Origin of the sequence: Bacillus cereus group sp. RP29, assembly GCF_040459765.1 — a bacterium.
Classification (GTDB): domain Bacteria; phylum Bacillota; class Bacilli; order Bacillales; family Bacillaceae_G; genus Bacillus_A; species Bacillus_A paranthracis.
Genome location: NZ_JARVHN010000003.1, coordinates 1 through 46,721 on the forward strand (window position 1 = coordinate 1; position 46,721 = coordinate 46,721).

A 46,721-nucleotide genomic window follows, 5' to 3' on the forward strand; every position below is an offset into this window, starting at 1 on the left:
AAATTTCTCTCTAAAAAGGATCGAATAGGCCCTAGATGTATTCAGCCCCACCAACCAGTCGCTATATGAACGAGCTTGTGCGGCATAATAATAACATTCTGTTTCCTTTGCATCCCTTAGATTTTCAAATGCTTCCCTAATTGCATCTTGTGCCATTGAAGAACACCAGAACCGCTTCATCGGTTTCTTATTGACTCCTGCCATTTTAATAATTAATCGAGCAATTAACTCTCCCTCATCCCCTGAATCCGTTGCGATGATAATTTCATCTGCTGACTTTAATTTTTCTTTAGCTACATTAAAATAAGACGCTTTCTTTTCAACTACTTTATGTTCAAATCGTTCTGGAATCATAGGTAGCGTTTCTAAATTCCATTTCGCCCATGCTTCGTGATACATTTCTGGTGATTTCAATTCACATAAATGACCACTTGCCCAAACAATTACAGCCCCTTCAGGAAAAGTTTCGCATGGGTAAATTTCAATATGTGTGTTTTTATCCTCATGCTCATAACAAGCGCCATATGCTCTTCCTTGATCCGCTTTTTCACATAAAATTGCAATCATACTATTTTCATCCTTTCACTTTCTATTTGTGATTAACTTGTTAATTCTAAAACCGTTTCAAAATCAATATCATGCGTTGCAATCCGTATATTTCTTTCTGTACAATAATCAATCAGAATACGGCTGATTTCTTCTGATGGAACATCATTATATTTTCCCTTCGCTTGCACCAAAGACCACCGTCCCCTTCCGTTACAACGAAATTCTAAGCAATGTGTGACTTTCTCTTGTGCTTTCTCTTCCATTACCACAATGTATACATCCTTATGGATTGCTTCTCGTGCATACGAACCGACACATATGTTTAATTTTGTTCCCACTTCTATTAAATGATGGTTGCTGGTTGCTAATAGAAAACGATATTCACTTGTTTCTGTTTCCAATTTCAGCTTTTCTTCCTTTTCGTACTGTATTTCCTCGTATGCGTATTCTACTTTACTTAGATCACTCGCCAGTACATTGTGTAATGTTTCTAAATCATACAATTTTGGTACTTCATACATCGGCATCTCTTCCTGTAACATTTCCATCATTCGCACGATATCTCTCATATAGTCGAATACACAATCTTCATCATTCCTTTTTACCTGTTGTATGATTGCTTTTGCAAACCTTTTTTCACTTTTGAAATGCTGTTTCATCTGTTCGAATCCTTGTAAATAATTCGGATGCAGTTGCCCGATTAAATCTTCAATCGGCAGATTGTAAGAATTGATTGCTTCAGGGATTCTTGCTAAGTTTTCTAGCATATATTGTTTTACATCCACATTCTCAATGAGATGGACAATATGTTTGTACAGCACCCATACACAGGGATTTTCAAATAAAAGGTTTCGTTCTTTCTTTGATACTTTCTTATCGAATAACCATTCTACAAGTTCTGATTGCTTATATGGCAACTGGGCTAACTGCTCTCTCTTATATTTGTTATCTCTTACCTGAAATCTAAAGATTGAATATTCCGTGAATTCTAATGGTAACAACATTAATTGCGGATATCGTAACAGAATGGGAAAATGCATCACGCTGAGCTTGGAGTATTCTGAAAACCATGTTGGAAAGATCGTCTGCAACAAGGACCGATAAGCTTCCGTTTGTTCTATATACTGTAAATGCTCTGCAAGCAGTTTCCATGTAAATGAACATGCTCCAAATGTGATATTCGCAATCCGATTCTTCTTGGGGTTCTGACTTTTGCGAATCAAATAGGTTTGTTTCGTTTGCTTATTATGAGTAATATTGTATCGATATACTGCCGAGATTTTTCTCATTTTCATTTTCCCAAAATCAAATTTCAAAATGTGATGATAAAACGCACAACTATATGTAATCTTATGTGTATTATCAAACACCTTTGTGTAAATAGGACTGATATAGGTCGCTCGCTCATATTTCTGAGTTGTTCTTTTTTTGCAAATCGAGCAATAGTACTTGTATTTCTCTTGAAATATTCGAATGTAGGCAGGTGAAAATTCCTTACATTCTTTACAGTACACCAAAGAAACTGGTTTCTCTTCCAAAAAAATATCGTAGGAATTCATATAAAAACTTTCCTTAAAAGGATTCTTATAAATGATTTCCACCGTATCCTCTCCTCCTTACTAACAAATTTCTTTCCTTTGTGGGCGTTGTCCCTTTGATATCCTCATACCCTTTTTCTTCGATTTTCGGATTTGCTCTCCCATGTACTCCAAAACACGAGCGGTTATTTTTTCTGGAAAGAATCCTTGTCGTTCTAACAGAATATTTTCTATCACCCACGCTTTTCTGGTGTAATACTCATATTCTTCACCCGTTTCATCTGCTGTTTCTTGTAAGGTACATTCTTCTTTAGATGCTTTGTTGAGTAACTGTAAACCGTAATACGTTTGGCTGCGTGCTTCTCTGACTTCTTTTAATAAGAGATACAAATCAAATGTGTGTAATTGTTTCAGCACCTCTACAGGCTCATTTGCCTGTTCAAGAAAAACATTTTGTTGCATCTTATAAAATTCAAAACGTTGTTCATTTTGACAAAGCTGTAAAATCCCTGAATGTGAACTTCTCATTTTCGCCCCACAGAATGTACATGTTTCTTCCACAATACCGTTTGTGTCAATTTTTACTTCTGTACCACAATAAGCACAACTTGCGTTCATCATCTATTACACTACCCTTCATTTTGTATTGATTCGATTTCCATGTATTACCTTGAAATCATTATACACCTAACTACATGTAGTTACAAGTAGTTGAAAGCAGTTAATTTAATTTATATAATTACACTAAAGAGGTGATTATGATGGAAAACAGAGGGCTTAAAAACCGTAAAACCCTTTCTAATGCTATTGAGACAAAATTATGGTATGATCTAGATAATTTAGCTAAAGATACTCGAATTAATAAGTCAAAGCTATTAGATGAAGCTGTTAGTGATTTACTAAAGAAATATGGGAACCCTACAAAGAAATAATAAGTAGGGTTTTATTTAATTTTGACGTAATCCTTTTTCTTACTAACATCTCTATTTCTATATAACTTGATTGAATCACGGATTTTAAGACTCAATATCCAAGTTACATTGATTGCTAAAGCAATCAGGAACATGTATAAAGCAAATAGTATATTATTCATTTCACACTCCGCCCCCCCATTAATCCCCGAAAGTCAAAGCATTCATTTCTTCTTCAAATTCTGTAATTTCCTCAAGATCATCATCATATTCTTCAGCTTCAGAATCATTTTTGACTGCTTCTATAGTAGAAGTTGCGGCTGCTTTTTTCAAAATGTCATCTAATTTGTTACCCATCGATGCTTTGATTTCTTTTATTTCAACCTGTTTTTTCTCTTCTGGAGAAATCCGAACCATTTCTTTTTCTTCTGCTTCAGAAACCTCTATATCACTTAATTTTGATTTTTTATTTTCAGCTTTTTCAAGCTCTTTTGCCATTTTAGGAATCAATGTACGAGCCTTTTCAACCACTGCTAATTGTTGTTGTTCTTTTGTAATTTTCTTTTCACTTTCAACTTCTCGTGGTTTTCCTTCCTTTATTACTTTCCCATCTTCATGTTGCAAATCAGCTTCTTTTTTAGCCTGTAGTTCTTCAAATTCACGTATTTTAGCTTCTAAGGTTGCTTTTGATTCAAAATCTTGCTTGATTGGGAATAATTCGCGTTTTCTGAAATAACGTTTCCCTTTAATAATTTCTCCCTCTTTATCTTTATAAAGCTCAAATTGGAATGTTTTTGTTCCCTTAAAAGGAGGAGTATTATCAGTACTTACCAAGACTTGATTTTCTTCTAATCCTTTAATTTCATTCGGATCAATTAATCTTCGTTTTACATTTTGAACAGATACACTGCTCGTTGTACCATGATTACCTGTATTTGTTGACCTAGACTCATTTTCAACGGTTGCTTCTCCTAATGTTTTTGAAATATAGTCTGCCGTTTCATATTCTGCTGCTTTCAATATCACTTTTGTAGAACAGACTCCTAAAATAGAGTGCAATCCATTTTTTCCATATAAGTCTTCAAATTGTGATAAATTCTGTACAATTGGTATAGCTGAAATACCATATCCACGACACAAGCTTAAATAATTTACGAACTTAGGTAATTTCCCTAAATTGGCCACTTCATCAAGTATCTCTTTAAGAGGAATATATAATTTTGAGCCATTTTCATCTCCCACACGAAACAATTCTGAATGTAATTGTGAGATAAACAAGTTTATCAGACCAGTCCAAGTACTATCTAATGGGTCAAGAATTAGATATACAATCATTTTCTTTCTTCCTAAATCCCCCAAAAAGAAATCACTTCTTCTTGTAAATCTGCGAACTGTTTCACTTGTAAAGTCTGCAAGAGTTGTCAAAAGTGTAATAATGATACCGGAACGAACTTTATCTTCAGATTTTTTATACCCCATTTCATAAGAAACTCTAGCCGGATGGTCATACGGAAGAGATAAAAATAAACGATCTAACTCAGCTTCATCTTCTCCTTCCGCTATCCTAGAATCAAAATTTCTTAAGACATCTATAACTCCTTCCATATTTCTTTTTAATGGGTGTAAATCGTTTACAACATATAAAATTAATGCTTTTAGCAAGGCCACTTGCGAAAGGTGCCAAATACTCCCTTTATCGTTATTATTTTCGCCAGTTCTACTTTCAACTATCTTATTGGCAACTACCGTTGCATCTGTTTCTTTTCGTACATAATCCAATGGGTTATAACAATTTGAAAGAAACATATCTATAAAGTTAATAACTTTTACTACAAACCCCTGCTTTTCTTTAATCACAGATGTATTTTCAAAAACTTCTCCTTTTACATCTGAAACAAAAATACTTGCTTGTGTTTCGTGAATAACATTTGTGTATACAATACTTTGAGTCTTATATGATCCGGAACCACCTATAACGAATACATTCGAATTTCCCAGTTTGCTATCACGATGTTGAATAACAGGAGAACCTTCAAAATGTGTAATAACATTCCCCATTCTATCTGTAAATTCTTCAAAAACCATATTGGAATATTCCCGAACATATTCTGGAGACAGAGGAATATAAGACTCCAGTGTTTCCTCATCTACATCATGTAAAGGTATTCGGTTTGTTCCCCCATTTTTTTGATAGTACAAATACCTTTTCGGTAAATTCTTAAATTGTCTGTTTAAAAAACCTTCTCTTTCCTCCTCAGAAACTTCTAATGCTTCCTCTTGAATACGTTTAACCAAAAACTTTTCAGTTTCTTGAAATTCTAAAGATTTATTTTTTATCTTTTTAACAATATTCATATCTGGTTCAATTTCCCCTTGTTGAACCAACTCTTTATGCTTATCTACTTGTTTTTTCAATTCAAAGGAACGATTCAAGTCATCCATAAATATTGTCTTTTTCATCTTCTTGGAAAAATATCTCACATTAAATATCTGGCGAGGTGTAGCCCACTTTGCGGAACCCAATGACTTATTTTTTGATATCTTGTATTCACTGTCATCTTCGCTTCTAGCCTTAAAGAGAATATAAATTCCTAATAAAAGAACAAATCCTTGTGCAGCCTTAAAGGGCATCTGTTTCCATGCTATTTGTACTAAATTAATAGGGTCTTGTATCAATTCTGTTAAATGTGTGAGCCAATTTTGTGGATCATGAATTGTAGTAGGAACAAGAGCAAATATTACAGCCAAGCATGAATCCACTAGCAATAAAAGAAAACCAATTAAAAGGATTACAACAAAATGTCTAGCCATTAGATTTCTCCTTTCTTAATCTTTTCAATATCAGCTTGAATCGGTGCAACTTCTGCCCCTTTCTGTTCTGGTGACTTCCCAGGATCATTATTAATTTTTTCAATATCTTTATTTTTCACAGCAATCATTACATCTTTATTCTTCGCTTGTTTCCCAACCTCAAATGCCTTTCCGAAATCATCTTTTACAAAATGAGCATATGCAACAATTCCTAATCTGCGGTTATCCATCTTCACATCTTTTTCCAATTCCAAAACACGATTCATATCTTTTTTCAAATTTGCTTGTTCGAACTGTACCGTTGCATCCTTAGAATCTAATTGTGCAATTGCTTCAGTATCTTTATTTTTAATGAATGCTTCAAGCACTCTTGAAACTGAAGTTAGTTCAATCGCTTTTTTATAATCTTTTGTTCCCATATATGCTTGATACAACAATTCTTTTTCTTCTTTACTCATATCTTTAATTTTTGAAGCCGTTTGAATCATCTTTTTATAATCTTGCTTGTATTGATATCTATACATTGTTAACAAGTGCTCCGTCTGATCTAGCTGCTGTTCTGCCTTAGCAACATGTGGTTTTTGAAGCATTGACCCTAATTGAAAACTTCCAAAAAAGATTCCTACTGCACATAAGGATGTCGCCCCGATTGTCATCCATTTCTTTTGTAATGAGTTTTCCGAACCCTTCTTTTCAATTTTCGCTACATAAGACTCTTGTAACCTTTCACGTTCTCGTGTAACAGCAATTTGAATGTCATTGTATGATTTGGCTTCTAATACGCTCCTAAGGAAATCTGAAGCTTCTTCAAGCACTTTACCAAATCCTTGTTGTTTTATTTGTTGGAATGAATATTTTGTATACAGATATGCAATCAAACACTTCGTATGATATAGATACAAATGTTGTTCATGCATTGGATTCATTAAACCAGAAATCCCTTGATATAGAAATTTAATTTCTTGTGATGATGCAACATATAAATTTTCTGGTGTTACGAAAGTAATAAACTCACTATTTTCTAAACCCTGAATCTCTAACAATTGTTCTACTAAAGCAAGTTTTGGTAATGCACCTAGTTTCTTTGTACGTACAAATGGTACGAATCCTTCATCAACATGATATTTGAATGTAATGTATTGATTATCCATTTCGATTTCTTTACAATGGAAAAATAAAGGCTTTTCTGTCTTTATATGAGCGAGTTCAGCTACTTGTTCAACTTTTGTCATGAGAGAAGGGATACGGTACGTCGCATCTCTTCCCTCAAATTCGATTGTTCCCTCTAAAAACATTTGTGATTTAGCCATTTTAACGTCCCCCTTTTAAAATGAATTTCGCCATTGCAACTTTCCCCATCGATCCGGCTGCACCAATCATTGCTTTCCCTGAACCTGTGCTATATAAAAATTGTCTCAAATATGTTGGCCCTGAAATCAGTACTAAACATAATCCCATTCCAAGTGCTATAAACTGAAGTTTTAATGTGGCAAAACAATTTACAATCAAATAAAGAAGTACGACCTGTATTACTTGTGTAAATACCACTGCAAGCATTTCGCGCCACCATACCGGAAATGCATTCATTTCATTGTTTACTAAACTAATTGCTGCAATCGGAGAAGTTGCTACTAAGAATGTGAACTCTCCCATACGTTTTAAAGCTTGAAATGCAATTACAAGGAATAAAATAACAAATGCTAGTGAGAATATTGCGATAAATGCAACTGCACTTTGCGGATTCAATCCCATTATTTTGGCTAATTCTGAATCTGGTGAACCTGTTGTTAACCACTTCCCTATTGCGCTATTCTCAAAATCGATACCTTTATTTGTGAAGTATTTACAAATTCCTTCGCACAGCTGTAATAATTTTTCAATAACCCATGGAAGAACTGCTATTAATACCATCGCTTGAATAAGTGATGCCATCTTTTCTTTCACATATGTTCGATCACCTGTTACATTTACCAGAATCATCCCTTGAAGGATATGAAATATCATAAACGCTATTGCTAAAAATACTGCCAGCCATTTAAAGAATCCTACCACAGTATCTACAGTGGGATTTTGATAAGTCTGTGGATCTAGTAAAAACCAATTAATCCACTTTAAAACTGATTCCCCAGCCCCTTTTGTAATATCTGTCAACAGTTCAGTAAAGCTTTTAGTTGCTGCCCCTACTACTGCATTTGTGGCTGTATCGACAGGATGTAAAACTGCATTAGCTACATTACCCGCTGTATCAACTACTGCACCGCCTACCTCTTTTGCTTTGTCTACTATACCTGTTGTCGCGTCAGTTACCTTGTCAAAGATATCCTTTGGATTCGGCATACTTATCATCCTCCTTATCTAATTTGCACAACCTTTGCATCTGGTACATGCATAAATTTCAATGAACCATCCTCTTTTTGTAATCCAACAGAAAATACCATTTCATTTTGTTTTGTTGTTATTTGAATTCCAATTACATAGGCGTTGTTTTCTTTGCTAAATACTACTTTTTGAATTTGGATATCTTTAAGTTTTAAATCTAACATTGAGTTTTCGCCATTTCCGACAAAAGAATATATTTTAAGATTTTCATAATACTTAGCGATATCTTGCGGTGAATACTGTTTTAGAGCTTCTTTAGAATACAATTCCTTAATTTTTTCATGTAAACTATTGTGCTGTTTTTCAGCTTCTTGGCCCGTTAAATTTTTCTCATTGAATAAGTGAAAAAAGTCTAATGTAATTTTTTTTGCTTTTTCAATTTCCTCATTTTCATTACTGGAAATTCCATCTGTTTTTGTACCTGCCGTTTCAAGGTCTTTTGTGTTCGGATCTTGTTGTTTTTGTTGTGGTTGTTGTGTAGAAGGTTTTTCTTGATGAGTTGCTTGTTGCTGTGAAGTTGTAGTTTGGTTTACTTGGGTTACTTTAGATGGTTTTTCCTCTTTCCCAAATATCATGACAATTGCAATTGCTACAGTTAAAATTCCCACCGTTCCCCATAAAAATAGTGTTGATTTGTTAATTTTCATTTTTTACTCCCCCTTGTATGATGACGATTGGGAAACAACATTTGTTTCATCAACTAAATATTTATGTTGTTTCTTGTCATATACTAGTTTACATTCTAAAAAGATTTTAGAAGAGGAACTTTGATTATTTATTTTCATTTCGTTATCAAATATAATCAATCCATTTCCTGTCTCTCCATCTTTGCTTGGTGTAAAGTAAATTTTCTTATCTTTCACTTTAGACTCATATAAAATGTTTTTTGGTAAAGTCGGAAACCCTTCTTTTGTACTGGAAGGATTCATTGATTTAATACCATTCTCAGTTCCAAATTCTTTTGCACGTTCATAACGATCATCTTTTATTGACGAATATTCAAAGGCTGCTGTTACAAAACCATCTAGCGTTGCTTGCCCTTCATTCACATTACTAAGAGAAGTATCATTAATTCTTTTCTTTTCTACCATATTGTTTAATTTAGAGACTTCTTTGTTCGCTTGTTCCAATTGAGTTGAAGCTTTAAAGTTTGTATAGCTTAGTACACCAGTTGCAATAAGCAAGACAACAATTAAGATGTTTTTAAATATATTCATACGAATCTCCCTTCTTTTCTTATCTACTCTCTAGAAATCTCTATTGCATGCCGATAAGCATTTTTTAAAAAATTGATGAAAAAAATTATACTATTGATAAGGAGTAGTATTAGTAAGATATTAAAAAAGATATTTTCTCTAAAAGGTGAGGGATAATCGATTATGGCTAGAGTATATAAAACTAAAAGTATGCAAAGGTTTTTGATCATTTTATAAAAATATATTTTTTTATGGTTATTTTTATATAGATTCATATGAAACCTCCCTTCTATCCTTTTATATTCCTATTGTGTAATCCGTCCTCCACCGTAATAATGCTTTGCCCAATATGCTGAAAATACATCATCAATTTTCACGCCTGAATCATTTGAATTAATCATCTTCCCATTACCTATATACATACCAACGTGTGTTACGGTCTTTCCAACATAAGTTCCGGAAAAGAAGACTAAATCCCCCGGTAACAGTTGTTCTGGACTTACACGAGCTGTAGCATAATATTGCTCTTCAGCCGTCCTTGGAAGTTTAATTCCAACTTGCCTAAAGTTCCACTGCATTAATCCGCTACAATCAAAACCTGGTGGAGTTGCTCCACCCCAAACGTACGCCTGACCTAAGAACTGTGCCATGCTACCATACACTTGGTTTGCATCAAATATTTGGCCGCCTGCCCCTCCAAGAACAACATTCCCCTGATTCGCGGGATCAGGTGTCATTTTAGATAGAATTTTTTCAACATAGCGAAAATCGCCATAACAGGCTCCAACCTTAGTACGGTAATTATTCGGATCTCTTCCTTGACAACTATATATCCCTGAACTTTTACTTCTGGAGTACTCAATGGCTAAATCTTGGCTATATACACCGCCTTTCCCAAAAATATAATCTATAAAATCCGACCCGAAATTATAGCCCTGAAGGGCTAATTTAGCATCACCTTTCGCCTTAATTAAGGCTGCTCTAAATTCTTGAACACCTGCCCAAATACTGTATATAGGATCAGTAATACAATTCATGTCTTTACAATATTTTGTGTTAAATGGCCCCTCAGATGATTGCATTGGGTCTAGCCCTCGTCCTCCTGATTCCGCATCCATTTGAGCAAGCATTAATTCAACATAATCAGCCACGCCAAATTCTTGTGCATATTGTCGAACTACTGGTTCCCATTTTCTAACTTCAGGTGCTACATTTGCTTTACCACCTTTTCCATCCCCACTAAAGGGGATGGAAGGGCTTTGCTGTCCACCAATACCAGCAATGACAAAGAATATAATCCCAAAGAACCCTAGAATAACAGCTACGAGTTTTTTCCAATTACGTGCAAGGAATCCACCTACGCGAATAACTGTGACTGCACCCATTAACCAACACCACGCTTCAATTCTTGAATATCGTAATTCGGAATCACTTTTGCATTCTTTCCGTATACCTTTTCATATCGCGCTTCATCAAACAATCTCATTTCTTCTTGCGTTTGTACGACTTCCATATGCACACGCTTGGTTCCAATACAGTAAATTCCTTTAGCACGAGTTTTTCTTCTCAAAATATCTAACTCTTTTGATGATAATTGAATACCACCTTTTGTAACTAAATCTTGCAATCCACGTTCTTCCAAGCCTAAAATGAACTTAGTATATGAGTTTTCAATAATGGCTGCACCGTAGTTACGTTTTCCATCGTTAGCACTTAAATAATCTTCAATTTGTTGTGTTGCTACGGTTGCACCACCTTTATATTTCCGTATCCGTTTATAGATTTGATAAACGAACTTCATCAAAAGCGGTTCGTCTGGATCTGCTACCACGTGACATTCATCAATTGTTAATCGTTTTAATCGCTTCTTATCTCTTGTAATTTCATCCCAAAGGAATGTAATTACGTTATACATCGCTGTTTTCTTTAAATCTGATCCATCTTCTAAATGCTTTAAATCGAATGAAATTAAGTCATTTGTTAAATCCACATTTGTGTGTCCATTAAACAAATTAGAGTTTGAACCAGTTACGTATGTTTCAAAAATCAATTTGAAATCTCGTAGTATATGAGCTTCTTCTTCTGAAAGATTTTCTATTTCCTTAAACATATCTGTGAAAGTAGGGAAATCTGTTGATTTCAGATTTCTAAGGTCTGTTGTATGCGTAATATGTGCCGGACAATTCTCGTATGTTTTTAACAATAGTTTTTCTAATAACGCTTCTTCTACTTGGGATAATCCTTTCTTTATTGTACGGAAGAGTAATTTCAATCTTTGTATCTTCTGGGCCAACAATGAAGCCATAAATGTTTCAACTTCACTCTCATCTTCAAACCCTTCACTGTCTGTAATCTCTGCATTTAATATTTCTAAAGGGTTAATGACTGTTTTAGACATATTAGAAAGCTTGATAACTGTACCACCTAAACCCTTTACAATTGGAGTGAATTCACCCTCTGGGTCAATAATGTAGTTAATAATTCCTAAACTCCAATGACGAAGTATATCAGATGTTAAGGCTGTTGTTTTTCCTGTTCCACTAAACCCTGCGATAAATTCATTATGATTAAGTAGCTTGAAGTGATCCACTAAAACCAAACTACCTGTTGTTATATTAATTCCTTTAATAATGGCTGTATCAGATTGCATAAAGATTTCAGAGTCATCGAATGGGAAAAAACTAGATAAAGCTTCAGCGTCCATATCTCTTCTTGTAACTTCAGGTACTTCATTTTGTTTAATAGGTAAAGTGGAACGAAATGCTTCATGAGAACGATGACGCATTTCAGTTCCTTTTAATTTTGCTCTCCTTACAACTCTCATGACTTGTGATTTTAGTTTTTCAAGCTGTTTCAAACTTTGTGCTTGTATATGGAGATACAAATAAACTGCAAATACTTCATCTCGATCACTATCAATTAATTTATCTAAAAGGCGTTCAGCATTCTTTTTTTCTGCCTGTGATTCACGTTTTTTCACTTCATCTGCATTTACTGCACGAGAACCCAGTTCAGGAATTGCTATGTTTAAGTGCTTAACCATATCTTCACTAGATTTTCTTTCTACATGAAGCGAGATAGAAAGGTTCCCCTTAAATCTTCTTAATTGGGACATCCAATTTCCAAAAACATGTTTAGGATAATCTTTAATACCGATTGTTAATGAATAGTTCCCCCCAAGCTGCATATATTCTTCTTTTTCATCGATAACATCCGGTGCAAGTAAATCCTTAAATGTCACTAATTCTTTTTCCTGAAAAACTTCTTGGGACTTTGTCTGCTTATTCTGCTTTTTCTTATCCAATAGATTCAATATAGCCATCCTGCATCATCTCCTTCCCTTTTACTTGCCCTCGGATAATTTGAGGAACTTTAGTATCTTGTAAAGAATCATGTACAGCATCAATGTAGTTATAGAAAATTTGTAACAACGCAAGTAATTGACCATTAGAGAGCATGTGACATTCTAGATTCATATCTTGACCTAGCATTGAAATGATTTGATCTTGCATCTCTTTTCCTCGCTGACGAAGTTCTTGCAAGGCTTCTTGATATGAGATATCGTCGTCTCCTTCTATTTTTTGATCGATGATTACATAATGTTCTTTTTTAACAACATCTTTAACAACTTGTTGCTCATTTGCGAATTGAGCGTAACTTGCTTGTAAACGTTTTTTAAACTGGTTAGGTTCACTTTCATGTTTTCCGACCAAAAAGTGAGTATAATTTCGTAAATTAACAGGTTGGGCGATATTTTCAAATTGTAGGTCTTCTTCTTGTGCTGCGAGGAAATTTTCGAATGATTCAAATACGTACGCTTGTTCATCAATGGACATTAAATCTAAGTTAATAGCACTTACCCAAAATACCATTACAAGTTTCTTATGCTTAGTGATGATTACATTATCTCGAATGTCTTCTACTGCAAGTGATTCTTGTGCGCTCAATTCCTTTTCTTTCTCTTTATCTTTTTGACGATTCACCAAAAAGTTCTGTATGAACTTTAGCACTTCACTTCACCTTCTTCCTATAATAAAAACGCTTTTGTCTTTTTCTAAAGTTGAAATACCATCTAATATGTTCATAAGCCGGTATATCTCGTCTTATGGGCCTTATTACAACTAAAGCCAAGGTAAGCACAGGAAGTATAAAATCTATAGGAAGCTGTATCCACCATGGTGCTCCAAGAAAAAAAAGTAATATTCCTAACAAGATACTAGGTAAGAAGAAACGCAAATCTGTCACATACATGCCCCACATTTGCGTTTTTGAATCGATAAACATTGGAATGTAAAATTCTTTTCCTTTTCGTGATTCATCCCCTAATAAAATTTTCCCTAAAACTCGTTTGATAGCGGCTTCTAAATTATAGTCATTCATAGAAACTCACCACATTAGTATCCAAGTAAGCCTTTAATCCAGTAAATAATACCGCCAATCGTTAAAGCTAATCCTTCTAGGATAACTAGATATTGTAATTTCCCTTTTAATTCAGCACGATCATGTGATTCTTTTTTGGACATATAGCTAATAATTAGGAACAAAGCATTTGCTATACAATAAGCTGTAGCAATCCCGACCCCGACCCCAATAATCGCTGTCAGTACCTTAGAAATAACAGCTTGTGGATCAATTGCTCCTTCTGCTGATGCTGCACTCGGAACTAATAACGCAAACATTGCCACCCAGAACGCAACTTGCTTTTTGGAATGTTTAAAACGCTTAAATAATTTCATTTGATTTCCTCCCTTTGATTAGATGGGAAGAGTCGTTTTACGCTCTTCCCATAATTTATAAGGTCTAGTTTTCTAGTCGTCTATGCTTCTGATAATTCAATTAGTTATGTTTTTTGCGTAATCTCAGTGCATAAAACGCTCCTGCAAGAACAATACACGCAACTCCAATCCACACATATATTGGATTTTCTTGTTTACCACCTGTTGTTGGAAGTGTTTCTGTTGCTCTTTTCGGTTGTTCTTTTGGTTGTTCTGGTTGTTTTTCAATTTGTTGTGGTTTTTCTGGTGTCGGCACAGGCTTTTCGATAACCTGCTCTGGTTGTGGTTTCTCTGGTTGTGGTTTTGTAGGTTGTTCTGGCTGTGGTGTTTCTGGTGTTGGTGGAACTTCTTTCTTTTTATCTTGTACAGTGTGTTTAATGATTTCTCCATCTTCCTTGATTTCAAAAGAGAATGTTTCTTCATTAATCAAGTAGCCTTCTGGTGCAAATGTTTCCTTGTACGTATATTTTCCGTAAGGTAATTTTTCGAATTTCGCAATTCCTTCTTCATTCGTTTTACCTTTTACAACTTCTTGACCTTGCTCGTTATAAATTGTGAACTCTGCATTTGGAAGCTTATTATTTCCGTCCGCAACATCCACTTTTGTGATTTCCAAGATGCCTTCGATTTTTTTGTCTTCTACAACATGTTTAATGATCTGGCCGTCTTCTTTAATTTCAAAAGAGAATGTTTCTTCATTAATCAAGTAGCCTTCTGGTGCAAGTGTTTCCTTGTACGTATATTTTCCATAAGGTAATTTTTCGAATTTCGCAATTCCTTCTTCATTTGTTTTACCTTTTACAACTTCTTGACCTTGCTCGTTATAAATTGTGAACTCTGCATTTGGAAGCTTATTATTTCCGTCCGCAACATCCACTTTTGTGATTTCCAACGACCCTTTAATTTGATTGTTTTTTGCGACTAACTCAATTGTCTTTCCATTCTCTGTGATGCTAAAAGGAATTGGCTCTTTTACAAGAATATAACCATTTGGAGAAGCTTTTTCGATGAACTGATACTTTCCAAATGTTAGGTTATCAATTTTGATTAAACCGTTTTTATCCGTTTTATGTTCACTGATTTGTTTTCCTTTTTCATCTGCAAGGATAAATACGGCACCTTCAAGTTTCTTTTCACCATCCTGGTCTACTTTTAAAAGCTGTACATTTCCTTTCACTTGCTGATTCTGCACTTCAAAAGTAAGTGTTTTATTATGCTCTTTAATTTCGAATGGATATTTTGTTTTATTTAGTAAATAACCATCTAATCCCTTACTTTCTTGGAAATAATACTTTCCATACGTAAGGCCACTCACTTTAGCAATTCCGTTTTTATCAGTTACTACTTTTGCAACTGCCTTACCATCTTCTTTAAATACTGTAAATTCAACACCTGTAAGAACTTTTCCACTATCGCTCACTTTCTTTATTTCGATGTTTCCTTTTACAGTTTCGTTTTTTAATTGAATTGTTGCTGTTTCACCTGTTTTAATTTCTATAGTTTGAGGATTCGGATTTAACACATGACCCTCTGGTGCTTTTACTTCTTTCACAGTATAAGTACCAATTGCAAGATTAGATAATGCCGCTGTTCCGTTCTCGCCAGTTGTAATTGTTCCTACAGATTCATTATTTGCATTGAAAACTTCAAATACAGCACCTTTTAAAGCTTCATTGTTGTCTCCTACTTTTTTCACTTGTAAAGAGCCTAAAGCTTCCCAATTAACAGCTAAATCAGCACTTACTTTTTCTTCATTTCGTTCTAATAGAACCGTTGCATCTTGAATTGTTTCTGTACCTTTATATGCGATTGCTTGTAACTTATTTAAATTAGAAGCAACCTTTAAACTAAATTCACCAGTTTTAGTATTTTTTGGAATCAAGATGCGAAACTTTTCCCCTAAACCAAACTGATCTTTAGCTTCTCCATTTTCGTTAACGATTTTGACGCCTGAAGGCGCATTGTTTGTTTGAACTTTAAATGAGCCGTTTTTCGCATTACTTTCAACTACATATAAGTTAGTTTCAAAGAAATCTCCTTTTAATGTAGCTTTTTGTTGTTCTGCCGGAATTACATTCATCGTAATATCTTGTGTATCTTGACTGTGATCCGCTGCGTAGATAATTGCTTTTGCCGCTTTCTCTACATTAGCATTATGATGCTTTAATTCTGATATTGATAATTGACCCAACGCATTCCAAATTGCTAATTGTGTGCTATAATGCGCTTCTTGCCAATTTGAAACTCCTAATTGTTCTGGGCTTTTTTGAGGATATCCATTTAGTAAGACACGATAAACGATATCATCGGTTTTCCCCTTTTCAGGTAAATCCTGCCCATTAGGTGAATGTAAGCCATATGTTAAACAATAAGCAATTTGACCGCTTGCATTTTTTAAAAGTTCTGTACGAATGTCTTTTCCATATTGCGCTGAATAACTCCAATCCAATTGATACTTTTCACGGTTAATAACTTCAGCACTTGCTTTTCCTAATGGAAATAAAAAACTCGTAATCATTAGCATGATACTTGCTAAGATCAATAGTGGTCGAAAGTATCGCGAAACTTGCATTTCAACATCTCCCTTTTCAATTGTCAAAGAACTGAATTTTCTGATTTCAACTATTATAAAGTTAGTTTGTTATACTGTGAGTGATTATATTTTAGTCTTTTAGCCGAATTTAATTTACAATACACATTAGAAGGAATATTAACTACATAGTTGTAATCAATACATGAGGTTGTTATTATTCTGCGATGAATACTGCACAATAGTAAGTTGGTTTAAATAAATTTTCAATTGGTACTCCAAGGAAGTCCGCCATCTTTTTTGCCTTATTAGCTTTTAGACTTCTTCTTCCAGTTTCTACATCATATAAAGTGCCAACTGGAATTTTAACGCCTTTCGAAAGTTCCTTAATTGTAAGTTCCTTTGATTCTCTGTATTCTCGTATCATTGTTTTACATTCTTGAGACGCTTTCAAGTTTTTCACCCCCTTGCCTTAATTACATTCTATTCGGCTTTGAGCCGAAAGTCAACACGTTACGTATTATTTTTTAAAAATTTAATACGAATAAAGTTAGAAGGAGCTAAAAATCATGTTTGGACAAAGATTAAGGGAATTAAGAAGTAAAAAAAACATCAGTGCAACTGCTCTTGGTAAAGTGTTGGGCATTGCTCAAACAACTGTTTCAAATTGGGAAAATTCAGGTTATGAACCAAATTATGAAATGCTGGTAAAAATTTCACGTTTTTTTGGTGTATCAGTTGATTATTTAGTTGGAAATGATGATGATACTAACAAAAATGAAATAAGTAGGTTAGCAAAAGAACTATATGAGGATCTTAACGAACTGCCAGAAGATGAACGTCAAGATATAGAAAAGGGCTTATTAGAATACTTAGAATTCCTTGGTTACAAAGCAAAAAAAACAAAGAAATAGATTCTTTGCTTTTTAATTTGCTTTTTTTCTTAGGTTAGATCTCAAGTTTTTATTTTCTTTAATGTAGGTTTGTATCTTACTGTGTAATTCTACGTAATTGCTTGTTTGTGACAACACTGATACTAAGAAATCATAATCAACTTGTTTACATATATTTTTCTTTTTCATTAAACAGCCACTCTCCTACAAGGTATATTTTTATATAAGTGGAACGAAACTTTATGCTATAGCAACAAATGTTCCACTCCTTAAATGACAAATGACACTACAGTTTTTTGTAGTGTCATTTTTTTTACATTATTGTCAGCCGGCCCCACCACCGGGATCGACCATCATATATTGAATAAATTTAGCAATACTTCCTTGCATAGGGAGCATTGCTAATGCTGTTATTGTAATTAGTAAATAAGTTTTTTTTACCCATCTTTTCACTTGTACCACCCCTACTTCAATTTTAACACATTTTTGGGAAGTTCTGCATAGAACAAGTCGTTATTTCTTTCAAACGCAAGTAATGCTTCTCTCATTAAATTCATATCATCTCTTGCAAGTGCTTGAATAAAAATTTGAAGTGGTGTAAGAAAACCGTTTTTCTGTTTGATTCCTTCAATAAGGTTATTAGCTTGTTCTTTTAGCCCTTTTTTGACATACTTGTATGCAAGTTCTGCCGGATTTTTTGGGTTTATATTATCAAGATTTTTTTCAAAATGTATGTTAAGAAAGTCTAAAGTTGTTTGTATCATTTGTTTTTTCTTTAACATTTTCTTATTATTTGGGGACGTCACAAGTTGTAATCCTTTATCCAAGTAGTATTTGGATAATTCATAGTCCGTTAATATATATGTCTCACCCATGATACAGTATGCTGTTGCTTTTGGAATTAAAGAAACCCTTCCTTGTCTAGCGATCATTTCATTACATAGTTCCCTTGCTTTTTCAAGCTCATTATTTCTATGAAAACTTGTAGCAAGCAATTCCATAGTTCGTAATTTATAAGAAGAACGTAAAAATGGATTTTTTAAATTTTCAATTTGTGGTAATAATTCATTTGTATATTCACTTACTAGATTATAATTTCTATAATCAAAAAAAGCATAGATTAGTGAAAAATCCATTGGAATTTTACTAATGTCTTCCGTACTCTTCTTTTGTTCCATTTTCTTTTTTACTGTTTTTAAATAAGTCTGTGGATTTGTATTATCAGCATTTCTTAGATGAAGCAACTCATAAGCACTAGCAAATTTACGATTCAGTATATTGTTAGATTCTTTTTCTTTATCAATTAAATACTGTAACACTTCTAACTCTCCACACATATCTAAATATTCAAAGGCAACCCTCAAATTCACCTTACGTTTTGCTTCTTCACAATATTTCAAGACTTCCGTTTTCCTAAAATTATAGTCATGTGGATATAGCATGTTCAATATTTCAGTATAAACATAGAAATCGAATTCTCTTTTCCCTGTAAATGACTCATTTACTTTGGAATGACTGATATCGAACATTGCCGCGAGCTGTCTATTAGTAATACCTTTATCACTCAGATCTTTATGAATTTTCTCTAGAATCATGGTATACTTTTCACATCCTCCCGAAACGCTACTATATACAAATATATAAAAACTTGTATATTTGTAGAATATTCTGTAAATACATTCTACCAGAAATTAGTGAAACTTTCGTTCCAATATGCATTTTTACATATTTCTATATAATTTTCTAAATTTTCAGTTATTTTTAAATGCTATATAAACCAACTTCTAACCTATTACTAGTTGATATTTCAAAAAAGTATGTGTAAAATAGTTCTCAAAGACATCATAGATTAATGACATAAAAACATTTTAATTAACAATTATTTCAACTTAAAATAAAAAAAATAAAAACCCCACCGCACAGTTTTTAATTGGTCTCTAGGTCGGCAAACTTCGAACCAATTAAAAACTCCCAAACAACGAGGTTTTTAAATTCACATAAAAATATATGTTTTTTTATTTAATATCATTCTTGATATTAAAATTATACCATAACACATATACAATGTGAATATAAAACCTCTGTTTTTCCTGATTATTTGCGGTGGGAAAAATAGGAGGTTTTTTCTATGGTAACTAGTTTTGAAACCCTAACTGCTAGTGATTTAACTAGCGATATTCAATTGGAAACAAAAACTTTAAAAACCAACATGAAATTTAGCAAAAAAAATAAAACATCAAAATACCTCATGCATGGGCCAAAGTTTTTTGATGAGCTTCGTATATATTTAATCAAAAATAACGAGCTTGGAGAATATGCTTTGCCTTCATCCGCATTAGCCACTTACATTTTACTTCACTATAAGGTAAATGATTTAGGGCGACTTCCTCGCGATTTCAAACTATCTACTATCGCGAACGAATCTGATATTCCCTATACAACTATTCATACAGGTTTCCAAGCTTTACTTCATTCTGGACTTGTTAGAGAAATTTTTATTAACGGAAAAATTCCAGTGTATGAAATTTGCAACTATGTAAGATTCAATCGTACAGCAAAAGAAACAAAAGATAATGATGGAAAACTTTCATATTTTCGAATCCCTAACTTATTGTTAGAGACATCTATTTTAAAAGAGTTAGTTTCCCATCGTGACAGCAAAGGTATCATTGAACTTTTAAATCTATGTAATAATTTCACTCGTGAACTTAAATTTAAGAGTAAAGATTCCATTGAAAAATACACGTTACCTCGCAACATGGACGGCTTAAAGAAACGTTTAGGGCGAAATGCAAAGAAAGTTCGTAGCTACTTAAAGATTATCTCACCCGTTTTCAAGTTTGATGTTGCTATAAAAAAGGTTAGGAACCCACGTAAAGGGCGGATAGCTCGCATACGTGAAAAGATTCAACAAATTGTTATCACTCAATTTACGGTTAGCATGAATCCCACATGTGCTATTGAAAATGACCGAGCTGAAATTAAGCAAACTGAAGCTAAAATGCGTAAAGAAGCAACAGCCCGTCTTGAATCCATTGGCATAGCATTAACCAATAAAGATCGTAAAGACATTGTTGTTTCTTATAAAGGAGAAGTATCACGAATCGCTACATATATTAAAAACAAACAACTTCGTGATGATTTTATGACTTATACCATGAGTTATGCAATGGATCAATGTGAAAGTTTCTTAGTACTTGGAGAAAAAATAAAATCAATTGGTGGCATGATCCGAGCAAAACTGCGTGAATCGTTTATTCCATGGGCGGAACAATATTTAGACGATGATACGCGTCATGCACTTGTAATGGAACTCATTTCTCATGATATTGATGTACCTGATGCATTCAGACTTACTTAAATTTTAAAAATGAATAGATTATGAGCCTTGTTCAAAAAAATCAATAAGGACAGGGCTATTTGTTATGTTGAAATTTAATAGACAGTCCTTCTATTACTTTACAAATCTCAAAACAGTAGGTTCAAATTTCCCTCTCCCTACTGTTTTTTTATGTTTTTATACACCGAGTTACGTCAGAATACTTGTGGAATTGTTAGTAATTTAATAACTATATTGTGTAAAACTTAGTAAATTATTTTAATACTTGTTTAGAACTGAATAATATGTAGCTGTATTTATGGATAAGTTAATATTTCGATTCAAGTTTTTAGACAACTCCCCAAACCCTTAAGGCTCTAAGGGCTTGGGGAGTTTGAAATTCCTCTATATAGTCTTTGTACTTTATATTTTTATATGTTTTACTTTTATATAAAAAATTGATTATTATACTTAAATTTGAATTTATACATTAAAAATGAACTATTAATTAAATAAGGCTTTTATCAAATCGCTATTTGAATTTATAAATATAAAAAATAAGGAGACTACAGTTATCTACAGTGATTTATTTAGTGAATATGAAATACATGGTGATTATGCAACATTTTATGTAGAAAACACCAATATACCTGGGTTATATGAAAATAGATACAGATTTAAATTTTGTACAGAAAAGTATTTAAAACAATACAAGATCCCTTATAAAACAGATGAGACCTATTTTTATGGTTATAAAAAACGCTTAAGCAATCTTACAGTTTATGATTTTATATATTATGGCATGAACTACTTTGAAACTCATGATGGTGGATCAAGTGTATATTTGCAAAAATAATTTCAAGCGAGTATTAAATGTAGAGGGTGTTGCAAAACTCATAAATATTCAAAAATGAATGCATAAAAGAATCCGTCTTCTTGGAAGAATGATAGTACCCTAAACTATCTCCAGAAAGGACGGATTTACTAGTATGATAACTAATTTCGAAGAAAATCAATCCCTTTTACACATTTTATTTGCTTACGTAGACAGTTTAACAGTGGGACCTGTTCCAGCTGGCACAGGTCGTCCGCCTATTTGTCGTAAAGCCTTACTCAAATGTTTCTTCGTAAAAACTGTCTTTCAAATCCATTCCTTACGGAAATTAACTCGTTTCTTACATCAATATCCTTTATTTCGTGCATTCTGTGGTTTGTCTGCCGTTCCTCATATCTCTACATTTTCACGTGTAGGTACTTGGTTTCGTGAGAAAGGCATCTCATTGATTCATGAACACGTTCTTCAAGAAATGAATGTAGGGCTAATTCCATGTGTTTTAATCGACAGCACTGCTTTACGGAGTAGTCTATATGACTCGCAAGCAAAGTGGGGAATGTCTACCCGATACCGTTGGTATAAGGGCTATAAGGCTCATATTTGTTCCACACCGGAAGGTGTTATTTTGTCATACGCTTTTACAACAGCAAATGTACATGATAGTCAAATGGCTCCTGTATTGCTTCAACATGTAAAAGATCGAAACGTTTTGTTTTCGATTGCTGATGCTGCGTATGATAGTCAGCATATTTATGAAGCTGCAAGTGCATGCAATATCTTTCCTGTGAATCCACTCAATCCACGAAAAGGGAAACAGACGAAAATTTCTCATCGTCGTGTACTATCAACTTTTTTACAAACAACGTTTGGCAGACAATTGATGAAAGAGCGTGGAAAAATTGAACAACAGTTTAGTAAACTAAAAGATCAAGGGTTGGAGCAGCCTCGTTGGTATGGACAAAATCGCTATCTGTTGCATGTTCAGCTAGTTTTTCTGATTCATAACATTGCATATTTATTTTAGTTTTGCAACACCCTCAAATGTAAATAAACTTTGTAGAACTTTGTAGGGCCTTGCAAAAGCTTAAGGAAGCTTGACTTGTTTTAGGGAAGCACAAGGATTTTTATAAATTCCCTAGAATTGCTACAGCAACTCACTTAATCTTTAAAACTTTAATTAGGAGTTGATTGTATGAGTCAAGTAATCTCATTACAACGTCCACAACGTCCATTAAACAGTTCGGACGTTGTAAACAAGCTAAACATACCCCCAAGCACATTGCGGACATACACGGCGCATTTCAGACGTTTGGGCCATACATTCCAGAAAAAGAATGGCCGAATATTGTATTCAACCCGTGATGTAGAGCTATTTAAACAAATGATGGAATTACATGAACAAGGTTTTGGGACAATTCCTGAATGTGTTTACAACGTTGTAAACGTCCATCACAACGTTGTAAACAGTTCAAACAATAGTGAGGACACAATGGACAACGTGGACAATCAAAACAAACAAATTAAACAACCTCAGGACACCTCTTCACCAATTGACACATTAGATGAGATAGCAAGGATCAGGAAAGAAATGGAGGAATTGCGGAAATATGTCGATGAAAGCATAAAAAAACGAGATGAATTGTTGCTGCAAACACTGCGAGAAGTATTAGATGCTAAACAAAAAAGGAAAAAAAAGAAGCGATGGTGGCAATTCTGGAAGTAAGCCAACCATCCCCAACCCCTTCCAAGCTTGGAAGGGACTCGCTCGGCGCTAGCCAGGCAAACAGGTTTGGAAGACCTTCAAACCTATTTGCATAGGTTCAAGCGTTTGGGATAGGCGAATCTGTCCATTCCTTATCCTCCCTCGCAAAGAACGCTCAGTCCGGTACCATGGACAGATACAATGTGTACTCCACTACTGTTTAATTGTGGGGACCGATGATTTTTAAAAAAGGAAACTCGAAATATAGCTTAGAGTTTCCTTTTTTTCTTTTTAATTAGTAAGGTAAAGGGCTGTATTCTGAATTATCCGTTCTAAAATCACAATACCGACAAAATTTTATCCAATTAGGGTGTTCATCATACATTGGTATTAAATTCCCCTTTGAACAACTAGGGCATATATCCGATGTATCTGTTTCAGGTGTTCCCTCTAAACCGACAACTAACCCCATATATTCCGCTTCCATCCCAACATCATCATACTCATAACGAAATTTACGTTGTGCATTATTCCATACTGCTAATAATCTAAGTTCATAACCATATTCATTATTTGCTGGTACAGTATCGACAATCAGGCTGGCATCTTCTGAAACTATACAATCCTCATGTAAATGAGCACATTTTTTATCCCAATACCTCTGAATAATATCATTATGTTCAAAGCTTCCATTTACTTTGAAAACCAAATTTCCGTTTACAAATGTAGAAAAGCCAACAACACCGATTTTATTACGATTTATTAAACCCATAATTTCAGATCCCCCTTTGGATTACAATTACCTTATAAGTCTATTATCTCACGAAATAATTAGACTTACAAGTCTTATTTGTTGAAATATAGGAAAAATATATTTAAATCATATAAAAAATATACCTATTATATATTTAATTTATATATCATCCCCTTTTAAGTTTTTATGCGCTCTATTTATATATAATTTATACATTGAATATATGAAACGTATATAAAATATAAAGAAAAAATGTATATACATTCCTTTCTGGTTGAAAATAAAATAATTTTCATATAAAAAATATATAAAAATTATATAAATTAAATGCGTATTGTATTGAAATTTAAAGGTAGATGGTTTATAATATAATTAAGATATAAAAAACGTATAAAAATTATATGAAAAGGGTGGTTTTTGAATATGATGATGAGAACAGTCGCTGATATCGGAAATAGTGAATTGAAAATGGTGATTAATGGTGGAAAGGTAATCAAACTACCAGATGTAAATAAGCGTGTATTTGGCCGCGTGACAAATAAAGAAGGAAGTTTAAAGCAAAGCGTAACTAACTTAATGAATGAGATTTGTGTTCATGTAACGAGTGATGCAATTGAACGTGATGGAAAATTCTATGTAGGATATCGTGCTGCACACTCAAATGGTAAACCTGATGCCCTTGATATTGAATTAGGAGATAAATATAAACGAGATATACCAGTGGTTAATGTTCTATCTGTTATGGCAACTAAAGCGGTTCAAACGATTTATGAAGAAGTAGGAGAATTACCAAAAAGTATAGAGGTACCTGCATCACTAATATTAGCAATTCCAGCTTCTGAATATGAAGGAAAGAAAGCTCGTTTTCTAGAAAGCCGTTTTAAAGAAAATGTGCATATTGTGATCGTGTATGTAGGTGAAGAAAAAGTAACAGTACAAATCAAATTTGAAACTGTAAAAGTAACTCGCGAAGGTATTCCGGCTTTATATGCTATCTTTGAAGGAAATCAAGATATGTTCGATGACTTTAATAAGTTGTATAAAAAAGAAACAGATAGCAAAGAAGATGATAAAGAGGTTAAAAAGAGAAAAGCTAATCTAATGGTAGAAGAAGAAGTAAATGGTGAATATTTTAAAAACAAAAAAATTCTGCACGCTGATATTGGAGACGGTACCTCTGAATACATTTTTTCTAAGGGTTTAAACCCTGTTCCAGACGCTTGTTGGGGAGAAAAAAGAGGAATTGGTCATGCAATAGAGGGAGCAATTAAATTGTTGCAAGAAGAATATGAGGGTGGCGTAGATATCAATCGTCAACAATTCAGTGAATTAGTTACTGATCCTAATGATAAAAAACATGATAAGGCTGTAGAATTTTTAGAAGAAACTCGTTATATGCAAGCTCAAGGGATTTATGATGATATCGAAAAAGCATATGTTTATAAAACAGCTAGCCAAGCTGAAGTTCTCGCGGTTTACGGCGGAGGAAGCATTGCACTAAAAGAAGATTTGTATAAAAAAGCATTTGAGTTTTGTGAAGTAAATGATATGCAATTACTGTGGATTTCACCAACTTATGCAACAGAAATGAATGTTAGAGGTATGGAGATTTTAAGTAAGAAATTGGCTTCTAAGGTGGCTAAGAAATGAGTAAACAGAAACAGAGAGAACAATACAATTGGAATTTCAAAAAAGAGACAAATCCAAAATTTTATGATTGGCTCAATGCACAAACGAATCTATCTGAATCGTTAATTACGTTAGTTTTACATTTTGTAGATCAGTACGGAATTGATGATGTAACAGATTATGAAGTATCGAAGAAAATGCAAAGAGATCTGTTCATGAAGGAAAAGTTTTATCAAGACATTTCAGCGTTGCTAGAAAACGCGAATATAAATAATGTTCATCAAAACAAGAATGTTCCAATCGCTGAAGTAAAGGAACAAAAAGTCGAGAAAGAAGAAAAGTATATTGAGAAAGTGGATAAGAAAGAGGAAGTAAAAGTACAAAAGGAATCAGAACCAATTGAAAAGAAACAAAAAGATGATACTTATTTGAATGATGTTGATGAAAGCGCAATATTCGGTGACTAACATTCCTCAGTAAAAACAAATAAAAAACCTTCTTATCTCTATGATAAGAAGGTTTTTTATTTATCAGGATACTTGAAATTCTCGTGTGCCAGATGATACTGTTGATTCTTTTTGTTCATCTTCAGATGAACCGCCGCTTTTTTCTTCAGAATCGATATTTTGTTTTGGAAAATGGTTTGCTATTTCTTTATTTACGTATGCTGCTATAGAAGAGAATAATACTTCACGTTCTTCTAGTGAAAGGTGTTCAATTTCAAAATGATTTTCTACTAATTCACCTGTATCTCTAAAGCATTTTTCACGCGTTTTCTTTTCTTCAGCTCGTAAGGCTTTTTTCAAATCTTGCTTAGCCTTCTTTAACTGTTCTTCTTTTTCTAAAAGCTCTTGTAGTTTTTCGGCTTTGCTTTTTCGAGCCATTTTGTTCACCGCCTTTTAAAAATTTACATTGAAATTTCAATCGTTTCAGTTATAGTTTGTTCCTCAATAATTTCATCTTCTAATTCTTCAGCTTCGATATCTAATACATTCTCTAAATCTTTTTCTAATTCCTTCCCAATCTCTTCTTCAATGAACTTATCCATGATTAAGAAAGCCTTCTCTTTAGAATCAAAATCATCGCTGATTTTTTCGATGCAAATCGGTACAACGCCATCACTTGGTTGTGAAACATCGTAAACTTCTCGGCCAATAAAAAAGACTTCTCTTTCATGTGATTCATACACATTAAAATATACATTTTCATGAACGGCTTTAAATTTGTGATCAAAATCATCATGCGTTTTTTCAACAATAATTTTATCAGGAACAACGAATGCCATTCTTTCACTTTCGATAGGGATATTATACATACCATAAGGTGCAATTTGTGTAGTTGGGAGATAAACAGTTTCGTGGGTTCTAGGATGTTTATATGAGCCTTTATTAAAAACAGTTATTTCTTTTTTATCTTCTAATTTTTGCATTACTTCATAAGTGATTTTTTTTGCATTTTCTTTAATTTCTGCTTTTGGTAATGAGGTTTTCTGGTCTAATTTCTTTTCAACTTCTTCCTCAATTTTTTGAGTCGATTGTAGTTTTCTTCTTTGGAGTAAATGCATAATAAGAGCTTCTGTAAAAGCTTCAACATTCTTTTTTAATTGTTCGGAGATTCCAGTTGAATTATGATGCATAATTACTCTCCTCCTTCTCTTTTTTTTAAGAGGATATAGTCCTCTCTGATAATCTTTTTTCCTTTAACTAATTCTCCAAATTGGATCGCAATTTGTTCAGCTTCTTCTAGGGATTCACATTCAAAATACTTTTCGAAAATAGCCCCAGTTTGAATTAAACGTCTAGTTCGTTTTTTTCTATCTTCAGAGTTAATTTTTTGTTGCAACTCATTTTTCTTCTTTTGAAGTTGTTTCTCTTTCTTTTCAATCTGCGTTAATCGATCTTGGGAAGTTTGAATAGACATACTATTTTCACCTCTCTTTTTTTGAAGGTTTTTGTTCTTTAGAAAATTTGTTAATTTTAGGATAACAGAATGTTGAGAAAAATTCAATAAAATGTTATAATTTTCCCTAAGAACGGAGTGAGAGGGCGCACTTATACATTGCTACGCAAAGTGTGCGGTCTGCGACGCAAAAACTAAAGTTCAAAAAATAGTCCTCACTTCGTTGCGGTGTTGCCTGAAGGGTCTTTGGAAGTTTAGTTTAGATATTATAAAAAAATGGGAGGTGAAACGAATGGCAATCTATCACTACAACACACAAGTAATAAAACGATCTGAAGGTCGTAACGTAGTTGCGGCTGCTGCATATCGTTCTGGAGACAGATTGGTAGATGAAACTACAGGTGAGATTAAATTTTATCATCGTGAAGTAGAACCGGTTGCCTTCGTTTTAGCTCCTGAAAATGCTCCTGAATGGGTGTATAATCGTCAAGAATTGTGGAATGAAGTTGAGAAGGTTGAAAAGCGTTCTGATTCGCAATTAGCAAGAGAAATTAATGTTGCACTTCCGAAGGAACTTAGTCATGAACAACAAGAAGAATTAGTAAAAGAATTTGTTCAAGACAATTTTGTTAATCATGGAATGGTTGCTGATGTTTCCATTCACCGTGACGATGAAAATAATCCGCATTTTCATGTCATGCTTACAATGAGATATATTGACGAAAATGGTTTTGGGAAAAAAGCAAGAGAATGGAATCCGGGATTTAAAAATGTAAAAGGTGGTCGTGGATTTATTGCGGAAAAAGATACAATTACTCAGGCACGTTCTATGTGGGCTAAACATGCAAATGATGCATTAGCAAAAGCCGGAATTGAAGAACGTATTACGCACTTACGACTAGATACGCATTTAGGAAAAGAGAAAGATGCTCTTCTGTTAGTTCCAACTCAACATCTTGGGCCAAAACAAAACGCAATGGAGAAAAAAGGAATCAGAACACCGAAGGGTGATCTGAATCGTGAGATTAAAAATCATAATGCGGAAGTTAAGTCATTCCATGAAGAAAAACAGCGCATTAAAGAAACTCATAAACAAGAAAAAGAATTTGATACGTTATCTGTTGCGGAGAAAGTTGCATTAAAAGATGCGAGTCGAGTTATAAAAAAATATGCCACTTATGAATCATGCTCTACACGTTTAGAGCAATTGAAAAATTGGGAAACTCGTATCCAAAATAAAATAGAATTAGAGCCAACAAATAATGAATTGTATCAACAATTATATAAAGTAACTGAACAAAAAAGTGTAGTGGAAAAAGCTGTAGATATTTTTGAACAAGAAGCACTTCGAGAGCTTCCGAATCACTTTAATACTGAATCTTTATCTCAGTTTACAAAAGATGAATTATGTACACTATATCAACACATGAAAGAGCATGGAAAAGTAAATGAAGAGGGTTTAAGCAATTGGATAGAAGAATATCGTGAATCACAGCAAATGGATATCGCAAAACGCTATATGAAAGATACTCCTATCACAATTGATACCTTACAGAACGAATTAAACAAACTTACAAGATGGGAATTAACACTTCAAGAAAGAAAACAAGATTTATTTGAGAAAATGAATAAATCACAAAACCCTGATACATTTAAAGCGATGCATAAAGATGAATTTGACACAATTACAAATCGTGAATCGTGGTATAAAGAAAAACGAAATGCAATTGAAAATGGTTTTGATATTTTAGAGCGAGAATTACGAAGAACTGTTTTTGCATCTTATCCAAATTGGAATCGTGTACCTTATTTATCTGTTCATGAATTAAAAGATGTTCAGGAGTTGAATCGTTATCATGGACGCATGTTATCCGTTGACGAATTGGAAAATCGTGAACAGCTCACACGTTTTACAAAAGAAGAAAGAAAAGAAATTTACGATGTTTTAGACGAGTTAAAAGAAATCAAAAAAGCTATTCCGATGTTCAAGAAAGATGGTTCTGAAGAATCTCTAAATAAGATTCAATTACTACAAAATTACATGGTAACGCAAAAAGAAAATATCTATGCGAAATATGGATTCAGTATAGAAGATAAATCATTCTTGAAATTATTTAGAGAAGAATGTAAGCAACAAAAGGATATGTTCTGGAAAAAAGAAGCACCAGAAAAAGTACAAAGAGATAAGCCACAAAGAGGTACTTTAACAAATGAAGAAAGAGAAAGTATCAAATTAGCTTCAAAAGAGTTAAAACGTTTTGTAAGCTATGATGCTTGTGAAAAACGTTTAGATCAATTAGATAAATGGGAAAAATCACTTGTTAAACAAATTAGTAATGATCCAACGAATAATGAATTGTACGATAAATTATATAAATTGCATCAACAACGTGAAATTATTCAGGATGCAAAAGTTGCATTGGAAAATGAAGCGACTCGTGAACTTAATAAACGTTTTAATTCAGACTTCCTTTCACCATTTGCAAAAGATGAATTAAGATACGTATTCGACCATATCAAACAAAATGGTGAAATTACAAAACAAACTTTAGCTTATCTTGTTGAAGGATATCAAGGTGACAAAGCGATTGATAATGCTAAACGTTTTGTTAAAGAACCAAGTTATGAAAAACTGAAAGTAGAAATGGATAAACTAACAAATTGGAAACGTGCAATTGAGCGCAAGTTAGATGAACTTGCAAAAGGTCTTGAAAAGGCGCCGGATCAAATGGCATTCCAAAAAGAAAATAAAGATAAATTTGAAGAAGTGTTCTCACAAGAACAATCATATGAACAAAAGAAAGCTGTTTTAGAAAAAGCATTCGAAGTAGTAGGCGAAAGAGAAATTTTAAAACTTGCTCTTCAATATCCTGAATGGCAAGATATTGAACACTTTACACCAGAACAAGCGCATCAAATTTTAGAAACAAACCGCTATTATGGCCGTGTAATAGGTGTATCTGAATTTGCTACTTTAAAAGATTCACCTAGATTCAACTATAATCAGCGTGAAGAAATTTATGATGCGATTAGTAATATGAAGGAAATTCAAAAAGCGATTTCGATTTTTGAAAAACAAAATACTGAAGAAGCTGAAAAAGATATTGCCACATTAGAAAAATATTATGCAACGTATCAGGCGGTTTTAGATAAGCATGGAATTGATATGAGTAATCCAACAATGATGAGATTATTCCGTGAGGAATGCGAAAATTGCGGAGATGTTTTTGTAGAAAAAGATTCAGCATGGAAAACTAAATTCACACCTGAATATGCTCCTTCTGAACGTTCAAGTGCAAGTGGTTTGATTGGTGAGATTTTATATGCCATTGAGCAAGCTGAACGTGATGCGGACAGAAAAACACAGGAACGTCAACGTCAAGCACAAGGAATGAGAATGAAGCGTCAAAGACAGCGTGGCATGAACTTAGATTTATAAGAGCTAGAAATTATCTAGCTCTTTTTTCGAAAGAATATTTTTTGGAATATTCATCTTTTTTAGAATTTCAGGTTATTAAGCCTTTCTTAAGCCTTGTTTATGGTTTTATAATTGAATTGTAAAAAAATAGTGGGAAAAGAGGAAGAGAAATGGAAATATCATATTTGAAAAACAAAAAAGTTGTATTGCCAGTTGGAATAGCTGCCGTATGTATCGCGGGTTTTCTCACTGCTGGATCTATGCTTAGTCATTCTAGGGAAGAAGTTGTTGAAACGGTAAAGAAATCAATTGAAACACAAGATGAAAAAGCTTTTTTATCCGTATTACCTAGTGAAGCAAAATCATATCCATTTGCTGAAAATGGCGTTAAATCATTCTTAAAACAAGCACAGAAGGATTCTAGGCTTGTAGTAGATATGATGGATACGGAGAATGTGAATGTAGCTCCTAGGGTGCTAGAAGTACGTTCGAAGGGTCTAATGCCATATGAAATAATAAAGGATGGTAAGAAGTGGCTCTTTTTCGATAATTACGTAGTAAAACCTAAAGATTATAGTGTTCAATTAGAAAATGTCGATAAAGATGTAACTCTTACATTAGAAGGAAAAAAGGTTTCTTCTTCTACCTTCCAAGAAAAATTCTTACCAGGAGAATATAGCTTAGTAGCAACCAAAAAATATCCGTGGACTACGGTTACAGATAAAACAACAATTAAATTAGATGGTAAAGATCTAGTGGAGAAAGTTTCACTTAACTTAAAAGGACACAAAATTGATTTATCTAAAGAATTTGTTGGTTCAGAAATTCTATTTAAAGGCCAACCAACAGGTGTTAAAGTTGGTGATAGTGAATCAAAAGATTTTGGCCCAATTAATGAAGCTGATGAAAAAGAAATCAGCTTAAAATCTGATTTTCCATGGACAAAAGATGGAACCGCCAAACTAAATACTGAAAAGAAAAGTGGTTTTGGTTACAGCAATGTTAATTTTTCTTTTAAAGTAGATGAATCCAAGGTAAACGAATTTTACAACACATTTCTAAAGGAATATGGGGATGCAAATGTAAAACAGAGTATTGAGCCGTTTACAACAGCAACAGAAAAATACAAAAAAGAGCAAGCTGATGCATTCGCAACTAATGCGAAAGGCTTTGCGATGACATTTAAAGGTACACTTGTAAAGTCATATTTGAACAAGGAAACTGTGAAAATCGTTTCTAACGGGAAAGGGTATCCAGTTCTTAAAATGGAAGGTAAAGCAATGTATCATTTGCCTGCCGGACAATATTCACCTGAAAAGGATCAGTATTCAGATGTTACAGTTGAAGCTTTGTTTGATAAAGAACAAAAAGCGTGGAAAGTCGATACAGCTTATGTAACTCAAGGATTCATGTCCTCACAGCCAAATGTGAATGAGGAAAGCAAATATATTATTACAAATGCGAAATGAAAAATATCTTAATGTAGAAAAGGTGATTGGATAGTGGAGATAAGTTCTAGTGTGAAAAAACCTATTATCGAAGAAAGTGTTCCTTATGGGTTGCAAGACAGTAATGATTATTTGAAGGAACTAGTACAAACTAAAAAAATATACCAACTAAGTATTTTGGTTATTCTTAGCGCTCTAACAATCTATACACCATACGGAAGTGTAGTTAATATCTTGGTGGGAGATATTAATGGGATTTTTAAACCCATTGTTGGAGCAATCTTTTTTACTACCCCTATTACAATAGCATTTGCATATATATTTAGAGAACAAAGAACCCTTTTGTTTAAAAAAGTAACTTTTCAATTATATAAAAAATCGATGTTCTATGCTTTGTGTGTAATTCTTTTCGTGCTATTAATGTTAAAGGGAGTGACTATGATTTCTCCATATAAACCTAATGATAATCCGATTTTGGATTCAAGTTACTTGGCTATGGTACTGAAATTACCGGGATTGGCTATTCAATTGATAGGCGAGAATATAATCTTTGTTTCCTTTTTACTATTTGGTTATAAAGTAATGCAAACCATATTATTAAGAATCCCTGTTTTATTAGGATGCTCTTTTCTCTTTGCGGGTTTGTGCTTTGGTTTACTGCATCTTCCAACATATAATTTTAATTGGATACAATGTGTTTTTGTGATTGGTATTACTTTTGGATTCGATACAAGGAAGAGAATAATGCATTTGCACAATTATTAGCTTATGGCTTTGGAGCTGTTAGTGCATACTGGCTAGTAGTTAATCTTATCATTAAACCAACAACAGCATATATTGCTAATTTATTTCAGCCTATTGGCGGTGGTGGATCAGGTTTACTTTTACTATTAGTTCTTGGTGTGATTTTGTATAATACTAAAAAGGCGTAGTAATTTTTTGAAAATGCTATTCTTTTATCAAAAGTATGGCATTTGTTGATTTGAAATAAAGTTTAATCAAAAAAGCTCTACAAATCCATAAAAACAAAGACAGATCTTTTAAAAAGGATCTGTCTTTGTTTTTAAAGGTCTTTATTTAGAAGGAGTCTAACATATTGCCCTAATTGTTTATTCGTCATGCCACATATAATTGCTTCACGTAATACATGACCTAATTCAGAGTCTTTATTGTATTTTTCGTTCCACTTTTTGTATTTGGCATTTTCTTGTTTGGCTAATGTTAGTGCTTCTTCTACTGTTTTAACATCTTTTTTTGACCAGTCAACAGCAATACCAGAAAATAATCTGTTTAATGTGCACACTTCCGTTGTTAGCATGATATAGTGAATTAATACATTGATAACAGGATCAGACAATCTGCCATTTTCTTTTGCTATAGAAATACTATTTAAATCTCTCCAATGAGGTGTTGTTGCTGCTATGCAATTAGATAATAATTTTTCAGGATTCGAAGAATTCATTAACTCTATAAATTGTTTTACTTGATTTTCAAAATCTTGTTCCATATAGTTGTTTCTCCTTTGTAAAAAATAGCTTTGAATGAAGAGTGATATTATCAATGTGTTTTAATTAAAAAAGTTAACATAATCATCAAATTGCAAAATTGATTGCACATGTTATAATATAAGTACAAACAGAAGCATAATCTATTTCACAATCTATATAATAAAAAAGAGAGCAACATGCGCTAACATGTGCTCATCTTTTAGGTAACCTAGCCGTTAGGGTGATGGTTATCGATTAACGTTTTGTTTTACGAGATCCACCCTTTTTCTTTTGCTTTGGTCGGCGATTAGAAAGGGTGGATTTCTCATTTTCTAAATACTTTTTCTTAAAAAGGTGTGCTGCGCTTTCACGTAGTACGCCTTTTAAAATTTCTTTAAGAAATTCGAGAAATGTTTCCATGGCTTTGTCACCCCCTTCCTCCATCTGAAATGGAAAGAAGAGAAATGATAACCATGCACCCTAACTATTCGGTTACTAAGTCATTATAGCATAATTTATATGTTAGAAGTTTTATTGTTCAATTGTATTCTGATTGTAGGCTTAGTGTCTTTAGACACTATAGTATCGGTCTTTTGTTTTTGAGTAGGCTTTGATTCGAATAAATGAATTAAATTCGTGATACTAGGAGCTTGAACAATACGTAAAACGTTAGTTTCTATATTGTAGCGTGTATCTGTAATAAATAAAATGATTGGAAAAACCTTTTTATCTGTTTTTTGCCATTCAAATTCTTTCCAAATTTCCGAATGATAAAATGCTTCGTATCGACCAATCTTCTCTTGCATTACCTTTTCTGAATAAACATTTCTTTGTATTTCAACAAAGAACGGTGTCCTTTTAAAAATACAGAACAAATCGCATTCAATGGTTCCCTTTTCAGCAAATTTTGGTTCAACAAGTACATGAGTTGGCTCATCATATTTTTTCATTTCAATGAATGTGTCCGCAATAGCTAAGAAATGCAATGTTTTTTGGCTGCCTTCTTTTATTTTAGTGTCTGCCGGAGCATATACAAACGGTTGAAACGCTTTGAATGCTTTAATATGTCCACGGTCTTGTAGCCGTTTGAGTACTAAATTACAAGTACTGACAGGCTTTGTTAAATGAGAAAAGTGTAAGGCGATAATTTGATCTCTACTTAATACACGAAAACGATATAAGTCACTAATAATCGCTTTATCACGTTTATTCATAGCTTTTAGTCATCCCCCAACATTCCGAATATGGATTCTTTTTCAGGACTTTCATTTTCTATATTTTGTCGGTCCACATCATGTGTTTTTTTATAATTCTTTAGAATTAGTTTTGCTTTTTCTTCGGACAGAAAAGGTGCCTGTATAGTTTCTAGTGTATCGAAATTTAGAATCATACGTCCTTTAGCGGTCTTAGGAATTTTTTCTGCACCTGGGCAATCCATTACATTTGCATTTGTTGCATTTTTACAACGAAACCCCATTGTCACAGTAAGGTTATTCTTAATTTTACCTTCTAATATTTTAGAATCTGGCCGCTGCATAGACAGTAGTAAAAATACACCATTTGTTCTTCCGATTGAACTAATTTCTTCAATAATGCTTAAAATTTCTTTTTCATTTTGGAGTAGAGGATACTCATCGATACACAGAAGAAGATACGGAAGCTTTTGTGACAATTGGTCTATATGAGTACACTCGTGCTTATTCAGGAGTTCCCCTCTTCTTTGCATTTCTTTTTTTAATTTTACAAGTACGGGATATAGGGAATTTGCTGTATATGTAGTACTTTTGACGTGTTGGATTTTTTGGAAAAGGTGAAATTCGGATTTCTTTAAATCACACAGGTATAAGTGTAGTTGTTCAGGTGTTTTATGTTGTATAAGAGTCGTTAAAATGGCACGTATTTGTGTACTTTTTCCACTTCCAGTAGTGCCAGCAATTAGTATATGGGGATGTTCTACCATATCATAAATTGTGTATTGATTGTATTTATTTAATCCACATACAACAGGTAATTTTTCATTTTCTAAAGGAAAAGCATCATAATTATATAAAACGTTTTGTATTTCATTCGGGAAAATACGTATTACAAATTTTAAAGTACCTGTTTCTAATTCTGCACGATCACTCAGATATTGTTTAAATACATATTCCTTCCGTTTAATGTCTTCAGGATTCATACCGCGGGGAATTGTAAATACAATTTCTGCATAGTCCATAAGTTTTATGCTGCGTATCTCTGGGTAAATATGAACTTTTAAATCGGTGAATTTGTCTTTTTGAACTAAAAATAATTGAGCCGAATGAAATGCTTTAGTTGTCTTATCTCTAATTATTCGAATAAGCTCTTTCTCTTCTTTCTGTTCTTGGTACTGCTGCCATAAGTTTTTCATTCGATTAATCATGATTACATCCCCCTTTAGAAATGAGATGGAATAAAAAATTATAAAAAATATAATTTTTGTGTATAAAAAATTGGGAAGTTGGGCATTAAGGGCTTCCCTCGGTCTCACGCCCTCGTCGCCCATAAACAGTGCTATATTTTCTTTATATTACTAGGTCTGGACGCGTAAAACATGGGTAATAATACATAAGTAAGAACAGATGTAGCAACTTAATTAATTATTCGATTACTACATGTTAATAACCTATGTAGCGGTTAAGTAATTGGTGCTTATTCAAATTTTTTCAATACAGATAAATTACTTAGGTAAGGAGAGGGTCATATGAGTGGTTTTTTAGTTGTTATTGCCGCTTTAATTTTCTTTTATGTATTGGCCAACGTTACCGCGAAAAACTCCTACGATCCAGATAGCGATGTAAAAAGAAAACAATGTGCAAATAATTTAGAGCGAAAGGTATATGACCATTTACGTTATATGGGCCTTTCACCGACTGTACAAGAAAAGGTTGGAAAGTACAGATTAGATTTTGCGGTATTTGGCAATAACGGAAAAAAGTTGTGTATAGAGGTAGATGGATATATTTTTCATAATACACCTGAAGGTAAGAAAAAAGATAGAATTCGAGATGCTTATTTAAGAAAAATGGGATGGGAAGTTTTAAGGATTAGTGATCGGCAATTAAAAGAAGATTTACATGCATGTATGAGGAAAATTGAAGCTAAATTATATGATATGGATTTGTTACCTGAAGAACATCCTAGTATGCAATTTAAATTACAAGCTAAAAATGAGTAGTGAGTGCTACTCATTTTTAGTACGAAATATAAAATTTCACGTACTGTAATGAGAGTAAAAAAAGAAACCCAGAATTAGGGTTTACATGAAATTCTAATCTTTATCATGTGTTGGTTTATAACATTCTATCTCTTTCCTTTTTTGAATGAATGTCATTACATTTTTTAAAATTAAAAAAGAACAACCTATTAGAATGCCTACAATCATATATTTAATGAATAGGCTCATAAAAGATGTCATATTAGACCAATTCACAATTGCGGTGTAAAAATAAATAATGGTTCCCAAAACTAAAAATCCAATTATAGATGCTTTGGTTTTTCTATAATACTTTTCTCTCTGTTTTTTTAATTCCAGATAAAACTTATCATGATCTAAACCGTTCAAAAACACCACTCCTTTGTGAGATGGTTATTTGTCTTGGTCTACTTTGCTTTTCTTATTAGAACAACCATATGCACAATAATCTAATACGTGTACACCAAAAAAATCTATTCCATGCTCTACATAACGATTATTTTTATCACATAAACCACAAGTACCAATGCTGAAATATTCATCATTACAATGTGAGGCATCCATTTTTTATTTTCTCCTTTTTATTGTAATTATATTGTTTGAATTTAACTAAATAGAATTTGTCTGTAATTTTAGTTGTTAATTATATAACGTTAATTTTCTTCCGGTTTTGTTGTAGCCAGTTTCTAATGTCATAATCCAATCGTCTAAATCATCTAAGTTATAACCTAATTTCAAGATTTCTTCAGGAAACTCCTTTTCAGGATTCTCTCTCCAACGGAACATTTTTTCTAAAGCGACATCAAAATTACCAAAACGATATAAAATTTGTGTTTTGGAAACAGAACGTTTATTTAATTTTTCTATATAAATTTCTTTTGCTAAATACACATATACCTTTTTTCTAGATGTAACGAACTTTAGAAATCCCACTTTCTTAGGTTCACTTTTCATCCTTATCCCCCTTAAAGTTTTCAGTACCCTACTCTTTATGAATAGGGTACTGAAAACAAATTGGTATTATGAAGCTTTATTTTTGCGAACACGTACTCTTTTATATCGGCCATGTTTTACGACTTGGCGAGTATCTATATCTTTATATTTTCCACTTAGAATCATTTCTGAAATATCAACAACAATTGTATTTGTTAAAATATTTACTACATACCCAGTTAACTTTAATGAAGAATCCTTACGATGTGGAAATTGTACATAATCACCTTGTTTAATAGTTGAAATTGTTCTTTCCATAAAAAATCCTCCTTTATTCATTTGGAATGCTTTTCAATGATTTTAATAATTATAAATTACTAACTAACACTTTATCTTTTATAAATTTATTTGCTTCTATATAAAGAATGAAAAGCTCGGCACTTATTGTGATATTTATATTATCCTTCATTCGTTTTAAAATAATGATTTCCTGTTCTTCATGTTCAAACATTTTTGAATAGGCTAAAACTTGATATGCTCGCCCGTCCTTTTCATAAATATAAAATTCTCCACGTTTTGGTTTCGTCGCTATCATATTCGTCCTCCTTATAATTTGGAATTAAAAAAGTCTAATTTTCTTAAAATCCATAGAGAGATCCAGTGGTCAAATATGTAGCTAAAAGCATCATGATAGCAATACCAAACGTTCCGAAGAACCAAATTTGAGAATTAATACAGTCCTCAATTCCAAACCATTCACATTATAGCTCTTTAAAGCACCTTGATTGAAACTAATATGCTCTGATTCCTTTGATTGCTTCTGTGTTATAATGGAGTTACAATTGTTAATTTTAGATAAGGTATTTGCCAATCGAATCACCTTCCTATAGTTAACTATTATTGATAAGATGCGTGTTTTTTCTATTATTAAATGCCTCATCAATTTTTGAAGTTAATTGCCATGAAATGTTTTCCCATTTCATTGTTACAGCATAACCACTGTCAATATTATCTTGTAATCTTGCCGGAACCTTTCCAGAGTTAGGTAAATAAATCCCCAATAAACCATTTATTTTTCTGTCACCATATGAACGTAATGAAGAATATATCTCCCAGTCAACCCATTTACGTTTATATGTTTCACTACCAATAAGAACAATAGTAACTGTAGAATCTTTCAAATGTTTAGTTCTAATCTGTCCTAAAATATAGTCGTTATCATTACTATTCAGTTCAGCCGGTAAAGAACGATCAATTAGTGTATTATTTGAGCCATATGTTGTACGTAAGTGATTAGCTCTGGTCTGATCATTTCCATGATGATAACTTATAAATGCTTTATGCGCCATACTTATCCCCTCCTTGTTATAATATTATTATAACAATATTAACAAATAACTAAATATATTATTTTAAATATATTTTATATTATCTAATATAAGGTATCGATTAATCCTAAATTTTTTAAAGAAAATAATATTAGATTCGGAATGTATCAAGTACATTATCTTTTTCTTCTTTATTAATACCAATGTATCTTAGTGTAATTTGTGGTGTACTATGATTCAATATTTCTTGTAACATAGCAATATCCTTTGTTTGCTTGTAAAACCAATATCCAAATGTTTTACGCATAGTATGAGTACCTAAGGATTCTACTCCGGCAAAATCTCCGGCTTTTTGTAACTGTCGATAGGCTTGAATTTTACTAATGGGTTTATCACCTTTTCGAGAAGGAAATAACCAGGTACTTTTTAGATTTTCAGCGTATGGAAATACTTCCTCAAAAATAGAAGTAATATTTATGATACGTTCCTTTTTTGTTTTTCCTTCTTTAACTTTAAATTCTTTCCGCTTTTTTCGCTTTAATTTTAAAATCTCATTCGTTTCCATTTTAAGTAAGTCACTTACACGTAATCCAGTATTAATCCCAAGTAGGAATAAAATGTAATCACGATCTGAACAATGACGTTTAAGAGACCATTTCATATCTTCGAGCTGTTCTTTGCTCCGAATTGGTTGTACATCAATTAAATGTTGCTTTTTATCCATCTGTTTTTCAATCCCTTTATTTTCAATGATTTGAATGTATACTTTTTTGTCTTTTTTTATCATATCAATGAAATTAGATAAAAGTCAATGTTCACAGGAAATTGAATGTAAACTTTTGGGTAAAAGTTTACATTCAATTTTTGTAAAAAAACGAAGTCTATAAAAAGACTTCGCATCGAAAAATAGATACTTAGGAGACTCGGAGAGTGTCTACATAACAATTGTAACCTATATATTTACAGAATTGTTATAAGACTTGAAAATATGAACATTTTCATTTTTTAGATGTAAAATTTATAAGTGATTTCTATGTAAGTGTTAATATTCGGCTGGTCTAAAGTTTGGTCTTGTTTTTTTATTTGAATTTTTCTGAAGAAAGGAATATCCTTCATTATAAGAGATTCTAGGGAGGGCATAATATTGAATAATATCGGTAAAGGGTGTTTTTGCCCGAATCCCCGAAAAGGGGGAATTAGCTATATTTATGCACTATGTCAAAAAGTACACTTTATGACATTGCTAAAAACCTTGTGTTTTTCATTTCAAAAATACAACTTAATAATATTTGAAACATGTCAATTAAACTGTATATGTTTTGACATATTTATTTTAAAAAGAAATTGAAATCCTTTATTTATAAGGGTTTTGTCACTATTTTTTTGCTATTCCCCCTTTTCGAGGGGATGGGCAAAAACACCCAAAATTTGCTGAATTATCATAGCAAATTTCTCCATTTGGAAAAGCCCAACTCAACATCAACTCTTAAAATTTTTTGGCTTAATCCCTTGACACCGCGCGCTTATATGGCTGCGGACGCTAGTCGGGCTTCAAAGAACTAAAACCCTAAAAAGTTTAAAAATCGCAAGATTTATTTTTTACTGCCCCACTTCGTTACTGCAGTAAAAAACAAATCTTGCTGAATTTTCGATTCCTCCTGAAATGAAGGATCTATTATAAAAGAAAATCAACCATCCCCAACCCCTTCCAAGCTTGGAAGGGACTCGCTCGGCGCTAGCCAGGCAAACAGGTTTGGAAGACCTTCAAACCTATTTGCATAGGTTCAAGCGTTTGGGATAGGCGAATCCATCCATTCCTTATCCTCCCTCGCAAAGAACGCTCAGTCCGGTACCATGGACAGATACAATGTGTACACCACTGCTGTTTGATTGCGAGGACCGATGATTTTTAAAAGCATCCCTTATTGCGTGGTTATATTTTTATACTATAATTACGGTATGTGAAATTTTAATTAGTATATTCTTGTGAAACCCCTAGTTTTTACCTGAAAATTTGAGTAGGACTATTAAACTATCCATTTTTCCTTCTCCGCTCATTTAAATTGGCTGATACTTATTGTATTACTGTCTTTTGTATCGACTTTTAGAATCGAATCTGAGTAGCCGTTTTTTCTGTATTTAAATTTTTAAGCCTTACTTTTAATTAAATTAAGCTTTCGGCTCTCCAAACCATCGGAACATTGCTTTTCTTGTAATGATCCATTCTTTTCTTACCCCATTTGGTGGTAAAAAGAACTTAACTAATCCTTCATCAATCATTTGTTGTAACTCTTCTTGCTGTTTTTCATTTAGCATAGACGGACTATATTTATTCTTTAAAGTATCTCTTTTAACTCCCCATTTATATGCTGCTTCAGATGGTGTCATGTAGTTTTCAATTTCTTTCATTCGATATTCTCCTTTATATTGTGATATAAAAACAAAGGGGACAATAATAATCCCCTGTGTTTAAAACCTATTACAGCTCTTTTGTAAATTTTGTAAACGAAGAGCGTTTAACTTTTCTTTCGTTTCTAAAATTGCTAAACGGATCAGTTTTATTTTTATCTCTTTACTAAGAGAAAGCCATTCAGGTGTATAGATTTTCATTTTATATTCCACCTTTCTAATGATTCAACATAAAATACATTAACATTCGTGTTTCCATTCATTTTTCCTCAGGATTATTTATTACAGCGAGGAACAATTTCTTCATAAAACCGAACAATATTAAATCCAGGTATCAAAAATCATTCGTGTTTTTTATAAAGTAACGTATTTATTTGTTTTTTTATCTTTGTACTGAATTTCAGTACAACCATAAGCATATTGATAATCATCTAAAGGTGAAAAATCTGAATCATCATCACTTACACCACTGAAATATACATTCTTATCATCATCAAGGACACGAAAACGATGCATTCCTTGATTATAATCTACTTCCTTTCCAACCAATGACCATTTTTTCTCTTCTGGTGAAGTGTGAATGTTATCTTTTGTTATCTTATATCCCATGTATTTTTCTCTCCCTTATGTGTGGTATAATAGGAGAAGGGAATGGATCAGATTCCCTTCTACAAGTCATCTGTTTAGCTGCGGATGGCTTTTTCGTTTTTAAAGTACCTATTTGCTACTCCTGTGAATAGTTGGTCTACCGACAATCCTCTTTCAAAAATCCCTTCCAGATCTTCTTCAGATATATTGCACATGACCTGCATTGCGAGAAGCTTAAATTTTTGCTCTGAAGTTAGCTTATTTATTTCTTTTTCTTTTTTTCTTTGATGAAAATTCACAACTTCAGCAAGCTTTACTTCTTCTTGTGGCTCTTCCTTTATTTCCACTGAAGTATCACTATCCAATCCTTTCATATGTTCTTCCGCTTGTAGCATTTTTTGTTGATATGTCCAATCATTTATATGGAAATCTTCAAACATTTCTTTTGCAAATTCCTGAATTTGCTTTTTGTATTCTTCCGATAAGCTTCGATTGGCAAATATATAATCAGCACCATTATATATCTTCCCTTGATATTCATAACCGGTTGTTATTTTCATATCTTGCATGCCATCAAAAGAGCAAGAATTGAATTTTTCGGTTATTTGTTCAACCTCTTTTCTCATCGGGCCATCTTTCCAATTTACATCTACTGAAGAACCTCCACTGTAACTACTAGAACGAACAGAAAATTTAACTCCCGGAAATGCTTTTTTTAACTCCTTTCTAATTTTTTTAGCTGTTTCAACAGCACTTTCAATAATTGCTTCCATGCTTTCATTTCCCCTTTCGTTATTAGTTATCCTTACAAGTCTATTATCTCATGAATACAATAGACTTGCAAGTCTATTTTGTTGTTTTTTTAATTTCTTTTCGACAAAAAAGACCCTACCAATTAAGTAGAGTCTGTGCTTAATATTTTGCTATTTAACAAGATATTGCTGTAGTTCCTTTATTATATGATCCGCGCCTTCTGGACTAAGAATAATTTTTCCATTTGCTAAAGAAATATTTCGTTCTGAAACATCCCCGGTTATCATACAAGCCTGTTGAGATTGGTATTTCCTTAGAATTATTTTATCTTCTTCCACAAAAATCTCTATTGGGTCTTTTTCTGCTATTCCTAAAGTTCGTCTTAATTCAATTGGTAGTACAACCCGACCCAATTCATCTACTTTTCTTGTCATTCCTGTAGACTTCATAAATTCCCACCTTTTTCTCATTTTATTTAATAATATTATTTTAATAGAAAGTCACTACAAATTAAAAACATAAACAACCAAAACACAATTACCATAATAAAAGCATTTTTACATCCCACAAAAAAGGAAAGTGATTTCTCTTCATCTTTCATAAAAATACTCCTTATCCATTAATGTACTTGTAATGTACTTGTCAGAATGGTAAATCATCGTCGCTTATATCAATTGGTTGCCCTACATTTGAAAATGGATCGTCCTTCTTGGTTGAACCTGAATTAGTTGCACCAACATGTGCATATCCGCTATTAGAAGGAGTTTCTCTTTGTTCTGTCGCACTTATAAGTACGCTTGTAAGCTTTTAGATTTTCATTAATGAACTATACTCTCTTTAGGAATAGATAATTTTTCGGAAAAATCAGACTGAAAAGGCTGTAACATTGGATGCTTAAAGAACAAATTCCGAAATTCAAAATAAGCTTGATAATACATGGCTAACTCTGATGCAATTCCCTCTATACATCTTTGTTGCTCTGTATAGCTTTTAGCTGATTCTAAGTTACTAATATATTGAGGAAGGTTATGTGTACCATCCATTAATTTAAATAGAAAATCCCCTATAGCCGTATTCATATCCTCAAATTCAGGAAAATTATATTTAAAGTTAGTTGCTTTTTCATTCTTCAATACAAACCCTAACATGCGGCTAATTAATGATGACGTTATGAGGGCTTCAGTTGCTTCTTGTTTTATTTCTTCAGGACTTTGCTGCAAAAAATTCTCCCTCATTTTTTCATAATTATATTGTTGTTCCATTGTTCTGTTCCTCCTTTATTTTTTATGATGCAATATCAATTGAATAAGCTAAAGAATCAAAGTTAAAAACCTTCGTATTTGGACACATTTCTTTTAACAATCTATAGACTTCAGTGAAATTCCAGTTCACATCTTTAAAATCTTCTTCTTTTAATTGATAAGCTTCGTTTTGTAATAATGCTACCTTTTCCGAATCTGTCATTTTTTCTATATCACTAAGTGGAATCGGCTTAATATCTTTCATACATATTCTAAATTGATATCTCTCACGATCCGCGTTTTGAATTGTATATGATTGACCATTTAACAAAATTTCCAAATGATTTTCATGCAAAAGTACTTTTAAATCCATATTTTGAGCAAAATCAAATGCTTTTTGTTTAGTTCCTTTAAACTTTGCAACCTCAACATTTAAATCGATATTTTCATAGTAAACCGTTTCTTTAATTGTGTATTTTTTCATTTCTATTCCTCTTATTTTCCAATTTATTTTATGGAGAAGCCCATTAAGGGCTTTTCTCCTTTATTTTGATTTACTACCCACCTTTTTTGAGGTGTTTGGCTTTTTCTGTGGAAATTCAAGTTCCAACTTTCCACCACTAACTAATTTTAAATAAGCGTCAAATTCTTTCTCGTTTTTACTAATAAAGCCTTTTATTAAGTTACTTTTCTTCTTTTCTAATAATTTTTGTGCATTTGCTACACTGATTTTCTTTCCTAAAAACTCTTTTGGTAATGTAAACTTACAACTATTTGGATCATCCTTTTTATATCCAGAACAACCGTATAATTTTTCTCTTTCCACTACGTTCTTTTTACATATTGGGCATTTCCCAATTGCATGAATTGCATTATCTTTTACTTCTTCAGCTAATTTTTCAACATTCCACGTATCGCTCTCATTAACTGCTTTTTCTACAAGAAACGTTGTCATTTCTTTTACCTTTTCAACAAATGCATGTGACATAGCTGCGGATTTTCCTTTTGAATTTCGGATTTTAGATAGTAACATTTCCCATTTTGCTGTCATTTCAACACTTGCCAGATGAGTTCCCCTTACCGCTTCTATCAACATTTTTCCTTTTTCAGTTACAGATACTTTGTTATCTCGAATCAAAATGTATTCGCGATCTTTCAGGGTTTTTATGATGCCAGCACGCGTTGCTTCCGTACCAACGCCATTAAAATCTGTATCTACTTCTGGATCTTCCACAAACTTTCCGGCTGTTTTCATAAGGGTAATAAGTTGCCCCTCTGTATATACTGTAGGTGGTTTTGTTTTCCCTTTTTGGAAAGAAACCTTTTCTACATCGATATGACCCTGTTGAACTATAGGGAGCTTTTGGACTTTTTGATCCTCTTCTTTTTCTTTAGAATTAGGATTTTTCCAAACGACTTGCCAACCTTCATCGAGCACCTGTCGCCCCTGGGCAATGAATGTATGTGTACCTAAGTTTGTAAGGATTGTTGTTTCTGTAAAAACATGCACATCATAATGTACCGCAATTACACTACGAACAATTTCGTCATACACTTTTCGTTCTTGTTCTGACAAACTAGCTAAATCCGGTACATTTTTCGTAGGAATTAGCGCATAGTGATCTTCAACTTTTTCATCATTTGTGTATTTTTTATCATCTTCGATGTAATCTTTGGATCTATTTCTAAGCAATTCTGCATATGGCTCTAATTCTTCTAAATTAGATAATACTTCAGGTAGTTCAAAGGCTTCAGCTTCCGTTAAATATTGACTACTAGTTCTTGGATAACTAATAACGCCTTTTAAATATAAACTTTGTGCTAATTCTAGTACTTTCTCAGGTGAAAATTTATATTTACGGTTTAATTTCGCTTGGAGTGTAGATAAACTATGGAGTTTCGGTGGATTTTTCTTCTTTTCTTCACTTTCAATACTTTGAATGGTTGCTTTTTTTATGGGCTTGCATTCCTCAAATAAGGCTTTAGCTTTTAGATAATCTAATATTTTAGTATCTTCATTTTGAAGCAACAACCCTCCATATTTGATACCGTCTGCCACAAACCAACCTACAATTTGATAAAATGTTCTAGGTCGGAAATTTTGAATTTCTTCTTCACGTTGATTTATAAGATACAGAACTGGCGTTTGGACCCGTCCGCTAGAAAATGTTTGTTTCAGTCC

General features: G+C 32.9%; 51 protein-coding genes and 1 pseudogene. 11 read left to right on the forward strand and 41 right to left on the reverse strand.

What is annotated here, in order from left to right:
• The 3 genes from QCI47_RS29750 to QCI47_RS29760 all read right to left on the reverse strand — a co-directional run.
• On the reverse strand, nucleotides 1–567 hold a 567-nt coding region (locus QCI47_RS29750; protein WP_353812046.1), incomplete at its 3' end, for a toprim domain-containing protein.
• A gap of 32 nt (nucleotides 568–599) precedes the next feature.
• Entirely contained in the window at nucleotides 600–1,919 is a 1,320-nt protein-coding gene (locus tag QCI47_RS29755) for a PcfJ domain-containing protein (protein WP_353812047.1), read from the reverse strand.
• 249 nt (nucleotides 1,920–2,168) lie between these two features.
• Nucleotides 2,169–2,708: a hypothetical protein gene (locus tag QCI47_RS29760; protein ID WP_353812048.1), complete on the reverse strand. Its 540-nt coding sequence runs from the start codon at nucleotides 2,706–2,708 to the stop codon at nucleotides 2,169–2,171.
• A 137-nt stretch (nucleotides 2,709–2,845) separates the two neighbouring features.
• Between QCI47_RS29760 and QCI47_RS29765 the strand changes: the two genes are divergently transcribed.
• Nucleotides 2,846–3,019, forward strand: a complete 174-nt coding sequence (locus tag QCI47_RS29765; RefSeq protein WP_353812049.1) for a ribbon-helix-helix domain-containing protein — start codon at nucleotides 2,846–2,848, stop codon at nucleotides 3,017–3,019.
• 180 nt (nucleotides 3,020–3,199) lie between these two features.
• On the opposite strand, the gene QCI47_RS29770 is transcribed toward QCI47_RS29765, so the two are convergent.
• The 12 genes from QCI47_RS29770 to QCI47_RS29825 all read right to left on the reverse strand — a co-directional run bounded on the left by QCI47_RS29770 (nucleotide 3,200) and on the right by QCI47_RS29825 (nucleotide 17,143).
• Entirely contained in the window at nucleotides 3,200–5,809 is a 2,610-nt protein-coding gene (locus QCI47_RS29770) for a VirD4-like conjugal transfer protein, CD1115 family (RefSeq protein ID WP_353812050.1), read from the reverse strand.
• Nucleotides 5,809–7,119 (reverse strand): type VII secretion protein EssB/YukC, encoded by a 1,311-nt coding sequence (locus QCI47_RS29775; RefSeq protein WP_353812051.1) that lies wholly within the window; start codon nucleotides 7,117–7,119, stop codon nucleotides 5,809–5,811. The genes QCI47_RS29770 and QCI47_RS29775 overlap by 1 nt, the downstream gene beginning before the upstream one ends.
• A gap of 1 nt (nucleotide 7,120) precedes the next feature.
• A complete protein-coding gene (locus QCI47_RS29780; protein ID WP_353812052.1) occupies nucleotides 7,121–8,146 on the reverse strand; it encodes a conjugal transfer protein TrbL family protein in 1,026 nt (341 codons plus the stop codon).
• A gap of 14 nt (nucleotides 8,147–8,160) precedes the next feature.
• Nucleotides 8,161–8,835 (reverse strand): hypothetical protein, encoded by a 675-nt coding sequence (locus QCI47_RS29785; protein WP_353812053.1) that lies wholly within the window; start codon nucleotides 8,833–8,835, stop codon nucleotides 8,161–8,163.
• A 3-nt stretch (nucleotides 8,836–8,838) separates the two neighbouring features.
• Entirely contained in the window at nucleotides 8,839–9,405 is a 567-nt protein-coding gene (locus QCI47_RS29790) for a hypothetical protein (protein ID WP_353812054.1), read from the reverse strand.
• A 284-nt stretch (nucleotides 9,406–9,689) separates the two neighbouring features.
• Entirely contained in the window at nucleotides 9,690–10,769 is a 1,080-nt protein-coding gene (locus tag QCI47_RS29795) for a bifunctional lytic transglycosylase/C40 family peptidase (protein WP_353812055.1), read from the reverse strand.
• Nucleotides 10,769–12,706 (reverse strand): VirB4 family type IV secretion system protein, encoded by a 1,938-nt coding sequence (locus tag QCI47_RS29800; RefSeq protein WP_069356829.1) that lies wholly within the window; start codon nucleotides 12,704–12,706, stop codon nucleotides 10,769–10,771. The genes QCI47_RS29795 and QCI47_RS29800 overlap by 1 nt, the downstream gene beginning before the upstream one ends.
• A complete protein-coding gene (locus QCI47_RS29805; protein ID WP_327990216.1) occupies nucleotides 12,681–13,367 on the reverse strand; it encodes a hypothetical protein in 687 nt (228 codons plus the stop codon). The genes QCI47_RS29800 and QCI47_RS29805 overlap by 26 nt, the downstream gene beginning before the upstream one ends.
• A gap of 28 nt (nucleotides 13,368–13,395) precedes the next feature.
• Complete coding sequence (locus QCI47_RS29810) at nucleotides 13,396–13,764, reverse strand: hypothetical protein (RefSeq protein ID WP_002170075.1); 369 nt, start codon at nucleotides 13,762–13,764, stop codon at nucleotides 13,396–13,398.
• Between the two features lie 14 nt (nucleotides 13,765–13,778).
• The gene (locus tag QCI47_RS29815; RefSeq protein ID WP_002192128.1) at nucleotides 13,779–14,120 is read right to left on the reverse strand and encodes a TrbC/VirB2 family protein; all 342 of its coding nucleotides are present in this window, start codon (nucleotides 14,118–14,120) and stop codon (nucleotides 13,779–13,781) included.
• 100 nt (nucleotides 14,121–14,220) lie between these two features.
• A complete protein-coding gene (locus QCI47_RS29820) occupies nucleotides 14,221–16,731 on the reverse strand; it encodes a SpaA isopeptide-forming pilin-related protein (protein WP_353812056.1) in 2,511 nt (836 codons plus the stop codon).
• A 175-nt stretch (nucleotides 16,732–16,906) separates the two neighbouring features.
• A complete protein-coding gene (locus QCI47_RS29825; protein WP_353812057.1) occupies nucleotides 16,907–17,143 on the reverse strand; it encodes a helix-turn-helix domain-containing protein in 237 nt (78 codons plus the stop codon).
• Between the two features lie 115 nt (nucleotides 17,144–17,258).
• Here QCI47_RS29825 and QCI47_RS29830 point away from each other — a divergent pair, with 115 nt between their 5' ends.
• Nucleotides 17,259–17,603 (forward strand): helix-turn-helix domain-containing protein, encoded by a 345-nt coding sequence (locus tag QCI47_RS29830; protein WP_353812058.1) that lies wholly within the window; start codon nucleotides 17,259–17,261, stop codon nucleotides 17,601–17,603.
• Between the two features lie 303 nt (nucleotides 17,604–17,906).
• On the opposite strand, the gene QCI47_RS29835 is transcribed toward QCI47_RS29830, so the two are convergent.
• Both QCI47_RS29835 and QCI47_RS29840 read right to left on the reverse strand, forming a co-directional pair.
• Entirely contained in the window at nucleotides 17,907–18,035 is a 129-nt protein-coding gene (locus tag QCI47_RS29835; protein WP_353812059.1) for a hypothetical protein, read from the reverse strand.
• A gap of 11 nt (nucleotides 18,036–18,046) precedes the next feature.
• Nucleotides 18,047–19,177, reverse strand: coding sequence for an AimR family lysis-lysogeny pheromone receptor (locus QCI47_RS29840; RefSeq protein ID WP_353812060.1), 1,131 nt, complete (start codon nucleotides 19,175–19,177; stop codon nucleotides 18,047–18,049).
• Between the two features lie 533 nt (nucleotides 19,178–19,710).
• Here QCI47_RS29840 and QCI47_RS29845 point away from each other — a divergent pair.
• From QCI47_RS29845 to QCI47_RS29855, 3 genes are all read left to right on the forward strand, one after another.
• Nucleotides 19,711–20,943, forward strand: a complete 1,233-nt coding sequence (locus QCI47_RS29845) for a hypothetical protein (protein ID WP_353812061.1) — start codon at nucleotides 19,711–19,713, stop codon at nucleotides 20,941–20,943.
• Between the two features lie 947 nt (nucleotides 20,944–21,890).
• Complete coding sequence (locus tag QCI47_RS29850) at nucleotides 21,891–22,760, forward strand: ISNCY family transposase (protein ID WP_025908656.1); 870 nt, start codon at nucleotides 21,891–21,893, stop codon at nucleotides 22,758–22,760.
• Between the two features lie 168 nt (nucleotides 22,761–22,928).
• The gene (locus QCI47_RS29855; protein ID WP_353812062.1) at nucleotides 22,929–23,459 is read left to right on the forward strand and encodes a MerR family transcriptional regulator; all 531 of its coding nucleotides are present in this window, start codon (nucleotides 22,929–22,931) and stop codon (nucleotides 23,457–23,459) included.
• 274 nt (nucleotides 23,460–23,733) lie between these two features.
• Here QCI47_RS29855 and QCI47_RS29860 read toward each other — a convergent pair whose 3' ends face one another.
• On the reverse strand, nucleotides 23,734–24,210 hold the full coding sequence (locus tag QCI47_RS29860) for a hypothetical protein (RefSeq protein WP_142348961.1): 477 nt from the start codon (nucleotides 24,208–24,210) through the stop codon (nucleotides 23,734–23,736).
• A gap of 405 nt (nucleotides 24,211–24,615) precedes the next feature.
• Here QCI47_RS29860 and QCI47_RS29865 point away from each other — a divergent pair, with 405 nt between their 5' ends.
• Together QCI47_RS29865 and QCI47_RS29870 are read left to right on the forward strand one after the other, a co-directional pair.
• Entirely contained in the window at nucleotides 24,616–25,842 is a 1,227-nt protein-coding gene (locus tag QCI47_RS29865; RefSeq protein ID WP_069356836.1) for a ParM/StbA family protein, read from the forward strand.
• Nucleotides 25,839–26,288 carry a hypothetical protein gene (locus tag QCI47_RS29870; protein WP_328006578.1) on the forward strand — a complete coding sequence of 150 codons (450 nt, stop codon included), beginning with the start codon at nucleotides 25,839–25,841 and terminating at the stop codon, nucleotides 26,286–26,288. Before QCI47_RS29865 ends, QCI47_RS29870 begins: the two co-directional genes overlap by 4 nt.
• 63 nt (nucleotides 26,289–26,351) lie before the next feature.
• Here the strand turns inward: QCI47_RS29870 and QCI47_RS29875 are convergent, their stop codons facing one another.
• Genes QCI47_RS29875 through QCI47_RS29885 form a run of 3 tightly spaced genes read right to left on the reverse strand, consistent with a single transcriptional unit; the run spans nucleotide 26,352 to nucleotide 27,741 of the window.
• The gene (locus tag QCI47_RS29875) at nucleotides 26,352–26,705 is read right to left on the reverse strand and encodes a restriction endonuclease (RefSeq protein ID WP_262746169.1); all 354 of its coding nucleotides are present in this window, start codon (nucleotides 26,703–26,705) and stop codon (nucleotides 26,352–26,354) included.
• Nucleotides 26,706–26,728: 23 nt separating this feature from the next.
• Nucleotides 26,729–27,457, reverse strand: a complete 729-nt coding sequence (locus QCI47_RS29880) for a hypothetical protein (protein ID WP_328006579.1) — start codon at nucleotides 27,455–27,457, stop codon at nucleotides 26,729–26,731.
• Nucleotides 27,458–27,459: 2 nt separating this feature from the next.
• Entirely contained in the window at nucleotides 27,460–27,741 is a 282-nt protein-coding gene (locus QCI47_RS29885; RefSeq protein WP_042985271.1) for a hypothetical protein, read from the reverse strand.
• A gap of 271 nt (nucleotides 27,742–28,012) precedes the next feature.
• On the opposite strand from QCI47_RS29885, the gene mobQ reads away from it, so the two are divergent.
• From mobQ to QCI47_RS29900, 3 genes are all read left to right on the forward strand, one after another.
• Nucleotides 28,013–31,159, forward strand: a complete 3,147-nt coding sequence (gene mobQ, locus QCI47_RS29890; RefSeq protein ID WP_353812063.1) for a MobQ family relaxase — start codon at nucleotides 28,013–28,015, stop codon at nucleotides 31,157–31,159.
• A 149-nt stretch (nucleotides 31,160–31,308) separates the two neighbouring features.
• Complete coding sequence (locus tag QCI47_RS29895) at nucleotides 31,309–32,607, forward strand: TcaA second domain-containing protein (protein WP_328006581.1); 1,299 nt, start codon at nucleotides 31,309–31,311, stop codon at nucleotides 32,605–32,607.
• A gap of 33 nt (nucleotides 32,608–32,640) precedes the next feature.
• Nucleotides 32,641–33,351, forward strand: a complete 711-nt coding sequence (locus QCI47_RS29900) for a hypothetical protein (RefSeq protein ID WP_353812064.1) — start codon at nucleotides 32,641–32,643, stop codon at nucleotides 33,349–33,351.
• 298 nt (nucleotides 33,352–33,649) lie between these two features.
• Here the strand turns inward: QCI47_RS29900 and QCI47_RS29905 are convergent, their stop codons facing one another.
• The 4 genes from QCI47_RS29905 to QCI47_RS29920 all read right to left on the reverse strand — a co-directional run bounded on the left by QCI47_RS29905 (nucleotide 33,650) and on the right by QCI47_RS29920 (nucleotide 36,474).
• On the reverse strand, nucleotides 33,650–34,093 hold the full coding sequence (locus QCI47_RS29905; protein ID WP_353812065.1) for a DnaD domain protein: 444 nt from the start codon (nucleotides 34,091–34,093) through the stop codon (nucleotides 33,650–33,652).
• A gap of 235 nt (nucleotides 34,094–34,328) precedes the next feature.
• Nucleotides 34,329–34,493 (reverse strand): hypothetical protein, encoded by a 165-nt coding sequence (locus QCI47_RS29910; RefSeq protein WP_181969240.1) that lies wholly within the window; start codon nucleotides 34,491–34,493, stop codon nucleotides 34,329–34,331.
• Nucleotides 34,494–34,588: 95 nt separating this feature from the next.
• A complete protein-coding gene (locus QCI47_RS29915) occupies nucleotides 34,589–35,287 on the reverse strand; it encodes a replication-relaxation family protein (RefSeq protein ID WP_042985279.1) in 699 nt (232 codons plus the stop codon).
• Nucleotides 35,288–35,292: 5 nt separating this feature from the next.
• Nucleotides 35,293–36,474, reverse strand: a complete 1,182-nt coding sequence (locus QCI47_RS29920; RefSeq protein WP_353812066.1) for an FtsK/SpoIIIE domain-containing protein — start codon at nucleotides 36,472–36,474, stop codon at nucleotides 35,293–35,295.
• 321 nt (nucleotides 36,475–36,795) lie between these two features.
• Here QCI47_RS29920 and QCI47_RS29925 point away from each other — a divergent pair, with 321 nt between their 5' ends.
• On the forward strand, nucleotides 36,796–37,269 hold the full coding sequence (locus tag QCI47_RS29925; RefSeq protein ID WP_353812067.1) for an endonuclease domain-containing protein: 474 nt from the start codon (nucleotides 36,796–36,798) through the stop codon (nucleotides 37,267–37,269).
• A 93-nt stretch (nucleotides 37,270–37,362) separates the two neighbouring features.
• On the opposite strand, the gene QCI47_RS29930 is transcribed toward QCI47_RS29925, so the two are convergent.
• From QCI47_RS29930 to QCI47_RS30005, 16 genes and pseudogenes are all read right to left on the reverse strand, one after another.
• Nucleotides 37,363–37,656, reverse strand: coding sequence for a hypothetical protein (locus QCI47_RS29930; protein WP_353812068.1), 294 nt, complete (start codon nucleotides 37,654–37,656; stop codon nucleotides 37,363–37,365).
• 24 nt (nucleotides 37,657–37,680) lie between these two features.
• A complete protein-coding gene (locus tag QCI47_RS29935; protein ID WP_353812069.1) occupies nucleotides 37,681–37,851 on the reverse strand; it encodes a hypothetical protein in 171 nt (56 codons plus the stop codon).
• Between the two features lie 75 nt (nucleotides 37,852–37,926).
• Nucleotides 37,927–38,241, reverse strand: coding sequence for a hypothetical protein (locus QCI47_RS29940; protein ID WP_353812070.1), 315 nt, complete (start codon nucleotides 38,239–38,241; stop codon nucleotides 37,927–37,929).
• A gap of 66 nt (nucleotides 38,242–38,307) precedes the next feature.
• Nucleotides 38,308–38,538, reverse strand: a complete 231-nt coding sequence (locus QCI47_RS29945) for a DUF2187 family protein (RefSeq protein WP_353812071.1) — start codon at nucleotides 38,536–38,538, stop codon at nucleotides 38,308–38,310.
• A 49-nt stretch (nucleotides 38,539–38,587) separates the two neighbouring features.
• The gene (locus tag QCI47_RS29950) at nucleotides 38,588–38,815 is read right to left on the reverse strand and encodes a hypothetical protein (RefSeq protein ID WP_042985206.1); all 228 of its coding nucleotides are present in this window, start codon (nucleotides 38,813–38,815) and stop codon (nucleotides 38,588–38,590) included.
• 295 nt (nucleotides 38,816–39,110) lie between these two features.
• A complete protein-coding gene (locus tag QCI47_RS29955; RefSeq protein ID WP_353812072.1) occupies nucleotides 39,111–39,569 on the reverse strand; it encodes a TIR domain-containing protein in 459 nt (152 codons plus the stop codon).
• Between the two features lie 130 nt (nucleotides 39,570–39,699).
• Nucleotides 39,700–40,272 carry a tyrosine-type recombinase/integrase gene (locus QCI47_RS29960; protein ID WP_135278182.1) on the reverse strand — a complete coding sequence of 191 codons (573 nt, stop codon included), beginning with the start codon at nucleotides 40,270–40,272 and terminating at the stop codon, nucleotides 39,700–39,702.
• Nucleotides 40,273–41,717: 1,445 nt separating this feature from the next.
• Nucleotides 41,718–41,957 (reverse strand): helix-turn-helix domain-containing protein, encoded by a 240-nt coding sequence (locus QCI47_RS29965; protein ID WP_002170049.1) that lies wholly within the window; start codon nucleotides 41,955–41,957, stop codon nucleotides 41,718–41,720.
• Nucleotides 41,958–42,017: 60 nt separating this feature from the next.
• Nucleotides 42,018–42,158 carry a hypothetical protein gene (locus QCI47_RS29970; RefSeq protein ID WP_353812073.1) on the reverse strand — a complete coding sequence of 47 codons (141 nt, stop codon included), beginning with the start codon at nucleotides 42,156–42,158 and terminating at the stop codon, nucleotides 42,018–42,020.
• A 153-nt stretch (nucleotides 42,159–42,311) separates the two neighbouring features.
• Nucleotides 42,312–42,566: a hypothetical protein gene (locus tag QCI47_RS29975; RefSeq protein WP_002188062.1), complete on the reverse strand. Its 255-nt coding sequence runs from the start codon at nucleotides 42,564–42,566 to the stop codon at nucleotides 42,312–42,314.
• 74 nt (nucleotides 42,567–42,640) lie between these two features.
• Nucleotides 42,641–43,318, reverse strand: coding sequence for an LPD29 domain-containing protein (locus QCI47_RS29980; protein WP_098954585.1), 678 nt, complete (start codon nucleotides 43,316–43,318; stop codon nucleotides 42,641–42,643).
• 150 nt (nucleotides 43,319–43,468) lie between these two features.
• Nucleotides 43,469–43,747, reverse strand: a complete 279-nt coding sequence (locus tag QCI47_RS29985) for an AbrB/MazE/SpoVT family DNA-binding domain-containing protein (RefSeq protein WP_002170053.1) — start codon at nucleotides 43,745–43,747, stop codon at nucleotides 43,469–43,471.
• A gap of 193 nt (nucleotides 43,748–43,940) precedes the next feature.
• Nucleotides 43,941–44,024: pseudogene (locus QCI47_RS29990) on the reverse strand (single-stranded DNA-binding protein); the annotation flags it as partial.
• 92 nt (nucleotides 44,025–44,116) lie between these two features.
• On the reverse strand, nucleotides 44,117–44,560 hold the full coding sequence (locus QCI47_RS29995) for a hypothetical protein (protein WP_353812074.1): 444 nt from the start codon (nucleotides 44,558–44,560) through the stop codon (nucleotides 44,117–44,119).
• Between the two features lie 22 nt (nucleotides 44,561–44,582).
• Nucleotides 44,583–45,023, reverse strand: coding sequence for a hypothetical protein (locus QCI47_RS30000; protein ID WP_353812075.1), 441 nt, complete (start codon nucleotides 45,021–45,023; stop codon nucleotides 44,583–44,585).
• A gap of 60 nt (nucleotides 45,024–45,083) precedes the next feature.
• A partial coding sequence (locus tag QCI47_RS30005) for a type IA DNA topoisomerase (protein WP_353812076.1) occupies nucleotides 45,084–46,721 on the reverse strand: 1,638 nt, incomplete at its 5' end.

Bases quoted from the DNA above. Each gene is read 5' to 3' on its own strand.
- QCI47_RS29780 (WP_353812052.1), bottom strand. From the start codon at position 8,146: ATGCCGAATCCAAAGGATATCTTTGACAAGGTAACTGACGCGACAACA.
- QCI47_RS29875 (WP_262746169.1), bottom strand. From the start codon at position 26,705: ATGGCTCGAAAAAGCAAAGCCGAAAAACTACAAGAGCTTTTAGAAAAA.
- QCI47_RS29960 (WP_135278182.1), bottom strand. From the start codon at position 40,272: ATGGATAAAAAGCAACATTTAATTGATGTACAACCAATTCGGAGCAAA.
- QCI47_RS29970 (WP_353812073.1), bottom strand. From the start codon at position 42,158: ATGAAAATCTATACACCTGAATGGCTTTCTCTTAGTAAAGAGATAAAA.
- QCI47_RS29820 (WP_353812056.1), bottom strand. From the start codon at position 16,731: ATGCAAGTTTCGCGATACTTTCGACCACTATTGATCTTAGCAAGTATC.
- QCI47_RS29860 (WP_142348961.1), bottom strand. From the start codon at position 24,210: ATGGGTTTAATAAATCGTAATAAAATCGGTGTTGTTGGCTTTTCTACA.
- QCI47_RS29880 (WP_328006579.1), bottom strand. From the start codon at position 27,457: ATGCATCATAATTCAACTGGAATCTCCGAACAATTAAAAAAGAATGTT.
- QCI47_RS29760 (WP_353812048.1), bottom strand. From the start codon at position 2,708: ATGATGAACGCAAGTTGTGCTTATTGTGGTACAGAAGTAAAAATTGAC.
- QCI47_RS29770 (WP_353812050.1), bottom strand. From the start codon at position 5,809: ATGGCTAGACATTTTGTTGTAATCCTTTTAATTGGTTTTCTTTTATTG.
- QCI47_RS29850 (WP_025908656.1), top strand. From the start codon at position 21,891: ATGATAACTAATTTCGAAGAAAATCAATCCCTTTTACACATTTTATTT.
- QCI47_RS29985 (WP_002170053.1), bottom strand. From the start codon at position 43,747: ATGAAGTCTACAGGAATGACAAGAAAAGTAGATGAATTGGGTCGGGTT.
- mobQ (WP_353812063.1), top strand. From the start codon at position 28,013: ATGGCAATCTATCACTACAACACACAAGTAATAAAACGATCTGAAGGT.
- QCI47_RS29935 (WP_353812069.1), bottom strand. From the start codon at position 37,851: ATGGATGCCTCACATTGTAATGATGAATATTTCAGCATTGGTACTTGT.
- QCI47_RS29790 (WP_353812054.1), bottom strand. From the start codon at position 9,405: ATGAATATATTTAAAAACATCTTAATTGTTGTCTTGCTTATTGCAACT.
- QCI47_RS29895 (WP_328006581.1), top strand. From the start codon at position 31,309: ATGGAAATATCATATTTGAAAAACAAAAAAGTTGTATTGCCAGTTGGA.
- QCI47_RS29955 (WP_353812072.1), bottom strand. From the start codon at position 39,569: ATGGCGCATAAAGCATTTATAAGTTATCATCATGGAAATGATCAGACC.
- QCI47_RS29785 (WP_353812053.1), bottom strand. From the start codon at position 8,835: ATGAAAATTAACAAATCAACACTATTTTTATGGGGAACGGTGGGAATT.
- QCI47_RS29800 (WP_069356829.1), bottom strand. From the start codon at position 12,706: ATGGCTATATTGAATCTATTGGATAAGAAAAAGCAGAATAAGCAGACA.
- QCI47_RS29815 (WP_002192128.1), bottom strand. From the start codon at position 14,120: ATGAAATTATTTAAGCGTTTTAAACATTCCAAAAAGCAAGTTGCGTTC.
- QCI47_RS29765 (WP_353812049.1), top strand. From the start codon at position 2,846: ATGATGGAAAACAGAGGGCTTAAAAACCGTAAAACCCTTTCTAATGCT.
- QCI47_RS29965 (WP_002170049.1), bottom strand. From the start codon at position 41,957: ATGAAAGAAATTGAAAACTACATGACACCATCTGAAGCAGCATATAAA.
- QCI47_RS29885 (WP_042985271.1), bottom strand. From the start codon at position 27,741: ATGTCTATTCAAACTTCCCAAGATCGATTAACGCAGATTGAAAAGAAA.
- QCI47_RS29925 (WP_353812067.1), top strand. From the start codon at position 36,796: ATGAGTGGTTTTTTAGTTGTTATTGCCGCTTTAATTTTCTTTTATGTA.
- QCI47_RS29795 (WP_353812055.1), bottom strand. From the start codon at position 10,769: ATGGGTGCAGTCACAGTTATTCGCGTAGGTGGATTCCTTGCACGTAAT.
- QCI47_RS30000 (WP_353812075.1), bottom strand. From the start codon at position 45,023: ATGAAAAAATACACAATTAAAGAAACGGTTTACTATGAAAATATCGAT.
- QCI47_RS29865 (WP_069356836.1), top strand. From the start codon at position 24,616: ATGATGATGAGAACAGTCGCTGATATCGGAAATAGTGAATTGAAAATG.
- QCI47_RS29870 (WP_328006578.1), top strand. From the start codon at position 25,839: ATGAGTAAACAGAAACAGAGAGAACAATACAATTGGAATTTCAAAAAA.
- QCI47_RS29910 (WP_181969240.1), bottom strand. From the start codon at position 34,493: ATGGAAACATTTCTCGAATTTCTTAAAGAAATTTTAAAAGGCGTACTA.
- QCI47_RS29830 (WP_353812058.1), top strand. From the start codon at position 17,259: ATGTTTGGACAAAGATTAAGGGAATTAAGAAGTAAAAAAAACATCAGT.
- QCI47_RS29975 (WP_002188062.1), bottom strand. From the start codon at position 42,566: ATGGGATATAAGATAACAAAAGATAACATTCACACTTCACCAGAAGAG.
- QCI47_RS29945 (WP_353812071.1), bottom strand. From the start codon at position 38,538: ATGGAAAGAACAATTTCAACTATTAAACAAGGTGATTATGTACAATTT.
- QCI47_RS29950 (WP_042985206.1), bottom strand. From the start codon at position 38,815: ATGATAGCGACGAAACCAAAACGTGGAGAATTTTATATTTATGAAAAG.
- QCI47_RS29855 (WP_353812062.1), top strand. From the start codon at position 22,929: ATGAGTCAAGTAATCTCATTACAACGTCCACAACGTCCATTAAACAGT.
- QCI47_RS29810 (WP_002170075.1), bottom strand. From the start codon at position 13,764: ATGAATGACTATAATTTAGAAGCCGCTATCAAACGAGTTTTAGGGAAA.
- QCI47_RS29775 (WP_353812051.1), bottom strand. From the start codon at position 7,119: ATGGCTAAATCACAAATGTTTTTAGAGGGAACAATCGAATTTGAGGGA.
- QCI47_RS29920 (WP_353812066.1), bottom strand. From the start codon at position 36,474: ATGATTAATCGAATGAAAAACTTATGGCAGCAGTACCAAGAACAGAAA.
- QCI47_RS29845 (WP_353812061.1), top strand. From the start codon at position 19,711: ATGGTAACTAGTTTTGAAACCCTAACTGCTAGTGATTTAACTAGCGAT.
- QCI47_RS29905 (WP_353812065.1), bottom strand. From the start codon at position 34,093: ATGGAACAAGATTTTGAAAATCAAGTAAAACAATTTATAGAGTTAATG.
- QCI47_RS29995 (WP_353812074.1), bottom strand. From the start codon at position 44,560: ATGGAACAACAATATAATTATGAAAAAATGAGGGAGAATTTTTTGCAG.
- QCI47_RS29980 (WP_098954585.1), bottom strand. From the start codon at position 43,318: ATGGAAGCAATTATTGAAAGTGCTGTTGAAACAGCTAAAAAAATTAGA.
- QCI47_RS29840 (WP_353812060.1), bottom strand. From the start codon at position 19,177: ATGATTCTAGAGAAAATTCATAAAGATCTGAGTGATAAAGGTATTACT.
- QCI47_RS29915 (WP_042985279.1), bottom strand. From the start codon at position 35,287: ATGAATAAACGTGATAAAGCGATTATTAGTGACTTATATCGTTTTCGT.
- QCI47_RS29940 (WP_353812070.1), bottom strand. From the start codon at position 38,241: ATGAAAAGTGAACCTAAGAAAGTGGGATTTCTAAAGTTCGTTACATCT.